Source organism: Polycladidibacter hongkongensis, from assembly GCF_001561995.1.
Taxonomy (GTDB): domain Bacteria; phylum Pseudomonadota; class Alphaproteobacteria; order Rhizobiales; family Stappiaceae; genus Pseudovibrio; species Pseudovibrio hongkongensis.
The window spans coordinates 280,848-338,518 of the sequence record NZ_LLWC01000008.1 but is presented as its reverse complement, the minus strand read 5'-3'; the positions used below and the strand labels follow the sequence as shown (position 1 = coordinate 338,518).

The following is a 57,671-nucleotide window of genomic DNA, read 5'->3' as shown; positions in this document are numbered from 1 at the left end:
GAACGGGAGACTTCCGCACCACGGGTGTAAGGCACAACACAGAAAGTGCAGAACTTGTCACACCCCTCTTGCACGGTAACAAAAGCCGTCACCCCGCGCTTGCGTACCGCCTCCTTGGACGGTGTTGCGAGATGCTTGAACTTCTCCTGGATGTCGAATTCAGTTTCAACAACCTTGGAGCCGTTAGAGGCGCGGTTCAGCAGTTCGGGCAGGCGGTGATAGCTTTGCGGGCCGACAACGAGATCTACAACCGGCGCACGGCGGGAAATCTCCGCGCCTTCCGCCTGCGCAACACAGCCTGCGACGGAAACCATCATCTGCTTGCCGTCTTTGGCTTTGTCTTCTTTCAGCTTACGAATGCGACCAAGCTCGGAATAAACCTTCTCCGCAGCCTTCTCACGAATATGGCAGGTGTTCAGGATAACAAGATCCGCTTCTTCCATATTCTGCGTCGGGGCATAACCATCGGTCGTCAGGGCGTCATTCATCCGGTCGGAATCGTAAACATTCATCTGGCAGCCATACGTCTTGATAAAGACCTTACGGGTTGCCTCTGGCGCTTTGGTATCAGCGCTGTTTTCCTGATTGGTTTCGGTGGTTGCGAAGTTATCCATGTATCCCTCGGGGCTGCCTTTCCGGCACCCGCCTGCATTCGTTTGGCGCGCTCTTAATGGCGCAAGTCATCTGTTGTGGGCAGCTTTAGCGTGTTTTTGCGCTGTTGAGAAGTATTGTTTCTTGCAGTCTACTTCTGGAATTCGGCAATTTCGAGCCCGTCCGGCTCGACGAGAGTGCCTGCAAGTGCCGCCGCGGTCATTTCTCTGACCTGCCCTTCCAAGCGGCCAGTAAGCTCTTTGCGGTTTACCGACTGGTTAAGAGCGATTGGTAAACCCCAAGTCAATTCAACATCTAGGCCACCTTCCTTGATGATATTCCAAAGGTGACCAGCGAGCTCCATATCACCATACCATGCGACATGCGAACGCCAAAAGCGACCGATGGGTATACCGTGTAGTTTTGTATAAGCGATGGAAAGTGGTTGCACAAAAACCTGAGCTGGCTCGTCATCGCTCTTCCCGGCACCCATGGCCTGATGCACAGCGCCAACAAGTGCGGAGCGAAACGGCAAGACTTCGTTGCCATTTGAAGACGTGCCTTCAGCGAACAATACCATTGCATCGCCACTGGCCATCCGTCGGGCGATTTGATTTGCCACCTTGCCAGTCTCGCTTCGCCGTTGACGGTTGACGAATACGGTTCGCTGCAGCTTTGCGAACAAGCCAAAAATAGGCCAGCCCGAGACTTCCTGTTTGGCAATAAAGCTCAAAGGGCCTGTGCAGCCAAGCGTGACAATATCAAGCCACGACGCGTGATTAGCGGTCACTAGGAGAGGCCGGTCCGCCGCCATTTTGCCATGCTGGATCACACGCATGCCCAACAAGCGGTGGGCAATGCGGTGCCAGAAGTATGGCAAATTACGTTGCATGGGGAGATTTAATTTGACGGCTAACCACTGCGGCGGGATAAGCACCAGTGTGATCACAGTCAGGGCCAGTATAACTGTAAGCGCTCTGAGTGTGGCCATGCTCGAACTAATCCCCTTCGGTTAGTGGCACGCCGTAGAGCTCCAGCCGGTGATCCACCAGCTTAAAGCCTAGTTTGCGCGCGACTTCTTCCTGTATTTTTTCAATCTCTTCCGAGCGGAATTCAATAACCTTGCCACTACGCAGATCGATCAGGTGGTCGTGGTGTTCTTCTGAGACCGTCTCATATCGGGATCTGCCATCACGAAAATCATGGCGCTCGATGATGCCTGCATCTTCAAAAAGCTTTACCGTTCGGTATACTGTCGATATTGAAATTTTCGGATCAATATCTGCCGCACGGCGATACAGCTCTTCCACGTCTGGATGATCTATCGCGGCCTCGATCACGCCTGCTATAACCCGGCGCTGCTCGGTCATGCGCATGCCCTTTTTTACGCAAAGCTCTATGAGTGACAGATCTGGTTGAGAACTCATTCGATTTTATACCTTTGAAAACCTTAGCCTAGGCGGTCGGGTCACTTACCGGAGGTCGCAGCGCATAACAAGTGCCGTCCCTGCCCCTTCGCTGGCGGCGTAGTAGCCTTTTCGTTCCCCAATTTGTTTGAAACCCAGCTTTTTGTAAAGAGCAACCGCAGGGGTATTCGCATCATCCACCTCTAGAAAGAGTGTTTCCGCCCGATCGGCTTGTAACTGAAAAATAGCGGCGTCCATTAACTGCCTGCCTATGCCGCGCCCTTGCTTGCTTGGCAGAACAGCCACAGTTAACACCTCTGCCTCACCAACGATGTTTCGAATAATGACAAAGCCAACGAGCTCTGGCGGCATCAATACCTGCGGCTGCCATGCAGCCAAAGCAAACGTCCCCTTTTGTGGCAGGATTCCACGCAGTTCTGCACTGTTCCAGTTATGGCTAAAGCAGGCGGCGTGCGCTTTAGCCATTGCAGGAATGTCTTCTTCGCTTACAGAACGAATAACAGGAGGCTTTGAAAACAGGCCCAATAGCTTCATTGCCGTTTGACCTTGCCCTTGCTGCCAGGGATTGCATCAGGCGGACGCAGATATAACGGCGCTGGTTTATGCTGCTGCAGCGGCGCTGCGGCGCCTACAAGCGCGAGGGCGCCAATGTCAGCATATTCTGCGCCGGTCAGAACGTTCTCTCGAGCAATCCCCGCCTCGCTCGCAAGGGCTTGGGCAGCAGAGCCTGCCAACAACATTTGGGGTGAAAGTTGGGAGGCCAGTTCCGACACTGTTGCCACAGATGGCTCACAAAGCGGCTCAGGGATTTCGCCAGCGGAGATCGAGAAGCTTTGCGTATAGACCTCATCCCGCCGGGCATCTAACGCCACCAAGAGCTGGGAAGACCCTGCTGTATGGTCGTTGCTTTCGGCAAGGGCGGTTGTGGCTTGATGTGCAATTCCTTGCAGTGTTCCGACAGAAATCAAGGGGCACTGCAACACAAGGCCAAAACCACGTGCGATGGAAAGGCCAACCCGCAAACCGGTGAAGCTGCCCGGCCCGACATTAACGGCTATGCGGTCCAGCTCATTAAAAGAGACCGAGGCTTCCGCCATGACATCGGCGACCATCGCCATAATGTGCTCGGCATGGCCGCGGCCGATATTCGCGGATTGCTTATGCAGCAACGCCGGCTCGCTGTCTGTCACCAGAACAGCAGCAGCGCATGCACTTAAGGCGGTGTCGATCGCAAGTAGCTTCATGAATTAGCAATAGCTTTGCTGGGGCGCGCTGTCGAGCAAGCAATTCGTGGTAGAGCGGGCCGAGCTGCCCGCTTTACATTCCTGACAGTGCACACAGTAATCGTTTGTTATTATGTGGCTTTATAGTCTACATCTGACGAACTTCTTGCACTTCCGGGATGAAGTGCCGCATCAGATTCTGGATGCCGTGGCTAAGCGTTGCCGTGGATGACGGACAACCGGCACACGCGCCGCGCATTGTCAGATAGACTATGCCCTCTTTATAGCCACGAAAGGTGATATCGCCGCCATCTTGCGCCACAGCCGGACGCACGCGGGTTTCCAGCAATTCTTTGATTGTAGCGACGATTTCCTTGTCGCTTTCTTCAAAGAATTCTTCACCCAAATCACTATCGCCGGTGCCCTCCCCCTCAAGAATCGGGGCACCAGACATAAAGTGCTCCATAATCGCCCCAAGGATGGCCGGGCGCATATGCTGCCAGTCGGTTTCGTCTTTGGTGACGGTGATGAAGTCATGACCGAAAAAGATGCCCTGCACGCCATCGATCGCAAACAGGTGTTGCGCCAACGGCGAAACTGCAGCTTCCTCTTTGCTTCGAAAATCAAGCGTACCCTCTGCCAGAACGATACGGCCGGGCAGGAATTTCAGCGTTGATGGGTTCGGCGTCGCTTCTGTTTGGATAAACATGGGTACATCCGTTTTTGGTTTTGCATGGGCGGCTTTGGGCCGGTTCTACTGCTTTTGTCTTGCTTCGTAAATAGGGCGGCGCAATTGCCTGCACCCGCCCCTAGCTTTCTGCTTAAGCCAGCGCCTCAAGCGCGTCATCATCCAGATTGCCGGGCACAATTGTAACCGGAATCGGGAAAGTGCCGGAAGAGCGTCCTGCGATCGAAGAAACCAGAGGCCCCGGGCCATCCTTGGCCGTGCCCGCTGCGAGTACCAGAATTGCGATGTCCGCATCGGTCTCGATCAACTCGACAATCTCTTCCGAGCGGTTGCCCTCACGGATGACCAGCTCTGGCTCCGTTCTCGCGGCGGTGCGCACCACTTGCGCTGCCTTAGCTAGTGTTTGCTCAGCCGTTTCACGGGCTTCTGCGCGCATGATGTCTTCGACCCCCAGCCAATGCTGAAAATTTCCCGGCGCAATGACGTATAACAGCAGCAGAGCGCCGCCTGTACGAGCGGCACGCTTTGCTGCATAGATCAGCGCGCGATCACATTCCGGGGTGTCATCCACCACAACCATGAACTTACGGCGGTGGCCTTCTTCATTGCTTCTGCGGATTGCTACCATGAAATGCTCTGCTTGTTGTTGCCCCTTGCAAGCCCCGTTACGGGCTGGCTCAAAACCATTGAGCCAACAACCATTATCAAGGCCTTGCCTGAGTTTTGCAACCTAGAGGATAAACTGCGATAGATCGACGTTCTTTGCTAATTCGCCAATATTCTTGCGAACATGCTCCGCATCAATCACCAGCGTTTCCCCCGATTTATCAGGGGCCGTGAAAGAGATTTCATCAAGAATGCGTTCCATCACCGTTTGTAGGCGGCGCGCGCCAATATTCTCAATTGTCGAGTTTAGATCAACCGAGATTGCAGCGATTTCATCAATCGCATCATCTGTAAATTCCAGTGAGACGCCTTCTGTCCCCATCAAGGCCACGTATTGTTTTATGAGACTGGCCTCGGTGTCCTTCAGTATCTGGCGGAAATCATCTTTGGTTAGCGCGCGCAGCTCCACGCGGATTGGCAGTCGGCCTTGCAGCTCTGGCAGCAAATCGGATGGCTTTGCTACATGGAAGGCACCAGAAGCGATGAATAGAATATGATCGGTTTTAACAGGACCATGCTTTGTTGATACCACTGTGCCTTCAATCAAGGGAAGCAGATCTCGTTGCACGCCTTCGCGAGAAACATCGCCGTGGCGACCTTCCTTAGCGCAAATCTTGTCGATTTCATCCAAGAATACAATGCCAGAGTTTTCTACCAGCGAGATGGCTTCCTGAACAACTATCTCTTCATCCAGCAGCTTGTCACTTTCTTCCGCCAATAAGATGCGGTGGCTTTCCTTGACTGTCGTTTTCTTCGACTTTGTCTGCCCGCCAAAAGCTTTACCGAGCATATCGGAGAGGTTCATCACGCCGACGCTGCCACCCGGCATTCCTGGCATATCAAAACTTGGCATTTGAGGTTGAGCTTGCACCTGTATCTCAATCTCACGAGTGTCAAGCTCGCCTTCGCGCAGTTTTTTGCGGAAAGTATCGCGTGTGGTCGGGCTAGCATTTTCGCCGACCAACGCATCAAGGACGCGCTCCTCTGCCGCTACATGAGCCTTCGCCTCGACCTCTTTGCGCATTTTTTCACGAACAAGCGTTATGCCGGTCTCAACAAGATCACGGATGATCTGCTCTACATCGCGGCCAACGTAGCCAACCTCGGTAAATTTGGTCGCCTCTACCTTGGTAAAAGGCGCATTTGCAAGCTTGGCAAGGCGACGAGAGATCTCTGTTTTACCAACACCGGTCGGGCCGATCATGAGGATGTTTTTCGGCATCACCTCCTCACGCAGGCCCTCGTCAAGCTGCTGCCGACGCCAGCGATTGCGTAAAGCTATGGCCACGGCACGCTTCGCATCGTTCTGGCCAATGATAAAGCGATCTAACTCGGATACGATCTCACGCGGGGAAAAGTTCGTCATTGTGGTACTTTCTTAATACTCAAGATAGATTGACAGGCGCGCTTAAGCTGCGCTCTCGTCATCCAGACTCTCAACTGTGATGTTTTCGTTTGTATATACGCAGATTTCTGCGGCAACAGCCATGGATTTGCGGCAGATGGTCTCTGCATCATAATCAGTGTCAGCCAAGGCACGGGCTGCGGCTAGCGCATAATTGCCACCAGAACCGATGCCCATGATACCGTTTTCCGGCTCCAGCACATCGCCGGTTCCGGTTAAAACCAGCGAGTGCTTGCTGTCGGCAACAAGCATCATAGCTTCTAGACGGCGCAGGTAGCGATCTGTTCGCCAGTCTTTTGCTAATTCCACACACGCGCGCATGAGCTGGTTTGGATACTGTTCCAACTTGGCTTCAAGACGCTCGAAAAGCGTAAAGGCATCTGCTGTAGCCCCAGCAAAGCCTGCGATCACTTTTCCGCCCGCTAGGGGGCGCACTTTACGCGCACTGCCCTTGATGACGGTTGGCCCGAGCGAAACCTGGCCATCGCCCGCGATGACCACCTTGCCAGCTTTGCGCACTGTCAAGATGGTTGTGCCGTGCCATTGTTGCGGTTCTTGCCGTTCGCTCATGTTCGATCCCATCGTTTGGCTCTTCATTCAAAAAGAGCTGATTGTTTTTGGCGTGGGATCATATGTAGGTGCCTCGACTAAATTTTGCAAAGGGCGGCTGCAAAACTATTGTCTCAAAATGCTTGCGCGCCCTCCACTTTCTTATGCAAGCGCCTGATATTGTGCCTCTTTATAGAGTCGATCTACCAGCGCTTGTGCCCGTGCGCCAACGGAAGCGGAGGCCAAGTTGCCATGAACATCAAAGGCACTCGCCGCCCCACCAACAGAGACCATTTCTGGCAGGACTAGCGCACCCAAGCCAACTTCTAACACCGAACGCAACTGAATCAGGCCACGCATTCCACCCAAGGCACCGGGGGACACCGCACCAATTGCGTATACTCCTGTGGAGAATACGCTTTTTCCATCAGGACGGTGTCTGGAAACCCAATCTAACGTGTTTTTTAGCAAAGGAGTGAATGAGGCATTGTATTCTGGGCTCGCAATGAACACGCCGTGATTTGCCTGAAAATGCGCGTGAAGCTGTAGGGCGGCTTTTGGTAGTCCCTCTTCGGCTTCAAGATCCCCATTATACAGCGGCAGCGGATAGTCTACGAGATTAAGATGCGTTACCTCCGCGCCCTTTTGCGCAGCCAATTTAACCATCAAAGCGGCAAGCTGAGTGTTATAAGATTGTGTCCGTGTCGAGCCTGATATGACCAGAATTTTTGCTGTATTCACTGCATGTATTCCTTTCTTTGCTTTCTCTAAAAATCCACACCCTTGCAGGCGGCAGGTTCTTCACCACCCAGCCGCTGGTTTCAACGGTGTATCCCTTTGGTTTGCGCTGTAAAGGCGAAGAGACCGAGTAAGAAAACTGAATAAAGGGCGCGCCGGGGCGCATTAGTGCAAAGCACTGATGCAAGCATTTCAAACGGCGGTACATCGGCTGGGAAATGAGCGGCAAGCTTGAAACAACAGCACTGAGCGAGCCTCTTGCAACTTTGGGCAAGCTTGCATGGAGATTATAGGCATCCCCTTGCACAAAGTTCACGCCCGCATAGCGCTTGTGCAGCGTGGGCAGAAAATCCGCATTGTATTCAAGAGAGATGAGGTTTTGGCGGAGAATACCGGCTTTTAGAATTGCTTTGGTAACCGGGCCTGTGCCTGGCCCCAGTTCCAATACCTTTGCCTCACGGTCCTTCGGGATATACGAGGCCATTTTATCAGCTAGATCAGGCCCTGAAGCGGCGACAGCGCCGGTGCGCAGAGGCGCCTCGGCCCAAGCACGCAAAAGCCGCGTATCATCGCCGATTTTTTTAATTACAGATTTGGCGCCAAATTGATTCCGAGAAAACATCAAATCCTCCGGCGTAATCACCAATACTTAGTGAAGATAAGGAGCGCGCCGGAGGATTTAAACCGTTAGGCCTTCAAGTTGTCCAAGAATTCTTTTGCTCTTGCAAAAAAACCGGAGGATTCCGGATGGTTTTCACCTGAAGATTCTTCTTCAAATTCTGCAAGAAGCTCTCTTTGACGCTTGGTCAGGTTGGTTGGCGTCTCGACAACAACTTGAATATACATATCCCCATGCTGGCTCGAGCGCATGACAGGCATGCCTTTGCCACGCAAGCGGAATTGCTTGCCCGTTTGTGTGCCTTCTGGAACCGTGACGCGCGCAGTCGAACCTTCCAGGTCAGGCACTTCAAACCTGCCACCAAGTGTTGCCGTGGTCATTGAAATGGGCACACGGCAATAGATGTCCGAGCCATCTCGCTGGAAGAATTCATGCGGGCGGATAGACAGGAAGATGTAAAGATCGCCCGATGGGCCACCGCGCAGTCCAGCCTCCCCTTCACCGGTTAGGCGAATGCGGGTTCCATCCTCGATGCCTGCCGGGATGTTGACCGAAAGGCTGCGATCCTTGGTGGTGCGGCCTGTGCCGCCGCAGCAATCGCAAGGATCGGAGATGATTTCACCACGGCCCTGACAAGTCGGGCATGTCCGCTCCATGGTGAAGAAGCCTTGTGCCGCACGCACGCGGCCAACACCGCCACAGGTTGGACAGGTGGACGGGCTGGTTCCCGGTTTAGCGCCAGAGCCATCACACTTTTCACAGGAGATCGTGGTCGGCACTTCTATCTCAACAGATTTGCCAAGATAGGCTTCTTCCAAAGAAATTTCGAGGTTATAGCGCAGATCTGCTCCGCGCTCGCGGCCAGAAGAGCGACGACCGCCACCACCGCCGCCGAAGAATTCATCAAAAATATCCGACATTGCCGAGGCAAAGTCATGCCCGCCATGGCCCTGACCGCCACCGAAACCGCCATTTTCAAAGGCTGCATGCCCGTATCGATCATAGGCAGCGCGCTTTTGTGCGTCTTTCAAGGTGTCGTAGGCTTCGTTTACTTCTTTAAAGCGGGTTTCAGCCTCTGCATCATCCGGATTTCTATCGGGATGGTACTTCATGGCCATCTTGCGATAGGCACTTTTCAGAGCTTTTGCGTCGACCTCCCGTGCCACTCCCAGCACTTCATAATAGTCGCGTTTAGACATTAGCTTTTAGCTCCACAGACTTGCGTCCTGTTAATCGGGCGTTTGCCTGATAGGCGGGAATTGAAAGATGTTAGCACCAATATGCGCGTGTAAAAGCGGTGCTAACCTTTCGTCCCATTTTCATGCTTGGGTGTTTGCTGCGGGCCTGAATTGCAGCTCGACTTATTCTGTTCGCCGAATTTCAGCCCGTTCCCCACCGTGCTGTTTACCGAAGATAAGCAAGGGCGCGTATCCCGATGATACGCGCCCCGGTATGCTTACTTCTTGTCGTCTTTGACTTCTTCAAAGTCTGCATCAACGATATCGTCAGCAGGCTTTGGTTCGTCATCGCCTTCTTCCTCGCCTTCCGCAGCTTGGTACATTGCTTCACCAAGCTTCATGGAGACTTCTGCAAGGCTCTGGGTTTTTTCCTTGATGTCCTCAAGGTCTTCCCCTTCAAGGGCGGTTTTCAAGGCTGCCAGAGCTGCTTCGATAGCCGCCTGATCTTCATCACCAACCTTTTCGCCGTACTCTTTCAAAGACTTTTCGGTAGAGTGGTGCAGCGCTTCACCCTGGTTTTTCGCTTCAACCAGCTCTTTACGCTGTTTGTCTTCTTCCGCATGCGACTCAGCGTCTTTCACCATCTGCTCGATGTCGGCGTCGGACAGACCACCAGATGCCTGAATTCGGATCTGCTGTTCTTTGCCGGTGCCTTTGTCTTTTGCAGACACGTTCACGATGCCGTTTGCATCAATGTCGAAAGACACTTCAATCTGCGGCACACCGCGCGGTGCTGGCGGGATGTCTTCCAGATTGAACTGGCCAAGAATTTTGTTGTCCGCTGCCATTTCGCGCTCACCTTGGAACACGCGGATGGTTACTGCAGACTGGTTGTCCTCAGCCGTGGAGAACACCTGAGATTTCTTCGTTGGGATGGTGGTGTTGCGATCGATCAAGCGGGTAAACACGCCGCCGAGAGTTTCAATACCCAAGGAAAGCGGGGTTACATCAAGCAGCAGCACATCTTTAACGTCGCCCTGAAGCACGCCTGCCTGAATGGCAGCGCCCATAGCCACAACTTCATCCGGGTTTACGCCTTTGTGCGGCTCTTTTCCGAAGAATTGCTTAACTACTTCCTGCACTTTCGGCATGCGGGTCATACCGCCAACCAGCACAACTTCGTCCAGCTCGCCAGCTGCCAAACCGGCATCTTTCAAGGCGGCTTTCATCGGCGCCACTGTACGCTGGACCAGATCATCCACCAGTTGCTCAAACTTTGCGCGGGTCAGCTTCAACGTCAGGTGCTTTGGACCAGACGCATCGGCGGTTATAAACGGCAGGTTGATTTCCGTTTGGGACGCGGAGGACAGCTCGATCTTGGCTTTTTCTGCAGCCTCTTTCAGGCGCTGAAGAGCCAGCTTATCGTTCTTAAGGTCAATGCCCTGCTCTTTTTTGAACTCACCGGCGAGGTAATCCACCAAGCGCATGTCAAAGTCTTCACCACCGAGGAAGGTATCACCATTGGTGGACTTAACTTCGAATACGCCATCACCGATTTCAAGAATGGACACATCGAACGTACCGCCACCAAGGTCGTAAACCGCGATGGTTTTACCGTCATTTTTGTCCATGCCATAGGCAAGAGCAGCGGCAGTTGGTTCGTTGATGATGCGCAGAACTTCAAGACCAGCGATTTTACCGGCGTCTTTGGTCGCCTGACGCTGTGCATCGTTGAAGTATGCTGGAACAGTAATCACGGCCTGAGTGACAGTCTCACCGAGGAAGGATTCAGCTGTTTCCTTCATCTTTTGTAGGATGAAAGCAGAAATTTGAGATGGAGAGTATTTTTCGCCACTCGCCTCGACCCAAGCATCGCCATTGTCTGCTTTAACGATGTTGTATGGCACCAGACCCTTGTCTTTTTCCACGGTAGGATCGCTAAAGCGACGACCGATCAAGCGCTTAACAGCGAAAAGGGTATCTGTTGGATTGGTTACAGCCTGACGCTTTGCTGGCTGGCCTACCAGGCGCTCGCCATCATCAGAAAAAGCAACCATAGATGGGGTGGTGCGTGCACCCTCTGCATTTTCAATAACTTTAGAATCTTTGCCGTCCATTACAGACACGCAAGAGTTTGTTGTACCGAGGTCGATACCGATGACTTTTGCCATTTTTACTTTTCTCCTTTCGGCAGACCGACCGAACCCTGACGGCGTTCGGATGAGTCAGATCTGTTGCCTGACCGGTCCCCTTCGCAATGCTCGTTGAAAAGAGTGTTGTATATGCTCAGATCAACTTTCAAAAAGCTATATAGGTGGGGGCCACAGGCCTCGCAAGATGTGACGATAATTTATTCCTAGAGAAATAACCGGAAGGTTGAGATGAGGGGGGTGAAATGCGCTTTCCTTTGGAAAACCTGTTAAACAAACGATAAATAGCAAGAAATGGACATGCAATGGCGCGCGAATTCCAATGGCCGCAAGGCCTTCTGCATTTGCCTGAGTATTTTGACCTTGAGCAACAACAGCGATTGCTTTTAGAAATTCGAGGTATCGTCGCGCAGGCGCCACTCTTTCAACCGGTGATGCCGCGCAGTGGCCGGCCGTTTTCTGTCAAGATGAGCAATTGTGGCCGGCTTGGCTGGGTGTCAGACCGAGCTGGATATCGTTATCAACCCACACACCCTGAAACGGGCCTAGCTTGGCCAACAATCCCACAAATATTGCTAGACCTTTGGAGGGAATATGCCCCAGACGACCTAGTTGCGGAAGCTTGCCTAATCAACTTTTACAGCATGAACGCCAAAATGGGGTTACATCAGGATAGGGATGAACACGATTTCCGCGCCCCGGTGATTTCCGTGAGTTTGGGAGACAGCGCTCTGTTTCGCGTTGGAGGGCAGAGCCGCAGTGGGGCAACTGGGTCTTTAAAGCTGCAATCCGGTGATGTTGTGGTACTTGGCGGGGAGGCCCGCACCTGCTTCCACGGCATTGACCGCATCTATGCCGGAAGCAGTCGGTTATTGGCGCAGCAGGGGCGCCTTAATCTGACAATTCGGCACGTTGGGGAGCCTGCACCGGTCATTAAGAGGTAGTGGGAGCTGTTTTGAGAGTTTCGAAATAGGAGGTGATACCACCGGTCAGAAAGGCAACTGACTGATCAACAACCATGTCAAAATGCTCATCTTCCATAATTGGCTGTTCACGCTCGGCAAACATCAATAGCACTTCCATCGACACGCTGTTTAAAATCAACATCAAGTACTTAATATCGAAGCTTGTAAGCTTCTCAACTCCGCAGTTCTTCGCTATGTAATTTAGCATCTTCAAGATTGGGGCAGGGGGGCTCCACTTTCCAAACACTTTTCTGGCAACACTTGGGTCAGACAAAACGTGGCGGAACAAGATAATAAACGGAAGCACCTCACCACTTTGGCGAGATACACCCTGCACAACCAGCGGCTCAACATAAGCGCGAAGAATTTCGTGATTCTGCGGCATTCGACCACCTGCCTCCAAAGCGTGCAGGCGCTGCGCCCGCATGTCTGTAAGAACACATAACCGATTAAACAAGATTTGCTTGATCAACTCTTCTTTTGAACCGAAATGGTAATTGATCGCCGCAACGTTCGCACCAGCTCGATCTGTTATCATTCTTACAGAAGTAGATGCCACTCCACGTTCGGACAGCAGCTGCTCTGCGGCCATTAGCAAGCGCTCTCTTGTCCCGCTATTAGAGTCGCTCATTTTTACCTCAATTTTTATTTAATTTTCACTTCTCTTTACTATCAACACACCTATCTATTGCGCGAATTATTTAGCAATTGCAACCTACTATAGTATTTACCGTAGAGATAGCTGGAATAATAAGTGTATTTGATCTTGAAATTGTAAAATTGGTATAAAATGGCAAATACAATCAGTGGAAATATTTTAAATAGTTACCGACAGGCAAAATATTTTTTCAAAATTTTACAACATAGAACCATGATATATTAGACTGTTTGCAAATATTTGATATTTTTACTCGTAATCATCCAAGTTCACCCGATTAAGGGCAAATAATCATTTCGTTATACACGAAATTTCGAAACTAGATGTACATCCGCGCTGCAATTGCGACGAGAGCGGCGGCAGCAACCCAGAGCGCTACGCGGCCAGAACGGGTATGTTGCGCTTCGGCTTTGCCAATCGCCTCTGCTGTCGACTGATCGAAGCGCAGGCCGTTTTGCACCATACTCTCCATCTCTTCAGAGAGGCGCCCCGCTCTTTCGGCCAAAATGGGCAGGCTTGTGGCCATTTTCCCTAGTACGCCAGCAGCTTGCCCCAAATCCTGCAATCGACCGAGAGGGCCGAGATTTCGCTCAATCCAGCCGCGAACAACAGGATCTGCCGTCTTCCACATGTCCAGATGCGGGTTTAGAGAGCGCGCCACCCCTTCAACGACAACCATGTTCTTTTGCAACATAATCAGTTGAGTTTGGGTGTGCATATCAAAAAGCTCTGTCACCTCAAATAGCTGAGTGAGCAAGCGCGCCATGGATATTTCGCTGGCATCGTGCCCGTGAATTGGCTCCCCAATCGCGCGAATAGCTTGCGCAAAGATGTCCGTATCTTGATGGGAAGGCACATAGCCTGCTTCAAAGTGCACCTCTGCCACACGGCGATAGTTGCGCGTGATAAAGCCATACAGGATTTCAGCAAGGAAACGCCGCTCGGCAAGGCTGAGGCGGCCTGTGATACCAAAATCAACCGCGACGAGGGTCCCATCATCTTTCACAAACAGGTTGCCCTGATGCATATCTGCATGAAAGAAGCCGTCGCGTACGGCATGACGCAAGAAACTCTGTATGACGCGATCGCCAAGCTCGGGCAGATCATGCCCTGCGGCTTCGATAGCAGCAACGTCAGACAGTTTGACGCCCTCTACCCAGTCCATTGTCAGGACGGCTTTGGCTGTGCGCGGCCAATCTACTGCTGGGACTTCAAAGCCTTCGTCGTCCTTGGTGTTTTCTGCCATTTCCGAAAGAGCCGCCGCCTCCATCCGGAAATCCATCTCCAGCTTCACCGAGGCTGCAAGCGTATCCACAACGGCGACAGGCCGCAAACGGCGCGCAGCGGGGTCCACAGCTTCAACGAGCCGCGCCGCCAGATAGAAGCTTTGCAAATCTTTCTCAAAGCGGCGGGCCACACCCGGGCGCAGTACTTTCACCGCAACCGGCTTTTCTTCGCCATCTTTGCTTAGAACAGCGGCCTTATGCACTTGTGCAATTGATGCGGCAGCGATTGGCTCACCAAAAGAAGCGAACAGCTCACCCACTGGCTGGCCCAGCTGCTCTTCAATGGTTTTGATCGCGATTTCCTGTCCGAAAGCTGGGACATTATCCTGTAGCTCTGATAGCTCTTTAGCGGCTTCCTTACCGACAACGTCAGGACGGGTTGCCAAGAACTGGCCGAGCTTGATGTAGGAGGGGCCAAGACGATTGAGCGCAATCGTTAGCCGGGCGGCAGCAGCCCGTTTTTCTACTCCGCGACGTTCTAACAAGCGGGCAAGGCCGATGACAAAGCGCGGCCCGGCCGGAAGCTCCGGTAACACCACAAGACCAAACACACCCTCACGCGCCATAACCATACCAGCGCGAACGAGTCTCAGTAGCGGCAGAATAGAAGAGATCATCTTAGCCTAGATTTTCCAACCAGAGTGCAGAGCGGCGATCCCGCCAGTGTAGTTACGGTAAGTCACACGCGAGAAGCCTGCATCGCGGATCATTTTGGCGAAGCGTTCCTGAGTTGGGAATTTACGGATTGATTCCACCAAGTAGGAGTAGGGGTCGCCGTCACCGGTTACCGCTTTGCCAATATGCGGAATAGCGTGGAAGGAAAACAGATCATAAACCTTATCAAGCGCAGGCACATCTACCTCAGAGAACTCAAGGCACATAAAGCGGCCACCGCGCTTTAGCACCCGATGCGCTTCGCTTAGCGCTTTTTCGATCTGAGGGACGTTGCGAATACCAAATGCGATTGTATAGGCGTCAAAATGCTTATCGGGAAAAGGGAGTTCCTCTGCATTGCCCTGCGTAAACTCGATATGCTCTGCAAGGCCCGCTTTTGCAGCTCGTTCTTTGCCAACGCCCAGCATGGAACCATTGATGTCGCACACGATTGAATTCACCGAACGCTTGGAGCGCTCCACAACGCGGGTGGCGATATCGCCTGTTCCGCCGGCAACATCCAGATGCAACCAAGGGCGCGCAGCCTCTTTGGGCGGGTTCAACGAGGATACCATGGCGTTCTTCCAAACGCGGTGCATGCCGCCGGACATGAGGTCGTTCATCAGGTCATAGCGATCTGCCACCTTGTGGAAAACATCATCGACCAGAACCTGTTTTTCGCCCTCTCCAACTTTGGTAAAGCCAAAGCTCACCGCCATTTCTGAAGGATCTGAAACCGAACTCTTGGAGAGACTGTTAGATTCACGCGCCATTTGCCTAAAAACTCCGTTTGCCGCGGCAACATAGTACAGGATAATTTAAATCGCTATGATTGAAGCGTAAGTTGTGCAGATTACTGCCAGCATAACACAGATATATGTGAGAGAATGCCCGAGCTTCCAGAGGTAGAAACCGTAAGGCGCGGTCTGGCGCCAACACTTGAGAGTGGCCGAATACTGCGCGTCGAACTGCGCCGCGCGGATCTGCGCTTTCCATTTCCCGATGGATTTGCAGCACAACTCGAAGGCGCGACAATCACCAGCTTGGCGCGGCGGGCAAAGTATCTCCAAGCGGATACGGATCGCGGCGATGTGCTGGTGATGCATCTTGGTATGTCGGGCTCCTTTCGGGTTCTGGAGGGCGCCGAAGAGACCGTCGCGCCGTTCCATGGGGCTGTTGGCCGCAAACCAAAGCACGATCATGTGGTGCTGCACATACAGGCCGATAAAGGGCAGGGCGCGCGGGCACGTGTGGTTTACAATGATCCGCGCCGCTTCGGGTTTATGGATCTGATAAAACGCAGTGAACTTGAAGCCCACCCATACTTCGTGCAGATGGGGGTGGAGCCGCTTGGCAACGCATTGGATGGGGCGCTGCTGCAAGAGCTGTTTGCGGGGCGCAAAACACCCCTTAAGGCCGCATTATTAAATCAGAGATTTATCGCTGGCCTTGGCAACATATACGTTTGCGAGGCGCTTTGGCGCGCCGGGCTTAGCCCCTTTGCTAGTGCGAACAGCATTTGCGGCGATAGCACAGCGGCGCAGATAACGCGCAATTCCCTTGCTCGGCATATTAAAGAGGTTCTGCAAGAGGCCGTGGCCGCAGGTGGCTCTACCTTGAAAGACCATGCAAGCACAGATGGTTCGCTTGGCTATTTTCAGCATCGCTTCGCTGTTTATGGCCGGGAAGGCGATCCTTGCCTCGCCAAGAACTGCAAGGATAAGATCAACCGAGAGGTCCAGTCCGGCCGCTCAACCTTCTTTTGCCCAAGTTGCCAACCGCGCTAGGGCCCAGTGATATTCTGCGGGCTGCATAGCTGGCCTGCATAGCTGGCGCTGGTCAACGCCAAGTTGCATCTCTAACTTTCTGTTATTGCTGCTGGTCGCGCTGATTTGTCACGCAATGCTAAATTGCCTAGGGTGCACAATAGAAGCTTGTTGCTTGGCGTGACTATTTGCAGAAGTTGCCGACCAAGGCGTAACCCCCGCGAGGAGTATTCCTAATGAAAATTGGTGTTGTTGGAGTTGGAGCTGTTGGCAGTACCGCAGCCTATGCCTTTGTTTTAAACGGGGTAGGGCATGAAATTGTATTAACCGACTACAACCCGAAGCTAGCTATCGCGCAGGCCGAAGATATTCGCCATGCAACGCCGTTTTCAAAACCCATAACTGTTCGTGCGGGTGGCTATGAGGATTTGAAGGATGCAAAGGTCGTCGTTATTGCCGCAGGCGTGGGGCAAAAGCCGGGCGAAACGCGCATTGACCTGCTCTCTCGCAATGCCGCCGTATACGCTTCCATCATTCCCGAAGTTTTGCGCAATGCCCCCGATGCTATCTTGCTGATAGCTACCAACCCGGTTGACATCATGACCAAGGTAGCGACGGAAATTTCCGGCCTGCCCTCCTCACGGGTGATTGGCTCTGGCACCGTGCTTGATACCGCACGTTTTCGCACATTGCTGGGCATGCATCTGGGTATTTCTCCAACCTCTGTGCATGCGGATGTTATGGGCGAGCATGGCGATAGTGAAGTGCTGGTTTGGTCTGGGGCACGAGCCGGAAACACGCCACTGGCAGAGTTTGCGGATCAGGTGGGAAAACCGATCACGGAAGAAGTGCGCCAGCGCATTGATATTGGCGTGCGCCGCGCGGCCTATTCAATCATCGAAGGCAAGGGTGCAACCAATTTTGGCATTGGTGGCGGACTCTCTCGCATCGTTCGGGCGATCATAAACAACGAGCATGCTGTGATCAGCCTTTCCACAGTGAGCGAAGAGATTCTTGGCATTCGCAATGTGGCGCTATCTGTTCCACGTGTTGTTGGCGCAAATGGGATAGAAGCAACGCTGTTTCCAACGCTTTCCTCTGATGAAGCAACACAGCTGCGTTCCAGTGCGGAATCTCTGGAACAAGCGGCACAGGAAGTGCTGAGCAAGCATAAATTCTGAGCAGCGGCAGTTGTTAGCTCAGCGGCGTTATATTTTTTGTCGCGCCGCTTCTTAAAACAAATGCATCTCCCTTGGCTTTTGGCCGGTTTTGGCCTAGGGAAGGGCCTGCGAATTCTAATTGCGGCCGAGAGGCCGACTGGTCCGCCACTCAAGAGCGGGCATGACAAGGTGCGAAGCGCGGAGAAACATTGATGACACAGGCAGATATTGGCCTTATCGGACTTGGGGTGATGGGGGCAAACCTTGCTCTCAATATCGCAGAAAACGGCTACAAGGTTGCTGTTTTCAACCGCACCGCAGAAAAAACCAAAGCGTTCATGGAGAATGCGGCGCATCTGAAAGATCGGTTCATTGCCTGCTACTCTCTGGAAGAGCTGGTGGCGAACATCAAGGCGCCACGCCCTATCATCATGATGGTGATGGCCGGAGACCCGGTAGATCAGCAAATTGCTGCTCTGAAGCCTTTCCTGGCAGATGGTGATATCCTGATTGACGCTGGCAACAGTGATTTTCATGACAGCAACCGCCGCTATCGCGAGCTGGCCGATACGCCATTCACCTTTGTTGGTATGGGCGTTTCCGGCGGCGCGGAGGGCGCGCGTCATGGGCCATCTATCATGGTTGGCGCATCTGAAGCGGCTTATGGCCGCATTGAGCCTATCCTCACCGCGATTTCTGCAAAGCACAATGATGAGCCTTGCTGCGCGCTGATGGGGCCTGAAGGCGCAGGCCATTTTGTGAAGACCCTGCACAACGGCATTGAATATGCCGATATGCAAATGATCGCAGAGATCCACGAGGTTATGAGCAAGTGTCTTGGCCTTACAATTGCCGAGCAGGCGCAGGTCTTCAAAAAGTGGAATGAAGGGCCGCTTGCTTCCTACCTTATCGAAATCACTGCAAGCGTGATGGATGTGGTTGATGCAGAAAGCGGCAAGCCAATTCTTGAGGTTATTCTTGATACTGCTGGGCAAAAGGGCACCGGACGCTGGTCTGCTGTTGAGGCGCACAAGCTTGGCGTACCTGCCACCGGCATCGATGCGGCTGTAGCAGCACGCTGCATCTCCGCTGGACGGGCGCTGCGCCAGGAAATTGCGAAAATCTATCCGCAGGATGGTGCCGCGCTGAGCTTTGCCGATAAGCAAGCGGGCATTGATGCTTGTGAGCGGGCGATGATTGCCGGCAAAATCGCGGCTTATGCCGAGGGTTTTGCCGTGCTTGCTGCCGGTTCCGCCGAATATGGCTGGGAACTGCCGATGGGCGACATTGCACGTATCTGGCGTCAAGGTTGCATCATTCGCTCACGCTTCCTGGATGAGATTGCCTCTGCTTATGATGCCGATCCTGCCTTGAAGTCACTCTATCTGGCTCCAACCATTGCCGAGCGCATGAAAGATGCAGTGCCGGGCCTGCGCGAAGTGCTGTGCAAGGCGATTATGAGCGGGGTTCCAACTCCGGGCCTATCGGCCGCGATGGGCTCGTTCGATATGGTGCGCCAGCAACGCACCGCCGCCTATGTGGTTCAGGGTCAGCGTGACTTTTTCGGCCAGCACGGCTTTGAGCGCACGGACAAGGAAGGCTCAGGCTTTCACGGTCCATGGCCTGCTGGCGGCGCTTAATGCTTTTTGGTGGCGCTAAGCCTATGCTGCAATTGCGCGCCTACCTAGCCCGCAGAAAGGCCACGCTTGAGTCTTTGTAGACGCAAGTATACAATACAGGTGTAGGTACCCAGCGGTGCCTACACTTTTTTGTTTCTTTAGCCGGTTTTGGGGCGTAGGCTGCCCAAGAAATTAACTTCAGGTGGAATTGCTGTGTCTACGACCTCTCCCAATGGCGCTGAAATATACAAAATGCTTGTTAAGGCAATTGAAGCGCGCGAGTTGAAGCCAGGAAATCGGCTACGAGAGGCAGAGCTTGCAGAGCGCTTTGGCGTGTCACGCACGCCGATCCGCGAAGGGCTAAAGCGATTGGAAGCCCAAGGACTGGCCGTGCATGAGCCAAACCGCGGCATGGTAATTCCAAGCCTCGATCACAACCAGATTAGCGAGCTCTACTTTCTCCGGGAAGTGCTGGAGGGAACAGCAGGACGCTTGGCAGCGCAGCATGCTTCTGACGCAGAGATTGAAATACTGCAAGAGCTCTTGGCACAAGATCAGGCGAACCTTGCTGATGCCAAAATGCTGATCCGTACCAACCGCGAATTCCACCGTCGGCTCTACCTTGCCTCTCACAACCGGTATTTGGTGGAGCAAATCGACCATATGCGCCTCTCGCTGCTGTTGCTAGCTGGAACCACCCTAACCGATGATGACCGCCGCCGCGTAGCAATTGAAGAACACGCGGAAATCGTTGACGCCATTGCCAAGCGTGATTGTGAGCGCGCGGACCGTGCAGCGCGGCATCACATCGCAGAGGCGCATAAAGCGCGGCTAAAGTTTTTCTTTTAGGCGCCCTATCAATTCTCCCGTAGAATTTTGCTTTTGCACGCCTTTGATGTGGCGCATCACAAAAACGTCATCTGGTCCGCTTAGATGTTCATATGAACTTCTGCGTAGGGCCCTAAGATGGATGAGCAACAGCTTTCCGAGCGTCAACACAGCATTCTCAACCTGATAAAGGCACAAGGCTTTATCGGGATTGATGCACTTGCGCAAAATTTTGGCCTAACTACTCAGACAATCCGGCGCGATGTCAACCGCTTAAGCTCGCTTGGTCTGCTCCGTCGGGTACATGGTGGGGTGGAGCCCGCTGTTACTCCTCACAACATTGCCTATTCAGCTCGCCGCATTCTACAAAGGCGCGCTAAATCCCGCATTGCGCAGCGAGTCGCGGCGGCTATTCCTAATGGTTCTAGTCTCGCGTTTTCAATTGGCACCACGCCGACGATGGTAGCCAGTGCTTTAGAGCAGCATGAAGGATTACGTGTCTACACGAACAATCTGAACGTAGCCACAGAAGCGCTCAAAAACCCGACAACCGCTGTTACCATCGCCGGGGGGCAATTGCGCCACGGCGACATGGACATTCTTGGCCTAAAGGCCGAAGACTTTTTTGATCGCTATAAGGTTGATATCGGTATCTTTGGTGTAGCTGGCGTGGATGGTGATGGCACGCTGTTAGACTTTCATGAGGAGGAGGTTGCCGCCCGACAAGCCATCCTCCGCAATTGCCGGAAGTCTTTTCTTGTCGTCGATTCCAGTAAGTTTGGCAGACAGGCGCATGTGCGCGGAGGATTCTTGCAAGACGTCAGCGTGATAGCCACGGAGGTGATGCCAGACCGCCCCTATCGGCAACTGCTGGAGGCAAGCGCAGCGCAGGTATTGCTCTGCCCGTGATACGGGTTGGCAAGGGTGCAATCTCACCAACCCGCTTCACGCAGAAAACTGCGTATGGAGTGCCCATTTGTTGCAACAGGCTCTGAAGAGGTATTGTAGCCTCTGATGGATTTCAAGCATACCCAAGCAAATTTGCAGGCTTGATTTGCAGTTTGCATTTATACAACCTGTTCGCTAGTTAATAAGCCAGCAGGCTTTTGGGGTGATGTCACTATGTGTTTTAGGTTGGTATTTGTTGTTTGTTGCTGCGCGGTGCTAGGTGGTTGCGCTGTCGTTTCTGCGACAAGCACTGTTGTAGGCGTGACCGCGTCCGCCGTGACGACGACAGCAAGCGTCGGCGCTTCGGCAGTAGGAGGAGCCGTTGATCTAGTAACTGATGATGAAGACGACTCTGAAGAAGAGTAAAAACACATTAGGGCTATTACTTAATTCTTTCAGGCTTTGCAGATTTAACTTGATGTCTAAAGTATAGTTTTCCACACCCTGCTTCTGCCATACATGACAAAATGCCTCATATTATCAAGGCTTTGCGAATGATTATCAATATGACAAACTATCTAAACTATTGTTTTTCTTGATATACGTTGACTAGCCTCCCCCTGGCTGAGACAAAGCATCACAGGAAAAATAGCTACTGTTGCCGCTGGCAATCTTAGCTTGGCCTTTCGGTAAGAAGGGTTTGTTGTGATCAATTGTTTAGACATGGGGTCGAAAATGGGCATTCTTAAACGTTCTTTGCTAGGCGCGGCTGCGCTATTGGCAACCAACAGCATGGTTCAGGCGGCCACTTCCGCTGATGTCTTGAAAACCTACGGTGACATTGCGCAGGCAGGCTACGAAGATTCTCTTTCCAGCGCGAAAGATCTGCAGGCAGCCATTGAAGCTCTTTTCGCAAATCCGAGCGATGCTACTCTTGCCGCTGCCCGCCAAGCGTGGATCGAAGCCCGCAACCCGTACCAGCAAACCGAAGTCTACCGCTTTGGCAATGCGCTGGTGGATGACTGGGAAGGCAAAGTCAACGCATGGCCGCTTGATGAAGGCCTGATCGACTATGTTGACGCCAGCTACGGCTCTGAATCTGAAGAAAACCCTTACTACGTTGCAAACATCATCGCAAACAGCGCGCTGGACGCGGCTGGCGAGAAAATTGATGCAGCAAACATTAACCCAGCACTGCTAGAAAGCCTGCAAGAAGCTGGCGAGATCGAAGCAAACGTTGCCACTGGCTACCATGCGATTGAATTTCTGCTCTGGGGTCAGGATCTGAACGGCACTGGCGCTGGTGCTGGTAATCGCCCTGCGTCCGATTTCGATACCAAAGTTTGCACCGGAGGCAGCTGCGAGCGCCGCGTTGCTTACCTGAAGGCTGCAACCGAGCTGCTTATCAAAGACCTCGAGGACATGGTTGCAGCATGGCAACCGGGCGGCGAAGGCCGTAAAGAATTGGCTGCCAAGGGCGAGGCAGGTGGCCTTTCCACCATCCTTACTGGCATGGGTTCGCTTTCCTATGGCGAGCTGGCTGGTGAGCGCATGAAGCTTGGCTTGATGCTGCATGATCCAGAAGAAGAGCATGACTGCTTCTCTGACAACACGCACATGTCGCACTTCAACGACGTTGTTGGTATTCGCAATGTTTACCTCGGCGAGTACAAAGGCCTTGATGGCAAAGCCGTTAAGGGTGCTTCCCTGCATGATCTGGTAAAGGCGAAAGCTCCAGCTGTTGCTGAAGAGCTGTCTGCAAAGCTGGATGCGACTATGGCTGCATTTGAGGCAATGAAGACCCGCGCTGAAACCGTGGAAGCCTATGACCAGATGATTGGCGAGGGCAACGCTGAAGGCAATGCAGTTGTTCAGGCTGCTATTGACGCACTGGTAGACCAAACCACCTCCATTCAGCGTGCTGTGAAGGCTCTGGAGCTGGAGCAGATTGCGTTTGAAGGCTCTGACAGCCTCGACAACCCAACCTCTGTCTTTGAATAAAACGAACTTCCGCCCCGCGCATCAGCGCGGGGCTTTTCCTTTTAGCATACCCAGAGTTACAGGCCCTATCATGCCAGTTTTCGGTTCAGCCGCGCGCCACTCTCTTACAGCGCTAGCCACCACCGCCGCAGTTTCCCTTTTCTCAGCCCCCCTTGCTTTCGCTGATGTTTCCATGCGCAGCGATCTCTCCGAGGCTGATAAAAGGAAAGTTGCCAAAGTCATTTCGCCAACTGAGGATTTCTCTAAGGCAGAAGCCTTTGAGGTGATGCAGGCCGGTGCCGCGACCTCGCAAAAACGCGTTAACCGCGATGCTTTTTCGCACCCGAGCGCCAACATCACGTTTAAAGAGCAGCAGACCTTCCGCCTTGGCAATGGCATGTTTAAGAAGCTCTGGGTTTCTTCTCCCTCGTCTACGCAGGCCTCTGATGGTCTTGGGCCGCTTTACAATGCGCGCTCTTGTCAGGGGTGCCACCTGAAAGACGGGCGCGGGCATCCACCGCGCGAGGGCGAGAAGGCGGTTTCCATGTTCCTGCGCCTTTCTGTTCCGGCTAAAACCGAAGAGCAGCGACAGGCGATGCAAGATGGCAGGCTGATGGCGTTGCCTGAACCAACTTACGGGGGCCAGTTCCAGAATTTCGCTGTACCCGGGCTGCCGGGCGAAGGCAAGATGACGATTGCCTACGAAGACGTTCCTGTTGAGTTTGCAGATGGTACCGTGGTGCATTTGCGCAAGCCGACCTACGGCGTTTCAGAGCTTGCTTATGGGCCAATGGCGGAGGATGTCCAGCTTTCCCCCCGCGTTGCACCACAGATGATCGGGCTGGGGCTGCTGGAGGCTATTGCCGATACCGATATTCTTGCCAATGTGGATGCAGATGACCGCGATGGCGATGGCATTTCAGGCCGTGTCAGCTGGGTAGCCGATGCAAAAAGCGGAGAAAAGCGCATTGGCCGCTTTGGCTGGAAGGCCAGCAATGCGAGCGTGCGCACCCAATCTGCCGGTGCCTTTGCGGGCGATATTGGCATATCTTCGCCAGATGCTCCGCAGCATTATGGGGATTGCACAGCAAATCAACAAGCCTGCCTTGCCATGCCAACCGGCGTTCAAAAGCGCCTTGGCGATACAGAAGCGCCAGACCCGGTGATGGATCTGGTGGAGTTCTACTCCAAAAACCTAGCTGTGCCTGCGAGGCGAAATGCGGATGATGCACAGGTTCTGCGCGGCAAAGAGCTGTTTTACGCCTCGGGCTGTATTGCATGCCACACGCCAAAATACGTCACCAGCCGCAAGGCCGACAACAAAGCGCAACAGTTTCAGTTGATCTGGCCGTATACAGATTTACTGCTGCATGACATGGGTGAGGGGTTGGCAGATCATCGCCCGGTTGGCTCGGCAAATGGATACGAGTGGAAGACACCACCACTTTGGGGAATAGGGCTGACAGAAACGGTAAACGGGCATACATTCTTCTTGCATGATGGACGCGCCCGTAATCTGCTAGAGGCTGTGCTGTGGCACGGCGGCGAGGCGGAGGCAGCGAAGAACCATGTACTGGAAATGACGCATCAAGACCGGCAAGCCCTCGTAAAATTTCTGGAGTCTCTTTAAATGCTGACCAGCTGTGCACTGCTTAAACGCCCCCTGATTGTCGCCGGTGCGGCTGTGTTGCTGCTCATCAACCAAGGCAATGCACAGCAGGCAAGCCAGAATAACAAATATGCCGGTTATGCCACGCGGGTGATTGAGCAATATATTTTGCCAAAATCCGCAGCTTTTCAAAACGACATCAACAAACTGGCAGCGGCAGCTAAGGCGCACTGCACTGCGCCCGATGCAAAAAGCACAGCAGCGTATAATGGTGCGTTTCGCAATGCTGTGCGGGGGCTTGCGCATGTTGATATTCTGCGCTTTGGACCTCTGACGCAGAACTCCCTTGCGCAAAGATTGGCGTTTTTACCAGATAAACGCGGCGCGACACAGCGCCAGCTCAACAAGGTGCTCGCCAAGCAGGATCCCAGCGTAACAAGCGCCGATAGCCTTGCGCACAAAAGCGTTGCTTTGCAGGGGTTGGTCGCGCTGGAAAAGCTAAGCTACGACACCAAGGGCGCCTTGCGGCTTGGCACGAGTGATGCAGCTGGTGCCTTTTCCTGCCAGTTTGCAATAGCGATAACACAAAGGTTGCAACAGAGCGCAGATGAGCTGCTGCGCGGCTGGCAGGACCTGCAAGGGTATCGCGCTGTATTAGAGGCACCTAGCGCAGCTAACAGCGAGATCAAGACGCATCACGAGGCAACTGAAAAGATTTACAACGCGCTGGTTACAGCGTTGATTTTTGACAAGGACCAGATTGTTCTTGCTGTGCTTGGGAAGAGCGCCAAGAAAGCGGCCCCACATAAAGCGCCTTTCGCGCGTAGTGGCAACGCAATCGCTTATTTGCAAGCCAGCTTGGAGGGCACAGAGCAGGCGCTTACCGCCGGCGAATTTACCGCCAGCCTTAGCGGAACCGAAATCTGGGTGAAGGACAGCCTCGCTTTTGAATTTGCCAATGCACAGCGCACACTCTCCAAGATTCCCCAGCCATTGCGCGACAGTGGCCGCAGTGCCGAGGTGCGTAAGCAGCTCACCTATCTTGATATTGTTATCGGTTCTTTGCGAAGCACACTGGCAGAAGATCTGGCAGGCTATTTGGGGCTTGCTGGCGGGTTTAACTCGCTAGATGGGGACTAGGGGTGCACGCACTTACGGTTAATCGACGGCAACTCCTGCGCGGGCTTGGTGCCAGCGCAGCTTCACTACTGACAGGGCACGCTTTTGGGGCAAACTCACTGTTAACCCTGCTAGAGGCCGGTGAAGAGGCGCCCTTGTTTGCCAGTGCGCGGCGTGAGGCGAACGGCAGCTACGCTTTGGTTGTCTTCACTGATAGCGGCGAGGAATTGCTGAAGTTTCCGCTACCCAACCGCGGGCACGCTGTCACTTGGCATCGCGGCCTTGGGCGAATGATCGCTTTTGCGCGTAGGCCGGATACTTTTGCGCTCATGGCGGATTTGCACCAAACAAGAGAGCCACAGCTGTTTCACGCGCCGCAGGGGCGACATTTTTACGGCCATGGTGTCTTTTCGCATAGCGGCCAACTGGTGTTTGCGCCGGAAAATGACTATGAGCAGGCGCGGGGCATGATTGGTATCTACGATGTCAGCGATGTCAGCGGCGCTTCCATTCGCCGTTTGGGCGAGTTCGAGAGCTTTGGCGTTGGCCCGCATGATATTTTGATGCTGCAAGACGGGCGCACCCTTGTTGTTGCCAATGGCGGTATTGAAACACACCCAGCCAAAGGCCGCGAGAAGCTGAATATCGGCCATATGAAACCCAACATCGCGTTGATTGATAGTGAAAGTGGTGCGCTGATTGCCCGTTATGAGCTGGAGAGTGAGCTACACAAACTATCACTACGGCATATGGGGCTGGATGGAAACGGGGATGTTTGGGTTGGTGGCCAGTTTCAGGGCCCAACAGCCGACTTGCCGCCTCTGGTTGCTCATTTGGGTCGAGACAGCGGCCTGACCCTGTTAGAAATGCCCGAGGACGTCGCCACCGGCCTGCAAAACTATGTAGGCAGCGTGGTCAGCAATCGCAGCGGTGATGTGATCGCCACGTCTTGCCCTCGCGGAGGCAAAGTTCTTTTCTGGGATGTGGCATCGAAGAGCTATCTTGGCCATAATGATGTTGTTGATGGCTGCGGCCTTGCGCCGATTGATGCGGATAGCTTTCTGATTTCAGATGGCACCGGGGCGCTGCGCATTTCCGAGGGCGCGCAGAGCTATGCCGAGGTATTAGCAATCGCCACTGGCAACAGCTGGGACAATCACATGCAGGCGCTGTAGATCGCGCCTTACAAAAAAAGCGGCCGGCCCCTGTGCCTGAGCCGACCGCTTGTTACAGAGTAGGTGGCCTACACCGCTTTCGCGTTTGCCCACTCTGTCAGGGAGAGCGATACGACGATAATCGCGCCTTTAACCATGAGTTGCGCCTCAATCGGCACATCGAGAATGTTGAAACCGTTGTTCAAGACCCCAAGGAACAACACGCCCATAACTGTGCGAAGAATTGAGCCTTTGCCACCCATCATGCTGGTGCCACCCAAAACGACAGCGGCAATAACGTCCAGTTCTGTTCCGAACTCGCCAAACGTTGCCGAAGCGGTGTGAACCTGAGATGCCTGAATTATGCCTGCCAAGGCGGCACCCATGCCGCAGATCGCATAGGTTGCCATTTTGATGCGACGGGTTGCACGGCCGGAGAGGAAAGCTGCGCGCTCATTGTCGCCAACATTGGAGACCAGCAGGCCAAAAACGGTTTTGCGCTGAACAAAAACCAAAATGGCGGTGACCAGCACAAAGAGCCAGACAGAGAGCGGCACCCCTGCAATGAAGCCGTTTCCGATAAACTCAAAGCCGGGTTGGTTTTGAATTTGGTGGAGGTCTGGCCCACCTGCCAGCAAAGCGCTGCCGCGAATAATCGACAGGCTACCGAGCGATACGATCATGGCGGGTAGGCCAATATAGGCGACAAGGTAGCCGGTGAAGCACCCAGTACACGCGCCAGCGAGAATACCAACGGTGATCGCCAGCGGCAGCGGAAATCCGGCAAGCAGCATGAAGTAGGAGATCAGCCCCGACATGGCGAGCACGGTGCCCACGGAGAGATCAATACCTCCTGTCATAATGACAAAGGTCATGCAGACAGCCATGATGCCGGTAATGGAGATCTGATGAATAATTGCCAACAGGTTTGAAGGCGTGACAAAGACAGGATCAAACGCAGTAAATAGCATAACGATCACGGCGATTGCACCTGGAAGGGCGTAGACTGGCAGGAGTGCCTTTATGTCGATTTGGTTAGTTTGCATGTCGCTCCTCCCATTCGCCGCTAACGCGGGCGAGAAGTTCATCCTGCTGAATATTGTCGGCATCATGGGTGGAGGTGAGGCGTCCGCGCACCATAACGGCAACGCGATCTGCGATTGTCATCACCTCTTCCATATCCGATGACACCACGAGAACGGCCGTGCCCTGATCGCGCATTTGGCGAAGGATGGCGTAGATTTCCGCTTTTGCGCCCACATCCACACCAACTGTCGGCTCGTCCAGAATAAGAACGCGCGGTTTGGTTTCCAGCCATTTGCCAAGCAGAACTTTTTGCTGGTTGCCGCCTGATAGCCGGCCCACTTTCTTGCCCGGTTCACGCGGAACAATATTCAGGTCTTCCATTTGCCGGTTCCAAACCGCATTAAACGATTTGTTGTCCAGTAACCCCATACGTGAGATGCCACCCAAGGAAGCAAGGGGCAAATTCTCCGCAATGGAGTGATCCAGGGCAAGGCCATCAATGTGTCTATCTTCCGGGACCAGCGCAATACCTGCATCAATGGCAGCTTTAGGAGATGAGAAGGCAACTTCCTTACCTTCCAGCACCATTTTGCCGCTATCAAACTTGTCCGAACCGAAAACGCAATGCAGCAGTTCTGTCCGTTTTGCGCCGATAAGGCCGGTAAGGCAGAGGATCTCGCCACTATGGACATCCAGTGAGACATCATCGAAGACATTGGTTTTACCGGTGCCTTGCAAGGAGAGACGGACTTCTCCATTGCCACGGGGAAAGCGTTCCTGCGCTCCTGCGGCACGCGAGGCCGCGCCAAGGCTATCGCCTACCATGCGATCAACCAGTTCTGGCCGGTTTGTTTCCGCAGTCGGGCCAACCCAGACGATCTTGCCATCACGCATGACGGTGAGCTTGTCGCAAACCTCAAAGACTTCATCCAACACGTGCGAGATGTAAACCAAGCCGACCCCGCGGCCTTTAAGCATTGCGATGGTTTGCTGCAGCTTGGTAACTTCAGTATGTGCCAGCCAAGCTGTTGGCTCATCCATCAGAATGACTTGCGCATTCAAAGCAAGTGCTTTCAGGATCTCCAGCTCTTTTTGCTTCACTGTCGCCAGATTGCTCACCAGCTCATCCAGCGGCAAAAAGATGCCATAGGATTCCATCAGCTGCTCTGCTTCGCGGCGCTGCCGTGCCTTATCGATGAAGCCGAAGCGGTTTTTAGGGGCGCGACCGAGGTAGATGTTGTCGAGAACGGTCATCGTCGCGACGAGGTTTGAGTGCTGGTAGATACAGGCGATGCCTGCATCCAGCATTGCCAGAGGATCTCCGGTGATGGCACTTTTGCCGCAAATCTCCACCGTGCCGCTTGTAGGTGCGTGTGCGCCGGTGAGGATTTTGATAAGGGTCGACTTGCCTGCACCATTGCTGCCGCAAAGGCCATGGACTTCGCCCGCGCGCACGGCAAAATCGGCTGCATGCAAGGCGGTAAAGCGACCAAATGTTTTGGTGAGGCTACGCCCTTCCAACAGAATTTCTGCGCTCATGGCTTATACCCCGCTTTGCAGCGCGCGGGCCCGGCGAGCGCGCGTTTTAGACATATAGAGATCGTAGGTGACCGCCCCGACCAAAATTGCACCGGAAAGGATCTGCTGAACGAACTGGGAAACCCCCATCAAAGTTAGGCCGATAAGGATGATGCCAAGCAAGAAGGCACCAACAACAGGGCCAATCGAATTGCCAAGACCACCTTGCAGACTGATGCCACCAATAACGGCTGCGGCAATCGCGGTAAGCTCCATACCGTTACCCAGTGCTTCTGTTGCCGTTGTCAAACGGGCAACCAGAATGATTGCGGCAAGACCAGCACAGAACCCGGAGATTGCGTAGGCGGAGATAATGGTGCGCTTGGTGTTTATTCCAGCCAAGCGGGCGGCTTCCGGATTACCGCCGGTGATTTTGAAATTTTTACCGAAGTTGGTGTGACTCAACATGACTTGCGAGGTGACCATGACGGCGATCAAGATAAGGAAGGACAACGGAATCCACGGCAGGTTCACCACTTGATCCAAACCGGTTGCGCCGCCGATATCATAGTATTCTTCAATGCCGGTGATCCAAGGATCGCGGATTGGCTTTGTGGCCAGTTCTGGAAACAGTTGGCGGCCAGAGATAGCGTATACGAGCCCGCGATAGGCTGCCATGCTGGCTAGCGTTGCAACAAATGGCTGCAAGCGGCAATAAACAATGAGTGCACCATTAACTGCGCCGGCGGCAAGGGCAACGCACAGAGCAAGTGGCATGGCGAGATAGCCCGGCACTTCCCAAATCATCACCAGATCAAAAATGATCATCGCGCCCAGCGCAACAATCGAGCCAATGCTCAAATCTATACCACGCACCATAATCGGGTAGGACTGGCCAATGGCAAGAATTGCGATAAACGCATAGCCTGAGAGCAGATTCTCAACATTAGACGCCGTATTGAAATGGGGCGCATAAAAGCAAAAGAACACGGAGAGCACGACGAAAAACGCGAGCAGCTCCAAATTGGGTATTCGGCGCAAAAGTGACATTGTTTTTTCCATCTGGCGATAGATTTTAGGCGCTGTGGGCCCAACTTGGACGAAGGCCCACAGCGCAGCGGGGGAGAGGCTTACCAGCGCTGTGCAGGCTGGATTGAGCTAACGTTTTCCGCAGTTGCAATGGTATATGGCATCAGGAGTTTACCCTGTTGCTCAAACGACTTAGCGGACACACCACCAGACGCAAGCACAGATGCTACAGAGCCGGCAAAACGGCCTTGCTGATACACGTCAGTGTACTGTGTACCTGTCAGCTCGCCGTTTTCGATGGATTCCAGAGCTGCGCGCTCACCGTCGTTGCCGAAGATCACCATCTTGTCGAGGATGCCTTTTTGCTTGGCAACGTCCACTGCGCCAAGTGCCATGGAATCGTTGATGCCATAAACACCGGTGATATCAGGTTGTGCGGTCAGGATATTGAACAGAACGTCCTGAGCTTTTTTACGCGACCAATCGGCAACCTGATCAGCAGCAATTTCGATGTTCGGATGATGCTCCTTCATTCCGTCAATAAAGCCGTTGGTACGCTGATCGCGAATGATGATGCCTGGAGGTGCGTTCAGGATCGCAACCTTACCTTTGCCACCCATGCGGTTACCCATTTCCTTGGCGATGTCCATCGCGCCGAAATAGTGGTTCATTTCAACGTGCGCGGCATGCTCTTCCGCTGCATCAATGTTCAAGGTAATGACAGAGATACCGCGACGGCGTGCCTTCTTGATGGACGGCCCAAGCGCCACGCTATCAATCGGCTGCAGGAAGATGACATTAGCACCCTCATTGATGAGGGTATCCATAAGGCTAACCTGCACTTCAACCTTATTCTGGCCATCAAGCAGCTGGTAATCAATGTTGTTCTGTGTATCCAGAACTTCCTTAATGCCGTTGCTCCATGCAGCTGGCACTGTGTGTGGCTGCCACTGGATGAAGGCCATTTTGTAACGGCCATCAGCCGCACGCGCAACGCCCTGCTGGCCAAGCCCTGCAACTGGCATGGAAGGAGATACAAGGCCTGCACCAAGCGCAGCAGAGCCAAGAGCAACACCTTTCAAAAAACTACGACGCTGGCTATCGCCAAGTACTTCTTTTTTATCGGACATTCTTTTCTCCCAGTTTTCAGAGCCACACTCCCCCCGGTGGCTCTTTTAAAAGAGTTTAAAACTCGTGACCGCTAACAGCCACATAAACCGCATAAAGGGAAGTAGATGCGGTGATAAACAGGCGGTTCCTTTTGGGGCCGCCAAAACAGAGATTTGCTACGGTTTCAGGCAACTCGATGTAACCTTCGAGTGTGCCCTCGGCGCTATAGGTTTCAACCCCGCGTGCGGAGGAAATCCAGAGATTGCCCATCACATCCACGCGCAAGCCATCGGGCACACCATGCTCAATTTCTGCAAAAACACGCTTGTTTTGCAGTTCACCAGAGGTGTCTGTCGCATCAAAGGCAAAGAGATGATGATAGCCATCGGAGAAATGCGAGCGAGAGGAATCGGCCACATACAAGGTTTTGCCGTTGGGCGCGAAGGCCAAGCCGTTCGGCATTTTCAGGCTGGTAACTTTTGCTTCGACTGCACCGGTTTGCGGGTCGATGCGATACACATAGCAACCATCTTGCTCGGGTGTGCAGCGGCGCCCCTCATAGTCGCTCATGATGCCGTAGGTCGGATCGGTGAACCAAACAGCACCATCTGGCCCAACGATGACATCATTCGGAGAGTTCAATGGCTTTCCAGCGTGTGCATCAGCCAGTGTTGTCTGGTCGCCATTCGCTTCGGTTCGCACCACGGAGCGTGTCAGGTGACAGCAAGAGATCAACCGTCCTTGCGCGTCCCTTGTGTTACCGTTTCTATTGTTAGAGGCATGAGTGTATACACGAGGGCCCAAATCGGGGACCCACTGCCAAAGGCGATTGTTTGGAATATCAGACCATATAACGTAATCGCCTTGCGGGAAATACACCGGCCCTTCGGCCCACAACATCCCGGATTGCAAAGTCTCAACCGCCGCGCCCGGAAGAACCAGTTTTCGATAGTTTTCTGTATAAGCTATTGTTTTTGCGATGGGCACGCGAACAACTCCCCACATGCATGCTTTTTAGGTTGTCTCAAGCTAGCTTGAAACATCTGGTTGCAAAATGTGGAATGGCCCATACCTCCTGCGGTATCCCGCAGGACTTTTGCGCGCATTTGCCTATGATGGCTGCATGAAACCCACGACTACTAGTAGTTCTAATGAGTAACGCGCAAGACACCACTGGAATGACCGCATCTCTGTTTTTTAACATCGTTCGTGCGATTGCCGGACGGGTTGGTTTTCAATCTGTTATTTCTGCCGTGTCTAGCGAGATCCAACGGATTTTGCCGCATGATCACTTTGACGCCGTTATTCTGGATGGAGACCAGACCCGACTGGTGGCTTACGAAAGCGGTCTGCACACGGATTGGGGCGGCGTTAACAAGCTGGTCTCCACCAGCCCGATTCGCAGTTTGCTACGTGGGGAAGTGGACTATCTCATCACTGATAACGCTCAGGAGGACCCGCGGTTTCTTGTCGAGGGGATGTTTAACGAGCCGATCTTCTCTGCGGATCTCAAGGGGCGCATTCATGTGCCGTTGCGCGTGGCTGGGGAAATGATTGGCGCATTGTCGCTTTCCAATAAAATCGCGGGCACCTATCAGCAGGTTGATATTGAAAACGCCATATTGGTTGCCGATATCATCGGCCCCTATTTCTATGCACTGCGCCAATCTGATCTTGTGCGCAGAGCAGAATTGGCGCGGGAGAAAGAGAAGGCGCGGCTGGAAGGCTTGCGTACCGGCGCCCGCTATCTTACCGAGGAGCTGGAGAGGGCAAGAGCACAGATTGGCATGGATTTGCATGATCAAACGCTAGCCGATCTCTCACGCCTTTCTCGAAGTTTAGCAGATGCGGATGTGCTGAAGGGAAAACGGCTGGAGCAGGTGCGCCGCGATATCCAGCATTGCCTCACCGAGCTGCGGATTATCATCGACGATGCCAAGCCCACATTTCTTGAGCTATTTGGTTTGCCTGAAGCTGTCAGCTTTCAACTAGACAGGGCGCGGGCCATGGTGCCGGGGGTGTTCCATTGCGATGTTCGCGATGAAACCGAGGGCAAAACCGACGAATTACCCCTGACAATTCGGCTGACCATCTACCGCGTGCTGCAAGAGGCCATTAACAATGCCTTGAAGCATTCCGGTGGGGATATCATCTGCATCTCCTTTGAAAACAAGAGTGGGCGGCTGCGTGTGAGTGTGCGCGATAATGGCGCCGGGCTTGAGGAGGACAGCGAGTTTAGCCAAGGGGGCATGCATAATATGCGCACGCGTGCGGCGCTCATTGGAGCCGAATTTGATGTTAAGCGCTGCCCACGCCTTGGCGGCACGTTGATTGCACTCGAAGTACAAATGAAAGAAGCAGGTGCACAATGAGCACACATTGCGAAATTGAAACCCTGTTGATCGTTGAGGACGACGCTCTGCACCGCGAATTCCTGCGAAAAACCCTGCAAGAGAGCGACTTACAAATCGGGCAGATTCTAGAGGCATCTGACGGAGAGCAGGGCACGCGCCTTAGTCAGGATTACCGGCCGGACGCGGCGATTCTTGACTTGCAGGTGCCGAAGAAAACCGGCGTTGATATCGCCAAGACAATTTGGAACCGTCGGGCGCATACACCGATTATGTTCTGGTCAAATTATTCTGATGAAGCCTATGTGCGCGGGATTACACGGGTTGCGCCTCCCAAAGCGAATTATGGTTACTTGCTAAAAACAACGGCAAAGGACCGTTTAGAGCGCGCGATCATTGGCATTTTCCGCGATGGGCAGAACATCATCGACCGCGAAATAAGCGGGATAAAGCAACGCAGCGAGAACAAGTTCTCCGCATTGTCCGATAAGGAATATGAAATCCTCGTGGACATTGCCCTTGGTCTGACTGATGGGGGAATTGCGGCACGGCGCGGCATCTCCGTGCGCAGTGTGCAGGCGCGCTTGCAAAATCTCTATGCCAAACTGGGGATCTGCGAGGTGCCAAAGCTAAAGGATGGTGTTGGCGCTTATAACCGGCGCAATCGCGCTGTGGCGGTGGCCCTTATGAGCCGCCAACTGAACGGCAAGACGCTAGAGATGGCGGAAAAGGAACTTCACCACCATCTAAACCTAGAGGACGACACTTAGGCAAGCAGGCGGGCGCTTGCCCCTGCCTTTTGTGCGATGAGGCTATCGCTCAATTTATAGACGGACTTTAACAGCTGCGGCATGTCCAGCTCCTCCGGCTTGCCACAGGCTGCGATTGTGCCATTTTCCAGCAGCAATAGCTGATCGGCGAAAGTGTAGGCCATATCCAGTTCATGCAGAACAGCGATAACGCATCCTCCTGCCTTGGCATAGCCTCGCGCCATTTCCATCAGATCGAATTGATACTTCAAATCTAACCCTGCCGTGGGCTCATCAAGAAACAGCAGGGATGGGCCCGCATCGCTTACAGGGTACCATACCTGACACAGCACGCGGGCCAACTGAACACGCTGCTTCTCCCCCCCTGAGAGCTGCTGATACAGCCTGTTGGCATATTGCAGCAAACCAACTTTTGCCAATGCCTGTTCTATCATTTGCTGCGGAGGCAATGGCGCAGCTTCCTGCGAGGGCAGGTGCTGGGCATTTGCTGTTGCTCCCAAGGCGATGACTTCGGTAACGGTAAAGGGAAAGGACAGGTTGTTCGACTGCGCCAGTACCGCCCGACGGGCCGCCAAATCACGCGCAGACAAAGAGGCTAGGTGACGCCCCTCCAGCTCGATCTTGCCAGCAGTTGGCTTCAATTCACCAGTAAGGCATCCCAGCAGCGAGGACTTGCCAGCGCCATTGGGGCCGATAATCACCGATATCTCGCCGGGCCTGAAACACGCGGTAATGCCCCGCAGGACCTGCGCTTTACCACGGGAGTAACCAAGGTTGTCTGTGCTCAGCATCTTCGCCTCCTAGAACTGCATTTGTCGGCGACGTGAGAGCAGGATACTCAAAAACACTGGAGCTCCGATAATCGCAGTAATGATGCCGATCGGCAGCTCCGCAGGCGCAACAATTGTCCGTGCGATCATATCTGAAAGAACAAGCAAGAACGCACCGCCAATCGCGGAAGCAGGCAAAAGAACGCGATGATCCGGCCCAATGATTTGCCGCAAAACATGAGGTACGATGATGCTAGCGAAGCCTATGATACCCGCCGTTGCAACCGCTCCGCCAACACCTGCTGCGGTTAGTAGTATTATCGCGCGCTTGGTTTTCTGCGTGTCGATGCCCATGTGGTATGCTTCAGCTTCCCCGAGCAGCAGCGCATTTAACCCTCTTGAAAGCAAAGGCATTGCCAAAAGCATCAAGAGGCAAAGCGGAGCGAGAATGACAATCCGTTCCCATGTTGCCCCGCCAAGACTGCCCATTGTCCAAAATGTAAAATCACGCAGCTGATCGTCATTGCTGTTAAACACCACAACTCCGGTAAATGCCCCGGCAATTGCGGAGAAGGCAATGCCTGCAAGCAGCATGGTTGCAACGTTGGTCTGCCCCCCTTGCGTGGCAGCGCGATAGAGCAACAAGGTAGCTGATGCAGCACCAAGGAAAGCGGCAAGCGGTAGCAAGGCAGCTCCAGCGGTATCCATCAACCAAATCGGCAGGAAGGACGACAAGGTAATCGCCGTAACCGCAGCGAGCGCTGCGCCATTTGCCACTCCAATAATACCCGGATCAGCAAGCGGATTGCGAAATAGGCCCTGCATCATCACACCAGCCACCGCCAAAGTACTGCCAACCAATATGGCCAATAGCACGCGTGGTAACCGAATTTTCACCAGCACCAACTCTTGCAGGCTTGTTAGGTGAGCATCTGGACCGCCGATTTGCTCTAAGCCCCAAGCAAGAACTTTTGGGGCGTCAAGATCGCTTGCACCGATTGTGAGTGAATAACAGGTAGCAACAAACAGAGAAACGAGACCGAGCGGTAGCGTTAAAGCTTGGGCTTGCTGGCGGAACGTACGCTTTACCTTGAGGGGAATGGCGCTTGTTTGGCTGAGCGTCATCACTACACCTTCTTCAGTTCATCAAAAAAAGGCAGAAGCGCCAAAACCAGAACAGTTTTGACACCCATTGCATTTTACTTATGGAATTCTGCGGCGAGATCGTTAATCGCGGCGGGTGTTCGCGGCCCGAACCCGAGCAAGTAAGCTGCGCCCATAACAACAACGCGTTTGTTTTGACCTGCCGGAGATGCTGCAATCGGCTCGTAACCGAGAATTTGATCTTTGGATTTATGCGCGAGGTGCGCCATCATGACAATGATATCGGGCTTCGCCTCAAGAACAGCTTCTTTACTGACCGGCTTATAGCCTTCGAATTGCTGCATCGGGTTTATGCCACCAGCGTAGCCTATCATAGCGTCTGCTGCAGTTCCGCGACCCGACACGGTGAGCCGTCCATTGCTGAGTGTGAGCGCGAATAGAACACGAGGTTTTTTATCGTGTGCATTCGCTTTCTCAATGGCAGCTTCCATCTGCGCGGATACTGTCTTGATAAGCTTTTCTGCTTTTTCTTCACGGTGCAGTTTTTTTGCAATTCTTTCAATTTTGCTTGTAATGGCTGCAAGATCAAAGCCTTCTTCAAAGGCGATCATCTCAACGCCTGAAGCTTTTAAGAGATCCATAGCAGGCGAAGGGCCCGCGCCTTCACGTAGGAGATAGAGATCTGCATTTGTCGCCAGAACGCCCTCGGCATTAAGCGAACGAAAATAACCAAGATTGGGGAGATCTTTGACACTGGCAGGGAAGGTGCTGGTGCTATCGACCGCGACAATTTTTTCGCCATCCCCCAGCGCATGTACAATTTCTGTCAGTGTAGAGCCAATCGTAGTGATACGCTCCGGGACGTCATGCGCTGCAACACCCGATACCGGGAGATTCAGCATAACCGAGCTAACAAAGCCGACAGCAAGCGCCTTCTTCGCTTTGGAGAGATAACTCGCGTAGTTTCTTTTCAAATCGATTTGCATAGAAGAATCCCTATTGGAAAGGGGAGCTTCATGGCTTTTGGCTAGTGCTCCGCACAACTTGCGCGTTGATGCGCTTGACAATTAGTTGACTTCTTAACTCATGTTTTTGTAGAAGGTCAAGATACGTAAATGTTTTAACGTAGCAAGCCAGCTTACCGCCAGCGATCACCCGACTATGTGCAATCTGCTCCTTGCTGGGAGCCAACAATAGGTTTGAATATGTATATCGCCATGAATCGCTTCCGTGTCGTACACGGGCATGAGGAAGAGTTTGAAACTATCTGGAAAAACCGCGAGCGCCGTCTCTCCGAGATGCCGGGTTTTGTAGAGTTCAAGATGTTGCGCGGTTCTAAAGAAGAGGCGCACTCTAACTACGCTTCGCATACTCTATGGGAGAGCTTTGCAGCGTTTGAAGCATGGACTCAATCTGAGCAATTTTTGGCTGCGCACAAAAACGCAGGCAAAAACAAGCACATCTATGCTGGTGGCCCCCATTTTGAAGGCTATGAAGTGTTTATGCACGAAAAAGCCTAGTTAAACAGTGCCACGCATAAACCGTGTGTGGCACTACCCATCGGATAGAATTACCCACAATATTTCCGCATAATACAACCGAGAATTGATTTTAGTAAAATTCTATTTTTTTTGTATATTGCAGTTGTACTTCACCAAATATTTCATATCAAACAGTGTTTAATTCCAATTTTTGTCACCTTTTTTGGAATGTCTGCTTATGCACTTCGTTTGCCCGTTATTGTTCTACAACTACCTTCTAATAAGCATCATACTTATAGACAGCATTGTCGCATGAAGAAACGAAATTACTTTATATCATCTTATTCTTTAGATGTATTAACTATATTAGATAACTTCACTTACTAATAAAAACCCTTTCAAATCAAGATAAGATAATACATTATACGACTACTACAGAAATTAATTGGGTCGTAGAGATGACGATTTCCCTTAGTAACATTAAAATATCAGTAAAACTACCCATTATCACGGTGGTTCTTATTGGTGTTACTGCGCTTGGCATTGGATTTGCCGCGTACCAGAGCGCTTCGAACACAGCGCACGACTATGCTGAGACCTACCTAAGGACCCTTGCAAAGTCCAAAGTTCAAGAATTGAATATGTACTATGACGGCATTGCAGATGATCTTCTAAAGATGTCATCTGATCGCTCAATTAGTGACGCTTTGGTTGGCTTTAACAGCCTTTGGAAAGAAGTTGCGGACACGAACGCCAAGCGCTCCGAGGTGATTAAAAACTATCTCAAGAATGGCGGAGAAAACGCACAGTCCGGGGTTAAGGGCTATGCGTATGTGCATGAGCAATTTGATGATTGGTTTCAAGAAGTGCGAGAGGCAAGTGGCTACTACGATATCTTCTTGATCAACAAAGCGGGCGACGTTGTTTACTCCGCAACGAAGGAAAGCGATTTTGCGACAAATCTGATTTCTGGCCCATGGAAGAGTAGCGGTCTTGCCAAGGCCTTTTCCATGGCAATGGACGATGGCACCCATAAGGTTCAGCTCGTCGACTTTGAAGCTTACGCACCGAGCAATGGAGAGCCCGCCAGCTTTATTGCAACACCAATTATTCGCTATGGCGATACAATGGGTGTGCTTGCCCTACAGATGCCTGCTGGAAAAATCTCCAAGTTGCTCTCCGAAAATATTGGACTCAGCGAACTTGGTGATACTGTGCTGTTTGGCAGTGACGGCCTGCTGCGCAGTGACAGCAGGCTGACAAGAGAGAACGATATCCTTAAGTCGCGCATTCCTCAGGAATATCTTGAAAATCGTAACCAGAAGATAGGCCTTGTGGCAGCAGTCGACCCACGCAGTGGTATTGATATGCGCGCTTCAGTTGTTCCGTTCCAGCATAGCGGGCTATCACTTTATGTCGCTGCCTTTGAATCCTTTGAGGTTTCTGAAGCGCCTGTTGTCGCCATGCGCAACGACATTTTACGTACAGCCTCCATTCTTCTTTTAGTCGCGATTGTCATTGCAGCGCTCGCGGCGCGGTCGGTTGCAAGGCCGATCTCCAACCTGACGCGCAATATGAATGCACTGGCTGATGGCGATCTGGAGATCGACAATACTGCCGCAAAGCGCGGCGATGAGTTGGGCGACATGGGGCGCGCTGTAGAGGTATTCCGACAGAATGCTTTAGAACGCGAGCAACTTACTGCTGAAAAGGAAAAGCAAGACGAAGTAGAGCGTCAACGCCAACAAAAGCTGCAAGAGCTGATCGAGGAATTCCAAACCACAAGTGGGGTTGCGCTTAGCAATGTTGCCGAGCGGATGACACAACTCAATGAAACAGCAACGCAAATGCTTGGTGAGACAGAGAAAGCGCAGCTGAACGCCAGCGAAGCTGCCAGCGCCTCTGAACAGACCTCTGCCGGTGTACAAAGCATCGCCTCGGCGACTGAGGAAATGTCTATGTCAATCATGGAGATTTCTCGCCAAGTTAACGAAGCCAGCAAAGTTTCGGAGGAAGCAGAGCAAAAGACTGTCGCCGCTGACACCCAGATATCTGGTCTTGCCGATGCAGCTGACGCTGTAGGCGGCGTGGTCACGCTCATTCAGGAAATCGCCGAACAAACCAACCTACTTGCGCTAAATGCCACCATTGAGGCGGCGCGAGCGGGCGAGGCAGGTCGCGGCTTCGCGGTTGTGGCTACCGAGGTGAAGGATCTGGCTACGCAAACAAGCAATGCAACTGAGGAGATCTCCAAAAAGATCAACCAAATGCAGGGTTCCACAGCGGAAGCTGTGAAGATTATCGAGCAGATCTCCGCTTTGGTCCAGCAAGTGAACTCTGTCACCATTGGCATCGCCGGAGCTATTGAGCAGCAAGGAGTTGCCACCTCGGAAATTTCAACAAATGTGAATGAGGCTGCGACTAGCACTGAACAAGTGGCACAGAACATCAGCTCGTTAAACACAGTTGCAACCGAGGTGAATAGCGCGGCGAGCATCGTGGACACAGTGGCTGCTGATGTAGATAAGGAAGCAAAGGAACTGGGCCGCGTGCTGGGTGACTTCCTAGGCGCTGCTTCACGCGTCTAAACCCGCAAGCCTGCTTTAGAAACGACAAAACCCGGAGGCAATAACCTCCGGGTTTTTTGTGATTTCTGCGCTATTAAATAACCTGATTAAATGTCCAGATTGGCCACGCTGAGTGCATTGGTTTGTATGAAGTCGCGGCGTGGCTCCACCTCATCTCCCATCAACTTGGTGAAGATGTCATCGGCTGCATCTGCCTCTTTGATCTTTACCTGCAACAGCGAGCGGACATTCGGATCCAGAGTGGTTTCCCAGAGCTGCTCCGGGTTCATCTCACCCAGTCCTTTGTAGCGCTGCATGGAGATTCCCTTGCGGCCCTGCGCGTAAATTGCCTCGAGTAAAGCACGCGGCCCACGAATCTCCGTGGATTTGTCTTTGCGGCTCAAGGTCGCGGCTTTTTTGTAGACTTCATCAAGGTAGGCGAAGTGCGCGCTCAAACGACGAGCATCAGCAGAGCCGAGCAGTGCTGCATCGATGGTGGTTTCTTCTCGAACCGAACGCACGATACGGTGGAAGACGAGATCACCATTTTCGGAAGCCTCACCTTGCCAACCGCGTTCAAACTCATCTGCAAGAATGTCAAGGCGACGAGCGATGTAATCTGCCGCCTCTTGCGCCTTGGCCCGATCATTCAAAATTTCAGGGTTTAGCGCACCTGCAATCGCCGCTTGCTCAACCACATCACGGTCATAGCGGGCATGCAGGCCATCAAGCACACTGGAGACCTCGCGGGCTTCATCAATAACCGAGCGAAGATCGGCACCAAGACGAACTTCACCCTCCGCCAACGTTAGGCTGGTTTCATCAAGGCCTGCATTAATCAGGTATTCTTCGAGCGCAGCTTCGTCTTTCAAATACTGCTCGGACTGCCCGCGCTTCACTTTATAAAGTGGAGGCTGCGCAATATAGACATAGCCGTTTTCGATAAGCTCTGGCATCTGGCGGAACAAGAACGTAAGCAGCAGGGTGCGAATGTGCGCTCCATCAACGTCCGCATCGGTCATGATGATGATTTTGTGGTAACGCAGTTTTTCGATATCAAACTCTTCGCGGCCAATACCGGTACCGAGCGCCGTAATCAGCGTGCCAATCTCCTGCGAAGAGATCATCTTATCAAAGCGCGCACGCTCCACATTGAGGATCTTACCACGCAGCGGCAAAACTGCCATGTTGCTGCGATCACGCCCCTGTTTGGCTGAGCCACCCGCGGAATCACCCTCCACGATGAACAGTTCGGCTTTAGAAGCGTCGCGCTCCTGACAATCTGCTAGTTTGCCCGGCAGAGACGCCACATCAAGCGCACCTTTGCGGCGGGTAAGCTCACGGGCTTTACGAGCTGCTTCGCGGGCACTGGCTGCTTCGACGATTTTTGAGACAATGGATTTTGCCGGAGCCGGGTTTTCTTCCAGCCACTCTGCCAAAGCCTGCCCAACAAGGTTTTCAACCACGGGGCGAACCTCGGAGGAGACCAGTTTGTCTTTCGTCTGCGAGGAGAACTTTGGATCTGGCACCTTAACCGAAAGCACACAGGATAAGCCCTCACGGCAATCTTCGCCGGTCGGGTTTACTTTTTCACGCTTCAGCAAACCGGAACTATCAGCATAGCCAGTAAGCTGGCGGGTCAGCGCTGCGCGGAAACCGGCTAGGTGTGTGCCGCCATCGCGCTGCGGGATGTTGTTGGTGAAGCAGAGAACCTGTTCGTGATAGCTGTTGTTCCACCACATAGCCACTTCAACGGTGATACCGTCTTTTTCCGCGGTCATGGTGAGTGGCTCTTCGATAAGCGGGTGTTTGGCGCGATCGAGATAGCGGACGAAAGCCTCCAGCCCGCCCTCATAGAAAAGCTCGACCTGCTGCTTCTCTACACCGCGATCATCAGTCAGTATGATACGCACGCCAGAGTTCAGGAACGCGAGCTCGCGCAGGCGGTGCTCCAGCGTTTCATAATTGAATTCAGTCTTGGTGAACGTCTCTGGCGAGGGTGTGAAGGTCACCTCTGTGCCACTGCGCCCGGGCGCATCGCCCACTGTTTCCAGCGGAGCGGCGCTTTCCCCGTGGTGGAAGCGAATGAAGTGCTCTTTATCATTGCGGTAGATGCGCAGATCCAGCGTGGTGGAAAGCGCGTTTACAACAGAAACCCCAACGCCGTGCAAACCACCTGAAACTTTATAGGAGTTGTTGTCGAATTTACCGCCAGCATGCAGCTGGGTCATGATGACTTCGGCAGCGGAGATCCCTTCTTCCGAATGCAAATCAACGGGGATACCGCGGCCATTGTCGGTTACAGTAACCGAGCCATCGGCATTCAACGTTACGGTGACATGATCTGCGTGGCCGGCTAGGGCTTCGTCAATGGCGTTATCAACCACCTCGTAGACCATGTGATGGAGGCCAGAGCCATCATCTGTGTCACCGATATACATGCCCGGACGCTTGCGCACAGCATCCAGACCTTTCAAGACCTTGATGCTATCTGCGCCGTAGCCGTTCTCGGCTGCGCCGTTTGCTGCATTTTCGTTTTCAGGGGTCGCGTTTTCGCTCATTCGAATCACTTTGCCTGTGGGTTATCTAGCGGATAATCTGTTATAAGCTCTTGGCGGAAAACCACAAGAATTCAGCTGGTTGCAAACGCAATCCCAGCGAGAAATCCGTAGAAAAACCCTACTCCGGCTCAAGGGCTTGCCTATTTTGTCACGATTGCTGCTGCTGCGCCAATCATTGCGAGGCTTACACCCTTGTTTAGACGGCGAACTGCCTTGCCGGATGTCATGAGCGAACGTGCTCTTGCCGCCAGTGCCGCATAGCCGAAAACGACGACCAAAAGCACGCCTGCGATAATGCCCAGCAACTCACCATAGGCGAGCAAGCTAACCTGTTCCACGGAAATCAGGTTTGGCATCAAAGCCATATAGAACATGATCGGCTTCGGATTGGAAATTGTAACGGTGAAACCGGAGGTAAACGCGGCCCAAAACTTGGTTTCCATTGATCGAGGTTGTTCGCTAACAAACCCGCCCGAGCGCCACAAATTCCATGCAAGGTAGACCAAGTATAGCGCACCAACAATTTTCAGCACAAAAAAGGCGAAGGCAAATGTTTTTGCAATAGCGGCCACTCCCAGCACTGCGAGAGTAAACAGCACACTGTCACCGCAGATCATACCAAGGCCAAAAGAGAGCCCATTGCGCATGCCATAGCCCAAAACGTAGGAAACAAGGGCAGCAATGCCGGGGCCAGGCGTGATGGCGGCGGCAAACAACGTGCCCGCAAAAACAAGGAGGCTTGCGCTATCCACTTTTTGGCTCCGATTCAAACGTGAGGGAAACACTTGCCCTCTTCCCTAACAGGGGCAGGCTGCTCGGTCAAACCCGTCGAAGCAGGGTTTTATCCAGAGCTTCGGTTCGTAACACTCACCGAACCCTCATGTACCGTGAAGAACTGGGCCTCCGGTGGCAAGGCTTCAAAAAGGGAGGTGTCGGTTCCTGTCATGAAAACTTGTCCGCCCAGCTCTTGCAGCCGTGTGAACAGAGCTGCCCGGCGATCCGGATCAAGATGCGCGGCAACCTCGTCCAGCAACAACACAGGTGCCATGCCTGACACTGCCCCGGTGAGCTCTGCGTGGGCCAGAACAAGGCCAATCAACAGGGCTTTTTGTTCACCTGTGGAGGCATAGGCCGCAGGCAGCTCCTTATCAGCGTGCAAAACACTGAGATCAGAACGGTGCGGGCCCGTTAACGTGCGTCCTGCTGCACGGTCGATCAACCGATTGTCGCGCAATTGTGCTTTGAACCTGTCTTCGAGATCCGCTGCGGCAACGCCATGAACCAGCTCTTCAAACGGGCCTTGCAGTGAAATCAAAGAGGCGGGAAAGGCCGCTTCGGAGACAGCGTGTCGGGCCAAAGTATCAACCAGCAGCGTTACTGTTTCATTGCGAGCGAGGGCAACAGCCGTTCCAAGATCTGCTACCTGTGCTTCAACGGCATCAAGATAGGCATTGCTTCCCCCTTCCACCAAGAGACGGTTGCGCTGGCGCAGTGCCTTTTCGTAGTCACCGACTATCCGGCCATGAGCAGGATTGATGGAAAGTACAAGTCTATCTAAGAATTTTCGCCTGTCGGAAGCAGAGCCCGTGAACAGGCAATCCATAGCTGGCACCAACCAGAGCACTCGCAAATGATCAAGCAAGGCGTCGGATGAGCGCGCCTCTTCACCATCAATGCGCAAGCGACGGCCTGTATCGCCAGCGGTAAGGCCGGTGCCCAACTTGGTTTCACCATAAGGTCCATCAAGAAGAGCGCTAATCGCCCAGCCGCCGGAACCGCCGATGCGGCCAATATCAGCGAGAATAGCGCGGCGAAAACCACGACCAGCTGATAATAACGACAAGGCTTCTAGGATATTTGTTTTACCCGCGCCATTATGGCCGGTAAGTGCGATACAATCGCTATCCAGCTCCAGCTTTGCGTTGGTGTAATTGCGAAAATCACTGAGAACAAGACGCGTTAGCGCCACACGGGCTCGCTCTGTCATCGCCTCTTGCTCCGTTGTATACCGATGCGATCTGCAGTAAGCTTAGGCCAAAGCAGCGCTACGAGGTGTTTTCTCTAAAGCGCTGCGCTGGCTAAGTCGCAGACGTTGGCTTTTAGACGCGCATTGGCATCAGAACATAAAGGACGTCGGCATCGCCATCATCGCGGATCAATGTGGGGGAACCAGAGTCCGCCAGACAAAAAAGCGCTGTATCTTTCTTGAGCTGGCCAGCAATATCTAGCAGGTATTTGGAGTTAAAGCCGATGTCCATCGCATCTGCCTCATATTCCACCATGACCTCTTCTGTTGCACTACCGGAATCTGGATTGGTGACAGTAAGGATCATCTTGCCTTCACTGATGGAAAGCTTGACCGCTCTTCCCCGTTCGGAGGAAATTGTTGAGACGCGATCAACAGATTCTTTGAAGACATCACGATCAACCCGCAATTCTTTTTCGTTATTCTTTGGAATAACGCGGCCGTAATCGGGAAAAGTTCCGTCTATAAGTTTGGAGGTGAGAACAACCGGACCGATAACAAATCGTATTTTTGTTTCGGAAATCTCAACGTTGATCTCTGCCTCAGGATCTTCCAATAGCTTTTGTATTTCACCCACAGTTTTGCGCGGAATGATTATACCCGGCATGCCTTCAGAGCCGTGCGGTGCCTCAAACTCTGCCTGAGCAAGGCGGTGGCCATCTGTTGCAACAGCTCGGAACTTCAAGCCGGCATCTGTCTCTACCGTGTGTACGTAGATCCCGTTGAGATAGTAGCGGGTTTCTTCAGTTGAAATCGCAAACTGCGTGCTGTCGATCAGCTTGCGGATTGCAGCTGCGGAGATTGTGAAATTATGGGAAAACTCACCAGCCGTTAAATCCGGGAAGTCGGCAACTGGCAGCATTTGTAGGGCGAAACGCGAGCGACCAGCGCGAATTTCCAATGTGCTGTCATTGCCGGAGGTTTCCAGCACAACTTGCGCACCGTCTGGCAACTTCCGCACGATCTCATAGATCATATGGGCTGGGACGGTTGTGGCGCCGGGGACTTCCACCATTGCTGCAATGGTTTCCACCACTTCCAGATCAAGGTCGGTCGCCTTCAGCTTTAGACTTCCACCCTCGGCATCAAGCATAACATTCGAGAGGATCGGAATTGTATTCCGTCGCTCGACCACACGATGGACGTGGGTTAGGGACTTTAGAAGTTCGCTCCGCTCAAGTGTGACTTTCATGCGAAAGGCCCGTCATAGCTGCGCGGTTCGATGCACAAACCGCAAAGTGTTAATAAGTTGTTGCGTTGGATCGTTCAAAGTGCCCTCAACCACTCAAAAAGGCAAGGGCTGACCCAATTTCTAGCAGCGCAAACCCCAACAAATGGCATCGCTGCTGATTGAAAGGCAGCTGCGTATGAAAAAAATTGGGGCAGCAGGCATTTTGCCAGCAGCCCCGTTATTTTTTTCGCCCTCAAGCGCATTAGCAATATCGCTCACGGCGCTTGAAGGATGATGCTTAAGCGTCAAGCATGCGCTTCAAAAGCTCCAGCTCCTGCGCCAAACCATTATCCGCTTTGGACAGCTCTTCGATTTTACGTACTGCATGTAGCACTGTCGTATGGTCACGATTACCAAACCGGCGACCGATTTCCGGTAGTGAGCGCGGCGTCATCATTTTGGCGAGATACATAGCGATCTGGCGCGGACGCACGATTGTGCGTGTGCGACGTGCGGAGAGGAGGTCAGCACGGCTTACGTTGTAGTGCTTTGAGACAACACGCTGGATATCTTCAATTTTCACGCGGCGCGGCTCGGCGGCACGAATAAGATCGCGAAGGGTGACCTCTGCCATTTCAAGAGTTACCGGGGAATTCGTCAGCTGATTGTGAGCCACAAGGCGGTTTAGGGCTCCTTCAAGATCTCGGCCAGACGAAGTAACATTGCGTGCAATGTAATCCAAAACGGAATCTGGGACTTGGAAATTCGGGTAGGAACGCTGCTGGGTGCGCATGCGGTCATCAAGAATGGCACGGCGTAGGTTAAAATCAGGCTCAGAGATATTGACCACCAAACCTCCGGCGAGGCGCGAACGCACTCGGTCATCCAAGCTTTCCAGATCGGCAGGTGCGCGATCAGCTGCCACAACAACCTGACGCGCTCCGTCGATTAGAGCATTTAAAGTATGACAGAACTCTTGTTGGACCTGCTTGCCATGCAAGAATTGCATGTCGTCGATCAAGAGTATATCGATCGAGCGCAATGTTTCCTTGAACGCCATTGCAGATTGCGCCTGCAGTGCAGCGACGAACCGATACATAAAGTGTTCTGCTGTGAGATAGAGCACACGTCGGCCAGCGGCACGCGCCTGATTGGCAACCGCTTGCATCAAGTGCGTTTTACCAAGCCCAACATTTGCATGCAGGTATAGCGGATTGAAGGTGACAACACCGCCGCCAGCAACCTGTTTTGCCGCGGCCAAGGCCAACACGTTAGACTCGCCCTCGACGAAGGTGTCAAAGGTGTATTTTGGATCAAGTGCAGCACCTTCCAAGACATCTTTAGAGGAGCCCAGGTCTCCCCGGCTTGGGCGCATGCTTGCAGCGCCGGCTGCTGCATTGGTGCGCAAACCGATCGGATCACTCACCTGAATTGGACGCATATCCGTTGTTTTTCCAGCCACAGTCTGCTGCGTCGCTTGCTTAGGTGCGGCAGGGCGTGGACGCACTGCTCCGCGCACGGTAAGCTCGATCCGGTGAATGTCTTCACACTCGTTCTTCCACAGCCCCATCAGGCGCTCGGAGTAGTGGGATTGAATCCACTGCTTCAGAAAACGGGTGGGAACGGAAAGGCGAATGGTGCCGTTGTTGTGTTCTTCTAGATCAACACGGGCGAACCAGCTGGTAAAAACATCTTCACCCAGCTCGGCGCGTAAACGTTTTTTTACGCGGTCCCACTGCTCTGGCCCGAGAGCTTCCTGAACGTGCATAATCGCCTCCTAAATACATATGGGCATTCCGCCACAGACGCCCATTTTTCTATACCAGCACGAGCCCTTGGCCTTGCTGGAGAATTGCTGCCTTTGAGCCGCAGAACGACCCATACTATTTCTTGGCAAATTGCCATTTTTTGGAGCTGCACTGAAACTTGCGCAGCCAACGCACCAATCATTGGTGCAGCTTGTTTCTTGGAAGAAGCCTTGTCGGCTCAGTCACGTCGAAAACGCCATGGCTCTTCCATAAATCTTTAGAGTGCTAACTTTGTCTCCAAGGAAAGCCCGAAGTCTTCCAACCGGAGATCCCGCCCCGATGCCCCACCTCATCCAATGGCCCTTCAAAGCCTTCTTGAATGTTAAAACAGGACTGATAGCCATGAGCGGTCATCGCAACTGCAGCATTTCGGCTGCGTGCGCCAGACCGGCACAAAAAGTAGATTGGCGTGCGCTCGTCAAGACCTTTTTGCGCTAGCAACGAAGAAAGTTGCTCAGCAAAACCTTCATTGAGCAGGGAAGAGGGAAACTGCTGCCATTCGATAAGAATGGTTTGCTTATCGAAGACCGACAGGTCTGGCACGCCAACGAAAGTCCACTCCGCCTCTGTGCGTACATCCACCAGCACCGCCTTGTCATCTGCGCCAAGTGCCGCATACGCAACTTCAACGCTGACATCTCCTGCATAGGTTTGCACCACTGCATCCATCTCTATTTGCACGCCCCGTACTATCACCTAGGCCTTGCCTAGTGTTTCTTTTTTGGTGCCTTCGAATCCTGCCAAGAAGACAAATGAAAGCAAGCATCGACATTGCGCTTACAAGTCGATCTTAGCGATCCTATTGCATTCACGTAGGAATTTCGAAATCACTACATCAGGATTAAAGAGTTACTTCTTCTGAAAGCCCGAGAGTTTTTTAAGCATACACAGCAGGTTTTTGGGCTGCAAGCGAGTATGGTTAATAGAAGGTAAGCAGATCATAAATTACCCTAAGTCAGTTCCTAATGCAGTTGGCTGGCTTTTCCGCCAACGCATTTGAACAAAACAACTTTTTGTCTAACTGTTTGGTTAACGGAATTGATTTCAGGCGAAATATTTTTTTTCTCTGTGGGGATCTTGACTCGAGTAGAATCCATTTCGAAAGAAGGGGAATCTGGGGACCACCAGTTAACCTATTGAAATGTATAGTATAATTATGTCATGGGAACCGTGTCTTCCACAGGCTAAAAATGCCCATTTTGTATTCATGGAACGACGAAAAAACTTAGGCGGAAAACAAAAAAGCCCGGCCAAAAGGCCGGGCTTTTTTAAAACCAATTAAAGGCTGTTAAGCAATCGCTTTAACGCGTGCGCTCAAGCGAGAAACTTTGCGAGACGCAGTGTTGGAGTGCATAACACCCTTACCTGCAGCGCGCATGATTTCTGGCATTGCAGCTTTGAATGCTGCTGCTGCTTTGTCTTTATCGCCAGAAGCAATTGCTTCTTCTACAGCGCGAACGAAAGTACGAACGCGGCTACGGCGAGCCTTGTTAATGGCCGTCCGGCTAGCAATCTTGCGTGCTGCCTTCTTGGCCGATGGTGTATTGGCCATGGGCTCTGTCCTGATCTGTCAGTTATCACTGGTAAATCGCGAACGAGGCCGCCCAAAGCCGCCCCGGTCAAACGAATGCGAAAGCGAGAGTCACCCGCTATCGGTTGTGGACGGCTTATAGTCAGCTGCGCAACGCTCGTCAATAAAAAACCCGAGAATGCTGCAAAAAACCAGTTTTGCGCAGCCTTGTTACACGTTTGGCTCGTCAAACCTGTGGTTAGTTGTTGGAGAAAACCGGTTTTCTCTTTTCGATAAACGCCTTCATTCCTTCCTTCTGATCTGCGCTTGCGAAAGTTGATTGGAAAACACGGCGCTCAAAACGTACACCTTCATCAAGTGTCGTTTCATAAGCCCGGTTAACACACTCTTTTACCATCATAGAAACCGGCTGCGAGAACCCGGCAATGGTCTTTGCCGCCGCGATCGCCTCTGCAAGCAGTTGATCGGCGGGAACCACACGAGAAACAAGGCCGCAGCGCTCGGCTTCTTCTGCATCCATCATCCGCCCGGTGAGGCACATGTCCATAGCCTTGGATTTGCCAACAAAACGGGTGAGGCGCTGGGATCCGCCTGCCCCGGGGATTACGCCGAGCTGAATTTCCGGTTGGCCAAACTTGGCCGTATCAGCTGCAATAATAAAATCACACATCATAGCAACCTCGCAACCGCCACCAAGGGCAAAACCGGCAACGGCGGCGATAACCGGCTTGCGGCACTGCGCTATGGCATCCCAATTGCTCATAAAGTCGCGGCGGTAGGTATCTGGATAGGTGCGCTCTGCCATTGCCTTAATGTCAGCCCCAGCCGCGAAGGCGCGCTCCGAACCGGTTAAAACAATGGCACCCACATCATCATCCAGCTCAAACTCCTTCAGCGCCGCGCCGATTTCATTGATCAGCTGTTCATTCAACGCGTTAAGTGCTTTAGGGCGGTTTAAGGTGATGAGGGCGATATTCTCTTGCTTCTCGGCAATCAGTAGCTCGTAAGACATAACGTCTCCTTGAAAACGACGGATCAGGCATATTCGGAAGGAAAGACTACGCAAAATTGCATGGCAGATGTAGCTAGCCTTTAGCCAAAGTCTGCTGCTGTTGGTGGTTTAGCGCGGCAACAGACTCTCTCGATCAATGGCTTGTTCTCGCGCCTCTTCCTGCAACCATGCCTTGAAGGCTTTGACCACAGGGCGGATCACGCGGCTTTCGGGATAGGCAAAGTGATAGGCCTGCGAGGTTTGGAGGGCCTCCGGAAACAGCTGGATAAGAGCTCCTGAGGATAATTCCTCCTCGATAAAGAACTTTGGCACCAGCGCCGCGCCTAGGCCCGCAACGGCGGCTTGGGCGATCATAGTAAACTGATCGAAGCGCGGCCCCTGAAAGGCTAGGGTTGTATCCAGATCCTGCTGACTGAACCACTTTTGCCACGCATCTTGACGCGTCGACTGGTGCAGGCGCATCACACCCGCCAAATCCGCGGGCTTTTCTATGGTGTGCCTATCGCGAAACGCCCGCGAACATACTGCGATTACCTGCTCTGGAAACAATGGCTCGGTAAGCGCACCGGCCCAAACAGGTTCGCCGAAGTGAATTGCCCCGTCAAAAGGTTCGCTTGCAAAATCAAAAGGGCGCAAACGCACTGACAGATTGAAGCTTGCCTCTGGATAGCGTTCATGAAAGCGAGGCAGACGGCGCGCCAGCCAACGCGTGCCGAAAGTCGGCAAAACCGCTAGGTTAAGCACATCCTCGCTGCCAGCAAAGGACATGACCTGCCGCGTTGCACTTGTCATTTTTTCGAGGGTGCCGCGAATGTCATGCAGATACAAGCGTCCGGCATCTGTGAGGATGATGCGTTGCCGTACGCGCTTGAACAGCTCCACGCCGAGGCGATTTTCCAATAGACGCACCTGCTTGCTCACCGCGCCTTGCGTTAGGTACAGCTCTTCGGCGGCGCGCGTGAATGAGCCATGACGCGCCGCGCTTTCAAAAGCGATCAAACTATCGACCGGTGGAATAAAGCCCCGTTTCACCTTGCAATACTCCTCCTCAAGCAGCAAGGGGCGTCCCTATCCGCGCCCTTTATTTATTACTATTGGAAATTATGCGGCCTGCCCTCTTGCAAGCCAATGTCACAATTTCATTAGATAAGCTGTTGTTTTTTAGTGATTGTGACGCTTTTCAGGAGCACTTTCAAGTCTTTAATCATTCCAATTAAGAATGAACGGCTGACGAACCGTAGCTTTGCCATACGGCTCAGACATAAGAAACTTACGGGTAAGAACGTAATGACTGGCCGAACGCAGGCTAATGGAGAAAAATTCATGGCGCAAACACTCGATTTATCCAAGCTTGAGGCGCAAACGCACGCGCTTCTTGCCCGAATGGGCGTTGACGGCGATCAATTGCAAGGGGGCAGTCTGGCAGCGCGCTCGCCCATCAACGGCGCCGTTGTGGCCAATGTCAGTGAAAGCCGCGTTGCAGATGTCACCACAGCGGTAGACGCCGCGCATGCTGCGTATTTGCGCTGGCGCTCTGTACCTGCTCCGCGCCGCGGCGAGTTGGTGCGGCTGCTTGGAGAAGAGCTGCGCACCCACAAAGAAGATCTTGGCCTACTGGTCTCTATCGAGGCGGGCAAAATCCTTTCCGAAGGGCTTGGCGAAGTTCAGGAAATGATTGATATCTGCGATTTTGCCGTTGGGCTTTCGCGCCAGCTTTACGGCCTCACCATCGCTACTGAACGGCCCGGCCACCGGATGATGGAAACATGGCACCCCTGCGGTGTTGTGGGTGTTATCTCTGCCTTCAACTTCCCAGTGGCGGTTTGGTCTTGGAATGCGGCGCTGGCATTGGTTTGCGGCGACAGCGTTGTTTGGAAACCATCGGAAAAAACCCCGCTTACCGCATTGGCCGTTGAAGCGCTCTTTGCAAAGGCAGTCGCCAAATTTGGCGAGGATGCTCCTGCCGGATTGCTTGGTGTGGTGCAAGGGCACGCAGAAATCGGCAATGCGCTGGTGGAAGATACGCGCGTGCCAGTGCTTTCGGCGACGGGCTCCACGCGCATGGGCCGTATTGTCGGGCCCAAAGTGGCGGCGAGATTTGGCCGCTCCATTCTAGAGCTTGGTGGCAACAACGCCGCAATTGTTGCGCCTTCTGCTGATCTTGATCTGACCTTACGCGGTGTTGCCTTTGCAGCAATGGGCACCGCCGGGCAGCGCTGCACGACCCTGCGCCGCCTGTTCGTTCATTCAAGTGTCTATGACAGTTTGATACCGCGCCTTAAAGCTGCTTACAGCTCTGTCACCATTGGCGCTCCAACCGAAGCGGAAACACTGATTGGCCCGCTTATCGACAAAGACGCCTATGAGGGAATGCAAGCAGCACTTGAGGCGGCAAAAGCGGCTGGCGGCGTTGTTCATGGCGGCGAGCGCGTGTTGAGCGAGGAAATGCCTGAAGCGTATTATGTCGCGCCAGCCCTTGTAGAGATGTCCGGACAAGTGGGCCCCGTACTGGAAGAGACCTTTGCGCCGATCCTCTACATCATGCGCTATGAGAGCATTGAAGAGGCTATTGCGCTGCAAAATGAAGTTGGCGCCGGTTTGTCCTCTTCTATCTTCACCAATTCCTTGGCAGAGGCTGAGCTGTTTACCTCTGCAACCGGCTCCGACTGCGGCATTGCCAACGTGAACATCGGCCCTTCTGGCGCCGAGATTGGCGGTGCATTTGGCGGTGAGAAAGAAACCGGTGGCGGGCGCGAATCCGGCTCGGATGCCTGGAAGGCATACATGCGCCGCGCGACCAACACTATCAACTATTCCGGCGCATTGCCGCTCGCTCAGGGGGTGAAATTCGATGTTGACTAAGATGAGTAGTACGCCTCTTGGCAACCCTGCAGGTGGGGGAGTTTTTGATTGGGAAGACGCGTTCTTGCTACGTGAGCAGCTGGGCGAAGATGAAACCCTGATCAAGGAAAGCGCGCGGGCCTACGCCCAGGAGAAATTGCTTCCGCGCGTGATCGAGGCCTACCGGGAGGAGACCACAGACCGGGCGATCTTTAACGAAATGGGCGAGCTCGGCCTATTGGGGGTAACGCTGCCCGAAGACTACGGCTGCGCCGGCGCATCCTATGTTTCTTACGGGCTCATTGCCCGCGAAGTGGAGCGTGTGGACAGCGGTTATCGCTCTATGATGAGTGTGCAATCTTCGCTGGTGATGTATCCGATTTACGCCTACGGCTCTGAAGAGCAGCGCCGCAAATACCTGCCTAAATTGGCAAGTGGCGAATATGTGGGCTGTTTTGGCCTTACTGAGCCGGACGCGGGCTCTGACCCTGCGGGCATGCGCAGCCGCGCTGAGAAAATTGATGGCGGTTACCGTCTCACCGGTACCAAGATGTGGATTTCAAATTCGCCCATTGCCGATGTGTTTGTTGTTTGGGCAAAGTCCGAGGCGCATGATAACCAGATCCGCGGTTTTGTGCTTGATAAAGGCCTTAAGGGGCTGAGCGCACCCAAGATCGGCGGGAAGTTATCGCTGCGCGCCTCGATAACCGGCGAGATCGTTATGGACGGCGTCGAGGTGAGCGAAGATGCGCTGTTACCAAATGTTTCCGGCCTTAAAGGGCCATTTGGCTGCCTGAACAGGGCGCGCTATGGCATCTCTTGGGGGGTTTTGGGCGCGGCGGAGGATTGCTGGCACCGGGCACGGCAATACGGGCTGGACCGCAAACAGTTTGGCAGACCGTTGGCTCAAACGCAGCTGTTTCAGAAGAAGTTGGCGGATATGCAAACCGAGATTTCGCTTGGCTTGCAAGCCTCGCTGCGTGTCGGGCAGTTGTTCGACGCGGGCAAAGTGGCACCGGAAATGATCTCCATCGTTAAACGCAACAACTGTGGCAAGGCGTTGGATATTGCCCGGGTGGCGCGCGATATGCATGGAGGCAATGGCATTTCCGAGGAGTTTATGGTGATGCGCCACGCGCAGAATCTGGAAACGGTAAATACCTATGAAGGCACGCATGATGTGCATGCATTGATCCTCGGGCGGGCACAAACCGGCCTGCAGGCATTCTTCTAAGTTTACGGATAGAAGCATGGGCGCCCCACGGCGGGCGCCCTGTGGCATTTTGCGTAAAACCCAGTAGCTGCTTTGGCAGTTGCGCTTTGTTTTGTTTTTGGGAGGGAACATGACACAGCCGCAACGGGGCAGGCGTGTGGTCATTGCCGGTGGAGCGGTGATGGGCAGCGCTACCGCCTATTTCCTTGCAAACCACCCTGATTTCTCTGGTGAAATCATCGTCATCGAGAAAGATCCAAGCTATCAGCTCTGCGCGTCTGCGCGCTCGGCAGCCTCTATTCGCCAGCAATTCTCAAGCGCGATCAACATCAGCATTTCACAGTTTAGCATTGCCTTCCTGCGCGATATTGGCAAGCACTTGGCTGTTAGTGGCGATGCGCCACATATCGATCTGGTGGAGGGCGGTTATCTCTTCCTTGCGAGCAAGGCCGGTGCGCAGCAGCTCAATCAAAACCATCAGCTGCAAAGGTCATTTGGCGCAGATATCACCTGCTATTCGCGGGCGCAGCTCGCCCAGCGTTATCCATGGCTGAATACGGATGGTATTGAAGCGGGCTGCTATGGAACAAGTGGGGAGGGATGGTTTGACGGCTACGGGCTGATGCAGGCGTTTCGCCGCAAAGCAAGATCTTTGGGCGTTCGCTATGTGCAAGGCGTTGTAGAGGGCTTGAAAAAAAATGAATGCGGATGGCTGGTGCAGCTGGAAGGCGGCGAGCAGCTGCAGACGGAGATATTTGTCAATACGGCCGGGGCATCTGGCGGGGCAGCTCTGTGCCGAAGTGCAGGGCTTGACCTGCCCATAACCAGCCAAAAGCGAATGATCTTTCCATTTGAATGCAAAGAGGAAATTCGAAACCTCCCTCTATTGGTGGATCCAAGCGGGTTTTACGTGCGGCCTGAGGGAAAGAGCTATATCTGCGGCTGCGCCCCTGCGGCAAATAAAGATCCCGAGTGTTTTGACTTCGCCGTAGAGCATGACTTTTTCATGGAGGAGCTATGGCCTCGCCTTGCCCACCGTATCCCCGCATTTGAAAGCTTGCGGCCCGGACTGGCGTGGGCAGGGCATTACGACATGAACGGGTTCGATCAAAATGCATTTGTCGGGCCAGTGCCGCAACTGGAAGGTTTTTATCTGGCGCTTGGCTTTTCTGGACACGGATTGCAGCAAGCGCCTGCTGTGGGGCGGGGGCTCGCAGAACACATCGCCACAGGCACCTATCAAAGCCTTGATCTTACTCCGCTCTCTATTGAGCGTTTTTGGAATGGCACCCCTTTGCTAGAGAAAAACGTTGTCTAGAGCTGGGCTTGCAAAGCGTTGCAGACCGTGCGTAAAACCTCCACGCGCGCATGGCGCTTATCCTGCGAAGAAACCAGCGTCCACGGCGCATAAGGTGTGGACGTACGGTCAATCATGTCACCTGCGGCGATTTCATAGTCATCCCAGCGCAAGCGATTGCGCCAATCCTCTGGCGTGATCTTGTAGTTCTTGTAATCGGTTTTTTCGCGATCCTTGAAGCGCTTGAGCTGTTCATCCTCCGAGATTGCCAGCCAAAACTTGCAAATGATGGCGCCCGCATCCTTTAACTCGCGCTCGAAGCTGTTAATCTCGCTGTAAGCGCGCATCCAATCCGCCTCTGAACAGAACCCCTCAACCCGCTCAACCAATACGCGCTCATACCAAGAGCGGTCAAAAATCGCAGTATGGCCAAGGCGTGGTACCTTTTGCCAAAAGCGCCAAAGATATGGATGCAACCGCTCCACTTCATTCGGCGCAGCAACGGGATACACCTTATAAAATCTCGGATCAAGCGGCGCTGTTAGGCGGCGAATGGAGCCCCCTTTGCCTGCGGCATCATTGCCTTGGAAAACACAAATCAGCGAGCGCTTGCGGAACGCTTTGCTATCAACATATCCAGATAGGCGCTCTTGCCAACGAGGGAGCTCTTGCTTGTATAGCGGCTTATCTAATGATGCAGAAAGTTCGATTGCCTTGATGGTAGCGCCGCTGGCCAAACGCGGCAACACGGCTGGTGCGGCGAGAGGCTGCGCGAGGCTAGAGGTCTCTAGTTTTCGCTGCATTGCCTGCGCAATGGTTTCGGCCAGTGCGAGGTCTCGCTGCTGCGGCGAGCTTGATGGAATAACGTACCACGGCGCGTAGCCGGTACTGGTGTGAAGCGCGGTGGTCTCACCAATTTTTTGGGCGCTATCGTGGTTTTTGACGGAGGACCACTCTTCCAGATAGTGGCGCTCTTGCTCTTTGCCTTCACTAAGACGCTTGAGGCGATGCTCCTGCTCCTCTTCTGGAAGGGTGAACCAGAATTTTAGCAGCAGCACGTTTTCATTGGCCAGCATTTCCTCAAAGCGATTGATTGCATGCAATTCATGCTCCAGTGTTTGTTGATCAATCTTATCCAGAACCGCGGCTTTTAAGGGGTGCTGATACCAACTGCCAAAGACAATAGCCGTTTCGCCGCGTGAGGGAAGGTCGCGCCAATATCGCCACATCGCGGGGCGCAAGCGCTCTTCCTCCCCCGGCTTTTCAAGATACGCGTTACAGGTAAGATAGCGCGTGTCCATCCATTCATAGAGGCGTGAGATTGCCGCACCTTTGCCTGCACCGTCCAACCCAGCAAGCAGAATAATCGTGGCGAAGCTTTTTTTGTCTCGCAGCTCATGCTGGAGATCCAACAGGGTCTTACGCAAATTGCGCACCCGGGCTTGATAATCTTTGCGGTCAATCTCTTGTGGAATGGTTGCAGATTGAAACATAGGCGCTCGCTACAGACAAAGTTACATCGCTAGAATGAAGCCTATTCAAGCGCGCTGCCTTAGCATCTGTCA

General features: G+C 53.2%; 51 protein-coding genes (1 of these 51 only partly in view). 17 read left to right on the top strand and 34 right to left on the bottom strand.

The genetic code is table 11. The annotated features are described in order from the left end of the window. The 13 genes from miaB to dnaK all read right to left on the bottom strand — a co-directional run. On the bottom strand, positions 1-614 hold the 5' portion of the coding sequence (miaB, locus tag AYK82_RS02785; RefSeq protein WP_068311109.1) for a tRNA (N6-isopentenyl adenosine(37)-C2)-methylthiotransferase MiaB. The gene continues 790 nt to the left of window position 1, outside the view; 614 of the gene's 1,404 nt are visible here — the first part of the coding sequence; it begins with the start codon at positions 612-614; its stop codon lies beyond the left edge, outside the window. Between the two features lie 128 nt (positions 615-742). Next, positions 743-1,582, bottom strand: a complete 840-nt coding sequence (gene olsA, locus AYK82_RS02780) for a lyso-ornithine lipid O-acyltransferase (RefSeq protein ID WP_068311108.1) — start codon at positions 1,580-1,582, stop codon at positions 743-745. Positions 1,583-1,589: 7 nt separating this feature from the next. Continuing rightward, positions 1,590-2,018, bottom strand: coding sequence for a Fur family transcriptional regulator (locus tag AYK82_RS02775; protein WP_068311107.1), 429 nt, complete (start codon positions 2,016-2,018; stop codon positions 1,590-1,592). Positions 2,019-2,063: 45 nt separating this feature from the next. Further along, entirely contained in the window at positions 2,064-2,552 is a 489-nt protein-coding gene (gene rimI / locus AYK82_RS02770; RefSeq protein ID WP_068311105.1) for a ribosomal protein S18-alanine N-acetyltransferase, read from the bottom strand. Beyond that, positions 2,549-3,262, bottom strand: a complete 714-nt coding sequence (gene tsaB / locus AYK82_RS02765; protein WP_068311104.1) for a tRNA (adenosine(37)-N6)-threonylcarbamoyltransferase complex dimerization subunit type 1 TsaB — start codon at positions 3,260-3,262, stop codon at positions 2,549-2,551. Before tsaB ends, rimI begins: the two co-directional genes overlap by 4 nt. Before the next feature lie 127 nt (positions 3,263-3,389). Continuing rightward, positions 3,390-3,950, bottom strand: a complete 561-nt coding sequence (locus AYK82_RS02760; RefSeq protein ID WP_068311102.1) for a NifU family protein — start codon at positions 3,948-3,950, stop codon at positions 3,390-3,392. A gap of 112 nt (positions 3,951-4,062) precedes the next feature. Next, on the bottom strand, positions 4,063-4,557 hold the full coding sequence (locus AYK82_RS02755) for a universal stress protein (RefSeq protein WP_068311100.1): 495 nt from the start codon (positions 4,555-4,557) through the stop codon (positions 4,063-4,065). 102 nt (positions 4,558-4,659) lie between these two features. Continuing rightward, entirely contained in the window at positions 4,660-5,961 is a 1,302-nt protein-coding gene (hslU, locus tag AYK82_RS02750; protein WP_068311098.1) for an ATP-dependent protease ATPase subunit HslU, read from the bottom strand. A 42-nt stretch (positions 5,962-6,003) separates the two neighbouring features. Beyond that, on the bottom strand, positions 6,004-6,570 hold the full coding sequence (gene hslV, locus AYK82_RS02745; RefSeq protein WP_068311095.1) for an ATP-dependent protease subunit HslV: 567 nt from the start codon (positions 6,568-6,570) through the stop codon (positions 6,004-6,006). Positions 6,571-6,711: 141 nt separating this feature from the next. After that, positions 6,712-7,290 carry an NADPH-dependent FMN reductase gene (locus AYK82_RS02740; RefSeq protein ID WP_068311094.1) on the bottom strand — a complete coding sequence of 193 codons (579 nt, stop codon included), beginning with the start codon at positions 7,288-7,290 and terminating at the stop codon, positions 6,712-6,714. Then, positions 7,235-7,909 (bottom strand): class I SAM-dependent methyltransferase, encoded by a 675-nt coding sequence (locus tag AYK82_RS02735; RefSeq protein ID WP_208976355.1) that lies wholly within the window; start codon positions 7,907-7,909, stop codon positions 7,235-7,237. Before AYK82_RS02735 ends, AYK82_RS02740 begins: the two co-directional genes overlap by 56 nt. A 65-nt stretch (positions 7,910-7,974) precedes the next feature. After that, complete coding sequence (dnaJ, locus tag AYK82_RS02730) at positions 7,975-9,105, bottom strand: molecular chaperone DnaJ (RefSeq protein WP_068311093.1); 1,131 nt, start codon at positions 9,103-9,105, stop codon at positions 7,975-7,977. A 257-nt stretch (positions 9,106-9,362) separates the two neighbouring features. Continuing rightward, positions 9,363-11,306 (bottom strand): molecular chaperone DnaK, encoded by a 1,944-nt coding sequence (gene dnaK / locus AYK82_RS02725; RefSeq protein ID WP_082733692.1) that lies wholly within the window; start codon positions 11,304-11,306, stop codon positions 9,363-9,365. 233 nt (positions 11,307-11,539) lie between these two features. Here dnaK and AYK82_RS02720 point away from each other — a divergent pair, with 233 nt between their 5' ends. Further along, positions 11,540-12,178, top strand: coding sequence for an alpha-ketoglutarate-dependent dioxygenase AlkB (locus AYK82_RS02720; protein WP_068311088.1), 639 nt, complete (start codon positions 11,540-11,542; stop codon positions 12,176-12,178). On the opposite strand, the gene AYK82_RS18455 is transcribed toward AYK82_RS02720, so the two are convergent. The 3 genes from AYK82_RS18455 to ubiE form a co-directional block, all read right to left on the bottom strand. After that, complete coding sequence (locus AYK82_RS18455; RefSeq protein ID WP_068311086.1) at positions 12,168-12,791, bottom strand: TetR/AcrR family transcriptional regulator; 624 nt, start codon at positions 12,789-12,791, stop codon at positions 12,168-12,170. The genes AYK82_RS02720 and AYK82_RS18455 overlap by 11 nt on opposite strands. A 385-nt stretch (positions 12,792-13,176) precedes the next feature. After that, entirely contained in the window at positions 13,177-14,760 is a 1,584-nt protein-coding gene (ubiB, locus tag AYK82_RS02710) for a 2-polyprenylphenol 6-hydroxylase (RefSeq protein WP_068311084.1), read from the bottom strand. 6 nt (positions 14,761-14,766) lie between these two features. Next, on the bottom strand, positions 14,767-15,570 hold the full coding sequence (gene ubiE, locus AYK82_RS02705) for a bifunctional demethylmenaquinone methyltransferase/2-methoxy-6-polyprenyl-1,4-benzoquinol methylase UbiE (RefSeq protein WP_068311082.1): 804 nt from the start codon (positions 15,568-15,570) through the stop codon (positions 14,767-14,769). 114 nt (positions 15,571-15,684) lie between these two features. Between ubiE and mutM the strand changes: the two genes are divergently transcribed. The 9 genes from mutM (at position 15,685) to AYK82_RS02660 (ending at position 26,941) form a co-directional block, all read left to right on the top strand. Then, entirely contained in the window at positions 15,685-16,584 is a 900-nt protein-coding gene (gene mutM / locus AYK82_RS02700) for a bifunctional DNA-formamidopyrimidine glycosylase/DNA-(apurinic or apyrimidinic site) lyase (protein ID WP_068311075.1), read from the top strand. Positions 16,585-16,799: 215 nt separating this feature from the next. After that, on the top strand, positions 16,800-17,744 hold the full coding sequence (locus AYK82_RS02695) for an L-lactate dehydrogenase (RefSeq protein ID WP_068311073.1): 945 nt from the start codon (positions 16,800-16,802) through the stop codon (positions 17,742-17,744). A gap of 191 nt (positions 17,745-17,935) precedes the next feature. After that, positions 17,936-19,363, top strand: a complete 1,428-nt coding sequence (gene gndA / locus AYK82_RS02690) for an NADP-dependent phosphogluconate dehydrogenase (protein WP_068311071.1) — start codon at positions 17,936-17,938, stop codon at positions 19,361-19,363. Positions 19,364-19,555: 192 nt separating this feature from the next. Beyond that, complete coding sequence (locus AYK82_RS02685; protein WP_082733690.1) at positions 19,556-20,191, top strand: GntR family transcriptional regulator; 636 nt, start codon at positions 19,556-19,558, stop codon at positions 20,189-20,191. A gap of 117 nt (positions 20,192-20,308) precedes the next feature. Next, on the top strand, positions 20,309-21,079 hold the full coding sequence (locus AYK82_RS02680; protein WP_068311067.1) for a DeoR/GlpR family DNA-binding transcription regulator: 771 nt from the start codon (positions 20,309-20,311) through the stop codon (positions 21,077-21,079). Positions 21,080-21,799: 720 nt separating this feature from the next. Then, on the top strand, positions 21,800-23,059 hold the full coding sequence (locus AYK82_RS02675; RefSeq protein ID WP_208976365.1) for an imelysin family protein: 1,260 nt from the start codon (positions 21,800-21,802) through the stop codon (positions 23,057-23,059). A 70-nt stretch (positions 23,060-23,129) separates the two neighbouring features. Next, positions 23,130-24,668, top strand: a complete 1,539-nt coding sequence (locus tag AYK82_RS02670) for a di-heme oxidoreductase family protein (protein ID WP_068311063.1) — start codon at positions 23,130-23,132, stop codon at positions 24,666-24,668. Next, entirely contained in the window at positions 24,669-25,787 is a 1,119-nt protein-coding gene (locus tag AYK82_RS02665) for an imelysin family protein (RefSeq protein WP_068311061.1), read from the top strand. 2 nt (positions 25,788-25,789) lie between these two features. Further along, the gene (locus AYK82_RS02660) at positions 25,790-26,941 is read left to right on the top strand and encodes a DUF1513 domain-containing protein (protein ID WP_068311059.1); all 1,152 of its coding nucleotides are present in this window, start codon (positions 25,790-25,792) and stop codon (positions 26,939-26,941) included. A gap of 68 nt (positions 26,942-27,009) precedes the next feature. Here the strand turns inward: AYK82_RS02660 and AYK82_RS02655 are convergent, their stop codons facing one another. The 5 genes from AYK82_RS02655 to AYK82_RS02635 all read right to left on the bottom strand — a co-directional run bounded on the left by AYK82_RS02655 (position 27,010) and on the right by AYK82_RS02635 (position 32,584). Continuing rightward, positions 27,010-27,966: an ABC transporter permease gene (locus AYK82_RS02655; RefSeq protein ID WP_068311058.1), complete on the bottom strand. Its 957-nt coding sequence runs from the start codon at positions 27,964-27,966 to the stop codon at positions 27,010-27,012. Beyond that, complete coding sequence (locus AYK82_RS02650) at positions 27,956-29,485, bottom strand: sugar ABC transporter ATP-binding protein (RefSeq protein ID WP_068311056.1); 1,530 nt, start codon at positions 29,483-29,485, stop codon at positions 27,956-27,958. Before AYK82_RS02650 ends, AYK82_RS02655 begins: the two co-directional genes overlap by 11 nt. 3 nt (positions 29,486-29,488) lie before the next feature. Continuing rightward, on the bottom strand, positions 29,489-30,514 hold the full coding sequence (locus AYK82_RS02645; RefSeq protein WP_068311054.1) for an ABC transporter permease: 1,026 nt from the start codon (positions 30,512-30,514) through the stop codon (positions 29,489-29,491). A gap of 80 nt (positions 30,515-30,594) precedes the next feature. After that, a complete protein-coding gene (locus AYK82_RS02640) occupies positions 30,595-31,623 on the bottom strand; it encodes a sugar ABC transporter substrate-binding protein (RefSeq protein WP_068311052.1) in 1,029 nt (342 codons plus the stop codon). A 55-nt stretch (positions 31,624-31,678) separates the two neighbouring features. Then, the gene (locus AYK82_RS02635) at positions 31,679-32,584 is read right to left on the bottom strand and encodes an SMP-30/gluconolactonase/LRE family protein (protein ID WP_244265705.1); all 906 of its coding nucleotides are present in this window, start codon (positions 32,582-32,584) and stop codon (positions 31,679-31,681) included. 170 nt (positions 32,585-32,754) lie between these two features. Here AYK82_RS02635 and AYK82_RS02630 point away from each other — a divergent pair, with 170 nt between their 5' ends. Next, positions 32,755-33,975: a GAF domain-containing sensor histidine kinase gene (locus tag AYK82_RS02630; RefSeq protein ID WP_068311048.1), complete on the top strand. Its 1,221-nt coding sequence runs from the start codon at positions 32,755-32,757 to the stop codon at positions 33,973-33,975. Further along, positions 33,972-34,724 carry a response regulator transcription factor gene (locus AYK82_RS02625; RefSeq protein WP_068311047.1) on the top strand — a complete coding sequence of 251 codons (753 nt, stop codon included), beginning with the start codon at positions 33,972-33,974 and terminating at the stop codon, positions 34,722-34,724. Before AYK82_RS02630 ends, AYK82_RS02625 begins: the two co-directional genes overlap by 4 nt. Here the strand turns inward: AYK82_RS02625 and AYK82_RS02620 are convergent. The 3 genes from AYK82_RS02620 to AYK82_RS02610 all read right to left on the bottom strand — a co-directional run bounded on the left by AYK82_RS02620 (position 34,721) and on the right by AYK82_RS02610 (position 37,584). Continuing rightward, positions 34,721-35,515 (bottom strand): heme ABC transporter ATP-binding protein, encoded by a 795-nt coding sequence (locus AYK82_RS02620; protein WP_068311045.1) that lies wholly within the window; start codon positions 35,513-35,515, stop codon positions 34,721-34,723. The genes AYK82_RS02625 and AYK82_RS02620 overlap by 4 nt on opposite strands. 9 nt (positions 35,516-35,524) lie before the next feature. Continuing rightward, a complete protein-coding gene (locus AYK82_RS02615; RefSeq protein WP_068311043.1) occupies positions 35,525-36,619 on the bottom strand; it encodes a FecCD family ABC transporter permease in 1,095 nt (364 codons plus the stop codon). Positions 36,620-36,693: 74 nt separating this feature from the next. Further along, positions 36,694-37,584, bottom strand: coding sequence for a heme/hemin ABC transporter substrate-binding protein (locus AYK82_RS02610; RefSeq protein WP_068311041.1), 891 nt, complete (start codon positions 37,582-37,584; stop codon positions 36,694-36,696). 219 nt (positions 37,585-37,803) lie between these two features. Here AYK82_RS02610 and hmuQ point away from each other — a divergent pair, with 219 nt between their 5' ends. Together hmuQ and AYK82_RS02600 are read left to right on the top strand one after the other, a co-directional pair. Then, positions 37,804-38,118, top strand: a complete 315-nt coding sequence (gene hmuQ / locus AYK82_RS02605) for a heme-degrading protein HmuQ (RefSeq protein WP_068311039.1) — start codon at positions 37,804-37,806, stop codon at positions 38,116-38,118. Between the two features lie 419 nt (positions 38,119-38,537). Then, on the top strand, positions 38,538-40,667 hold the full coding sequence (locus tag AYK82_RS02600) for a methyl-accepting chemotaxis protein (protein WP_068311037.1): 2,130 nt from the start codon (positions 38,538-38,540) through the stop codon (positions 40,665-40,667). A gap of 86 nt (positions 40,668-40,753) precedes the next feature. Here AYK82_RS02600 and gyrB read toward each other — a convergent pair whose 3' ends face one another. The 9 genes from gyrB to AYK82_RS02555 form a co-directional block, all read right to left on the bottom strand. Further along, a complete protein-coding gene (gene gyrB, locus AYK82_RS02595) occupies positions 40,754-43,207 on the bottom strand; it encodes a DNA topoisomerase (ATP-hydrolyzing) subunit B (RefSeq protein ID WP_068311035.1) in 2,454 nt (817 codons plus the stop codon). 140 nt (positions 43,208-43,347) lie between these two features. Then, positions 43,348-43,959, bottom strand: coding sequence for a LysE family translocator (locus tag AYK82_RS02590; protein WP_068311324.1), 612 nt, complete (start codon positions 43,957-43,959; stop codon positions 43,348-43,350). A gap of 89 nt (positions 43,960-44,048) precedes the next feature. After that, complete coding sequence (recF, locus tag AYK82_RS02585) at positions 44,049-45,194, bottom strand: DNA replication/repair protein RecF (RefSeq protein ID WP_068311033.1); 1,146 nt, start codon at positions 45,192-45,194, stop codon at positions 44,049-44,051. Positions 45,195-45,306: 112 nt separating this feature from the next. Then, a complete protein-coding gene (dnaN, locus tag AYK82_RS02580; protein ID WP_068311032.1) occupies positions 45,307-46,425 on the bottom strand; it encodes a DNA polymerase III subunit beta in 1,119 nt (372 codons plus the stop codon). A 277-nt stretch (positions 46,426-46,702) separates the two neighbouring features. Next, the gene (gene dnaA, locus AYK82_RS02575) at positions 46,703-48,172 is read right to left on the bottom strand and encodes a chromosomal replication initiator protein DnaA (RefSeq protein WP_068311030.1); all 1,470 of its coding nucleotides are present in this window, start codon (positions 48,170-48,172) and stop codon (positions 46,703-46,705) included. A 265-nt stretch (positions 48,173-48,437) separates the two neighbouring features. Further along, positions 48,438-48,893, bottom strand: coding sequence for a rhodanese-like domain-containing protein (locus tag AYK82_RS02570; protein WP_341860415.1), 456 nt, complete (start codon positions 48,891-48,893; stop codon positions 48,438-48,440). A 607-nt stretch (positions 48,894-49,500) separates the two neighbouring features. Next, complete coding sequence (gene rpsT / locus AYK82_RS02565; protein ID WP_068084655.1) at positions 49,501-49,764, bottom strand: 30S ribosomal protein S20; 264 nt, start codon at positions 49,762-49,764, stop codon at positions 49,501-49,503. Between the two features lie 217 nt (positions 49,765-49,981). Beyond that, positions 49,982-50,755 (bottom strand): enoyl-CoA hydratase, encoded by a 774-nt coding sequence (locus AYK82_RS02560; protein WP_068311028.1) that lies wholly within the window; start codon positions 50,753-50,755, stop codon positions 49,982-49,984. A 108-nt stretch (positions 50,756-50,863) separates the two neighbouring features. Next, positions 50,864-51,787, bottom strand: a complete 924-nt coding sequence (locus AYK82_RS02555) for a LysR substrate-binding domain-containing protein (RefSeq protein WP_068311319.1) — start codon at positions 51,785-51,787, stop codon at positions 50,864-50,866. Positions 51,788-52,078: 291 nt separating this feature from the next. On the opposite strand from AYK82_RS02555, the gene amaB reads away from it, so the two are divergent. From amaB to AYK82_RS02540, 3 genes are all read left to right on the top strand, one after another. Next, positions 52,079-53,617 (top strand): L-piperidine-6-carboxylate dehydrogenase, encoded by a 1,539-nt coding sequence (amaB, locus tag AYK82_RS02550; protein WP_068311026.1) that lies wholly within the window; start codon positions 52,079-52,081, stop codon positions 53,615-53,617. Position 53,618: 1 nt separating this feature from the next. Continuing rightward, positions 53,619-54,830 carry an acyl-CoA dehydrogenase gene (locus tag AYK82_RS02545; RefSeq protein WP_068311024.1) on the top strand — a complete coding sequence of 404 codons (1,212 nt, stop codon included), beginning with the start codon at positions 53,619-53,621 and terminating at the stop codon, positions 54,828-54,830. A 109-nt stretch (positions 54,831-54,939) separates the two neighbouring features. Further along, a complete protein-coding gene (locus AYK82_RS02540; protein WP_068311022.1) occupies positions 54,940-56,127 on the top strand; it encodes an NAD(P)/FAD-dependent oxidoreductase in 1,188 nt (395 codons plus the stop codon). On the opposite strand, the gene pap is transcribed toward AYK82_RS02540, so the two are convergent. Continuing rightward, positions 56,124-57,599: a polyphosphate:AMP phosphotransferase gene (gene pap, locus AYK82_RS02535; RefSeq protein WP_068311020.1), complete on the bottom strand. Its 1,476-nt coding sequence runs from the start codon at positions 57,597-57,599 to the stop codon at positions 56,124-56,126. The two genes, AYK82_RS02540 and pap, sit on opposite strands and share 4 nt — an antisense overlap. Positions 57,600-57,671: the final 72 nt, after the last annotated feature.

Coding starts and splice junctions, on each gene's coding strand:
- olsA (WP_068311108.1), bottom strand. CDS start 1,582: ATGGCCACACTCAGAGCGCTTACAGTTATACTGGCCCTGACTGTGATC.
- AYK82_RS02775 (WP_068311107.1), bottom strand. CDS start 2,018: ATGAGTTCTCAACCAGATCTGTCACTCATAGAGCTTTGCGTAAAAAAG.
- rimI (WP_068311105.1), bottom strand. CDS start 2,552: ATGAAGCTATTGGGCCTGTTTTCAAAGCCTCCTGTTATTCGTTCTGTA.
- tsaB (WP_068311104.1), bottom strand. CDS start 3,262: ATGAAGCTACTTGCGATCGACACCGCCTTAAGTGCATGCGCTGCTGCT.
- AYK82_RS02760 (WP_068311102.1), bottom strand. CDS start 3,950: ATGTTTATCCAAACAGAAGCGACGCCGAACCCATCAACGCTGAAATTC.
- AYK82_RS02755 (WP_068311100.1), bottom strand. CDS start 4,557: ATGGTAGCAATCCGCAGAAGCAATGAAGAAGGCCACCGCCGTAAGTTC.
- hslU (WP_068311098.1), bottom strand. CDS start 5,961: ATGACGAACTTTTCCCCGCGTGAGATCGTATCCGAGTTAGATCGCTTT.
- hslV (WP_068311095.1), bottom strand. CDS start 6,570: ATGAGCGAACGGCAAGAACCGCAACAATGGCACGGCACAACCATCTTG.
- AYK82_RS02735 (WP_208976355.1), bottom strand. CDS start 7,909: ATGTTTTCTCGGAATCAATTTGGCGCCAAATCTGTAATTAAAAAAATC.
- dnaJ (WP_068311093.1), bottom strand. CDS start 9,105: ATGTCTAAACGCGACTATTATGAAGTGCTGGGAGTGGCACGGGAGGTC.
- AYK82_RS02720 (WP_068311088.1), top strand. CDS start 11,540: ATGGCGCGCGAATTCCAATGGCCGCAAGGCCTTCTGCATTTGCCTGAG.
- AYK82_RS18455 (WP_068311086.1), bottom strand. CDS start 12,791: ATGGCCGCAGAGCAGCTGCTGTCCGAACGTGGAGTGGCATCTACTTCT.
- ubiB (WP_068311084.1), bottom strand. CDS start 14,760: ATGATCTCTTCTATTCTGCCGCTACTGAGACTCGTTCGCGCTGGTATG.
- ubiE (WP_068311082.1), bottom strand. CDS start 15,570: ATGGCGCGTGAATCTAACAGTCTCTCCAAGAGTTCGGTTTCAGATCCT.
- mutM (WP_068311075.1), top strand. CDS start 15,685: ATGCCCGAGCTTCCAGAGGTAGAAACCGTAAGGCGCGGTCTGGCGCCA.
- AYK82_RS02695 (WP_068311073.1), top strand. CDS start 16,800: ATGAAAATTGGTGTTGTTGGAGTTGGAGCTGTTGGCAGTACCGCAGCC.
- gndA (WP_068311071.1), top strand. CDS start 17,936: ATGACACAGGCAGATATTGGCCTTATCGGACTTGGGGTGATGGGGGCA.
- AYK82_RS02680 (WP_068311067.1), top strand. CDS start 20,309: ATGGATGAGCAACAGCTTTCCGAGCGTCAACACAGCATTCTCAACCTG.
- AYK82_RS02670 (WP_068311063.1), top strand. CDS start 23,130: ATGCCAGTTTTCGGTTCAGCCGCGCGCCACTCTCTTACAGCGCTAGCC.
- AYK82_RS02665 (WP_068311061.1), top strand. CDS start 24,669: ATGCTGACCAGCTGTGCACTGCTTAAACGCCCCCTGATTGTCGCCGGT.
- AYK82_RS02655 (WP_068311058.1), bottom strand. CDS start 27,966: ATGCAAACTAACCAAATCGACATAAAGGCACTCCTGCCAGTCTACGCC.
- AYK82_RS02650 (WP_068311056.1), bottom strand. CDS start 29,485: ATGAGCGCAGAAATTCTGTTGGAAGGGCGTAGCCTCACCAAAACATTT.
- AYK82_RS02645 (WP_068311054.1), bottom strand. CDS start 30,514: ATGTCACTTTTGCGCCGAATACCCAATTTGGAGCTGCTCGCGTTTTTC.
- AYK82_RS02640 (WP_068311052.1), bottom strand. CDS start 31,623: ATGTCCGATAAAAAAGAAGTACTTGGCGATAGCCAGCGTCGTAGTTTT.
- AYK82_RS02630 (WP_068311048.1), top strand. CDS start 32,755: ATGAGTAACGCGCAAGACACCACTGGAATGACCGCATCTCTGTTTTTT.
- AYK82_RS02625 (WP_068311047.1), top strand. CDS start 33,972: ATGAGCACACATTGCGAAATTGAAACCCTGTTGATCGTTGAGGACGAC.
- AYK82_RS02620 (WP_068311045.1), bottom strand. CDS start 35,515: ATGCTGAGCACAGACAACCTTGGTTACTCCCGTGGTAAAGCGCAGGTC.
- AYK82_RS02615 (WP_068311043.1), bottom strand. CDS start 36,619: ATGACGCTCAGCCAAACAAGCGCCATTCCCCTCAAGGTAAAGCGTACG.
- AYK82_RS02610 (WP_068311041.1), bottom strand. CDS start 37,584: ATGCAAATCGATTTGAAAAGAAACTACGCGAGTTATCTCTCCAAAGCG.
- hmuQ (WP_068311039.1), top strand. CDS start 37,804: ATGTATATCGCCATGAATCGCTTCCGTGTCGTACACGGGCATGAGGAA.
- AYK82_RS02600 (WP_068311037.1), top strand. CDS start 38,538: ATGACGATTTCCCTTAGTAACATTAAAATATCAGTAAAACTACCCATT.
- gyrB (WP_068311035.1), bottom strand. CDS start 43,207: ATGAGCGAAAACGCGACCCCTGAAAACGAAAATGCAGCAAACGGCGCA.
- recF (WP_068311033.1), bottom strand. CDS start 45,194: ATGACAGAGCGAGCCCGTGTGGCGCTAACGCGTCTTGTTCTCAGTGAT.
- dnaN (WP_068311032.1), bottom strand. CDS start 46,425: ATGAAAGTCACACTTGAGCGGAGCGAACTTCTAAAGTCCCTAACCCAC.
- dnaA (WP_068311030.1), bottom strand. CDS start 48,172: ATGCACGTTCAGGAAGCTCTCGGGCCAGAGCAGTGGGACCGCGTAAAA.
- rpsT (WP_068084655.1), bottom strand. CDS start 49,764: ATGGCCAATACACCATCGGCCAAGAAGGCAGCACGCAAGATTGCTAGC.
- AYK82_RS02560 (WP_068311028.1), bottom strand. CDS start 50,755: ATGTCTTACGAGCTACTGATTGCCGAGAAGCAAGAGAATATCGCCCTC.
- amaB (WP_068311026.1), top strand. CDS start 52,079: ATGGCGCAAACACTCGATTTATCCAAGCTTGAGGCGCAAACGCACGCG.
- AYK82_RS02545 (WP_068311024.1), top strand. CDS start 53,619: ATGAGTAGTACGCCTCTTGGCAACCCTGCAGGTGGGGGAGTTTTTGAT.
- AYK82_RS02540 (WP_068311022.1), top strand. CDS start 54,940: ATGACACAGCCGCAACGGGGCAGGCGTGTGGTCATTGCCGGTGGAGCG.
- pap (WP_068311020.1), bottom strand. CDS start 57,599: ATGTTTCAATCTGCAACCATTCCACAAGAGATTGACCGCAAAGATTAT.